Genomic DNA, 57671 nt, shown 5'->3' with positions numbered 1-57671 from the left:
GGAGCTGCGGTCCCTGCGCGCCGAGGTCAAGGGCCGTACGCGGGAGGCGGACGAGGCCGCCAAGAAGGCGCGGGAGGCCAAGGACGCCGCCGAGCACGCGGAACGGGTACGGCGCGGCCTCGCGTCGTTCGTGTCCGAGGGCGGGGCGCGGCTGCAACAGGCGCAGGAGGCGCAACGGCGCCTCGGCACGGAGCTGACCTGGCTGGCGACGGAACGAGAGACCGCGACCGCCGAACACCAGAAACAAGCCCGCCTAGCCTCAACAGCGGTGGAAAAGGCGACGCAGGAAGCGACCCAGGCACGCCTCGCGCAACAAACCGCCCAAGCCATCGAAGACCGGATGAACACGGCCCGGACGTCCCGCGAGGAGGCCCTGGCCACGGCACGGCAGGCCAGGTCGGACGCGGAGGCGGCCACGGCCCACGCGGCGGAGACCGCGGTGGCGCTGGAACGGCACGACGCCGCGGCGACGGAGGAACTGTCCGCCATGGAGGACGACCTGGAGACGGCCCGGCGGACGGAGGCCGGCTCGCGGGAGAACGTCCTGGAGATCTGCGGCACCGACCCCACCACCGCCCCGGAGGCCGTCGCCGACCACCAGCGCCGCGCGATGGCCCGCATCGAGGAGCTCACCGCCTACACCGCCGGTGAGCGCTCCGCCGGGGGCGACGTCCTGCTCCGCACCGCCGACCTGGTCGTCGGGACCCCGACCGGGGTGGGCCTCACCGGCCGCGACGAGGAGTTCGACACGTTGATCGTCGCGGACGCGTGCGCGGTCACGGACGCGGAGTTCCTCATCGGCGCCGTCCGCTCCCGCGCCTGGGTCCTGGTGAGCGCGCCGGGCGTCCGTCCGCCGGACTACCGCGAATACGCCGACGCGCCCACCGGCAGGCTGGAGGCGAGCCCGTTCGAACGCGCCGCCACGGCCGCCCCGAGCCTCGTGGACGTCCGCTGACGTCAGTCTTTGTCGTCCTTCTCAGGAACGACAAGGTGCAGCAGCCAGCCGACCACACCGACGACGATGGCGCCCCAGAACGCGGGCCAGAAGCCGGTGACGTGGAACGGCAGGTCGAGTTCCCCGGCGAGCTCGCTGGTGAGCCAGAGCAGCAGCGCGTTCACCACGAGCCCGATCAGACCGAGCGTCAGCACGTAGAACGCGCACCCGAGCGTTTTGATGAGCGGCTTGATGATGGCGTTGACGAGGCCGAAGATGGCGGCGACGGCGACCAACGTGAGAGCGCGACGGCCGGCCGTGTCGCCGTCCACCGAGATACCGTCGATCACCACGGTGGCCACCCAGAGGGCGACCGCGGTGATGCCCACCTTGAAAAGAATCCGCACACCACGATCATGCGCGGAACGGACGGGCGCCGTCATCCCTCCGCACGGCGATTACGGCGGACACCCCGTCATCATCAAGAACGAGCGAGCGACCCGCTCACTCCTTACGGTCGAAGAACGGGGAAGTGGCCGCCACCTGCGAACGCGGCCCCACCCGCGGGCCCTGGGCGGCGGCGGGCGCCCCACGCCGCGACTGCCGTCCCCGGCCGGACGAGCCGCCCCCCGACGCGTCGGCCTGGGCGGCGGCCTGGCGGACGCGGGCGAGTTCGCGTTGCAGGCGGCGCTTCTCCATCTCCAGGGTGGTCAGCGACTCCTCGTGCTCCTCGCGCAGGTCGCGCAGGTCCCGGCGGGTGCGCAGCAGGCGGACCGTGCCGATGACCGCGAGCGCCGTACCGGCGATGAAGACCACGGCCGTGACGGCCCCGGCGAGGAATACCTGCCATAGTTCGTCCACGCCTGGCACGGTCTGACCGAAGGCGACGAGGTTCGTGGATCCAGTGTTTCCGAGGATGACGCCCACCACGGCGGCGATCGCGGCCACCACCAACAGGGAACCGAGGAACACCATGGAAGATCTCCTCTGCGTTGAGCTCCGGAGAAGGCGGAGGACCTACACCATGCCAGACCGGACGCGATCAAGTCTTACTCGTCAGATAAATCCTCATTAGGTGCTACAAGTCGGCTATCAGGGCGTGCTATGCGCGCGGTTCCGTTTCGGTCGCACCGGGTAGTGATCGTGGCCAGGGTAGGACGCGCCGAAAAAGCTTCGCGGAGGAACCCATGCCCGTACAAGCGATCGTGTTCGACCTGGACGGCGTCCTCATCGATTCCGAGCCCGTATGGGAGGAGGTCCGTCGCGGCTACGTCGAAGACCATGACGGACGCTGGCTCCCCGACACACAGGAACGGCTCATGGGCATGAGCACCGAGGAATGGGCCGGATACATCGCCTCCGAACTCGTCGACGGCGTATCAGCCGAGGAGGTCGCCTACGAGGTGATCGACCGAATGTCCCAGCGGTACGAAGGATGGCCACCAGTACTACCGGGAGCAGAGTCGACCGTCCGCCGTCTGGCGGAGTACCGTCCGCTCGGGCTGTCGAGCTCGTCCCCGCGCGCCCTCATCGACCTGGTACTAGGCCAACTCCGCTTGGACGCACTGTTCCGCGCCACCGTGTCGACCGAAGAGGTGGACCGCGGCAAACCCGCCCCGGACGGATACCTGACCGTGGCCGCACGGCTGGAGGTGCCCGCCCCCGCCTGCGTCGCCATCGAGGACTCCAGCAACGGCCTCCGCGCGGCCCGCGCCGCCGGCATGCCGGTGATCGCCGTCCCCCGCCCCACGCACCCACCAACCCCCGACGCGCTGGCCCTCGCGGCCCACGTCGCCGACGACCTGGAGGAGATCACGCCCGAGCTGGTGGAGGTTATCCACAAGTGAGGATTCTGTGGGGCGGGCGTCGGCGGTGGCTCCTACTATGGGCCGGTGACTTCCCCTGAGACCCCGGAGACGCTCGACGTCCTGCGACGCGTGTTCGGCTACGACGCGTTCCGGGACGGCCAGCGGGAGATCATCGAGCACGTGTCGGCGGGCGGCGACGCGCTCGTCCTGATGCCGACCGGCGGCGGGAAGTCACTGTGCTACCAGATCCCGGCGCTCGTCCGTAAAGGCACCGGAATCGTCATCTCCCCGCTCATCGCCCTCATGCAAGACCAGGTGGACGCGCTGCGCACCCTCGGCGTCCAGGCGGGCTTCCTCAACTCCACCCAGGACCTCGACGAACGCCGCGTCGTCGAGGCGCAGTTCGTGGCGGGCGAACTCGACCTGCTCTACCTGGCCCCCGAACGCCTCCGCCTCCCCGCGACCGTCGACCTCCTCGACCGCGCGAACGTGTCCCTGTTCGCGATCGACGAGGCGCACTGCGTCTCCCAATGGGGCCACGACTTCCGCCCCGACTACCTGATGCTCTCCGGCCTCCACGAACGCTGGCCGGACGTCCCCCGCATCGCGCTGACCGCCACCGCCACCGAGGCCACCCGCCACGAAATAGCAACAAGGCTCAACCTCGACGCCACCGCCCCGAACACCCGCCATTTCGTCGCGAGCTTCGACCGCCCGAACATCCAGTACCGGATCGAACCGAAGACCGACGCCAAACGCCAACTCCTCCGCCTCCTCCAAACCGAACACAAGGACGACGCCGGAATCGTCTACTGCCTCTCCCGCAACTCCGTCGAGAAGCACGCCGCGTTCCTCACCGAGAACGGCATCGAGGCCCTCCCCTACCACGCCGGCCTGGACGCCCAGACACGCGCCGCCAACCAGGCTCGCTTCCTCCGCGAGGACGGCCTGGTCATCGTCGCGACCATCGCGTTCGGCATGGGCATCGACAAGCCGGACGTCCGCTTCGTAGCGCACCTCGACCTCCCCAAATCCGTCGAGGGCTACTACCAGGAGACCGGACGCGCCGGACGCGACGGCCTCCCCTCCACCGCCTGGCTCGCCTACGGCCTCCAGGACGTCGTCAACCTACGCAAAATGATCGACGGCGGCGAGGGCGACGCCGCGTTCCGCCGCCGCCAGACCCAGCACCTCGACGCGATGCTCGCCCTCTGCGAAACCGTCGAATGCCGCCGCGTCCACCTCCTGAACTACTTCGGCCAGCCCGGCGCCCCCTGCGGCAACTGCGACACCTGCCTGACCCCACCCGAATCCTGGGACGCGACCGTCGCCGCCCAGAAGGTCCTCTCCGTAATCGTGCGCCTGGACCGCGAGCGCCGCCAGAAGTTCGGTGCCGGGCACATCATCGACATCCTGCTCGGCAAGAAGAGCGCGAAGGTCATCCAGTTCGACCACGACTCCCTGAAACCCTTCGGCGTCGGCACCGAACTCCGCGAAGTCGAATGGCGCGCCGTCGTCCGCCAACTGCTCGCCCAAGGCCTGATCGCCGTCGAGAGCAACCACGGCACCCTCCTCCAAACCGAAGCGAGCGCCGACGTCCTCCGCGGCCAACGCAAGGTCATGATGCGCCGCGAACCAGACCGCCCCACCCCCAAGGCCGCAAAGGCCGCCAAGGACCGCAAGCCCCCCATCGACCTCGCCCCCGAAGCGGCCCCCCTCTTCGAACGCCTCCGCGCCTGGCGCGCCGCCACCGCAAAGGAACAGGGCGTCCCCGCCTACGTCATATTCCACGACGCCACCCTCCGCGAAATCGCGACCGCCCTCCCGTCCACCCTCACCGAACTCTCCCAAATCAACGGCGTAGGCGAAAACAAACTAGCCAAATACGGCGAAGACGTCCTAAAAACCCTAACCGAGTAACCCCGACGGTTTCGCATGCGACAAGCGAAACCCCGCAACGACCTGGACCGCCCAGCCCCCACGCACCACCCCTGGCTCCTCAGCCACCCACGGAACCAGTGCCCGGCCCGTCCCCGCCGACAACGAGACCCCGCAGCGTGCGCCGTCCGTCGTCAACCGGACCCACACCCCCCCGACCAATCACGCGAGCATGATCTCCTGCTAGATCCACCCCTCCACCAACCGCCCGGCGATCGCGCGCCTCCTCCTCGACCCCACTCGGCCTCCCCTGCCACCCGCGGAACCGGTGCCGGACCCGCCCCGCCGACAACGAGACCCCGCAGTGTCAGCCGGCAGTCGTCAACCGGACCCACAACCCCCCGGCCATGCAAGCGAGCATGATCTCCTGCTAGATCCGACCCTCCAACAAAGGCCAACCATCAGCTTCCATCACAGGCGTCCGACACATGCACACCCCTCAGAGACCTTGTATCCGAGCAGAGAAGACCCGAATGTCCTTGGTCGTCGCACACGGACTTCACCAACGACATGGCCTGCCATACGCCAGCACCAGCGATCGAAGCCCTCGACAGCACGACCTACGTCGGCGACCGCGAACCGAGATGGGCCCAGCGCTGCCAGCCCAACGCACGTCCCACTGCTCGGGACGGCCGGAGCATTCACGGAGCCGAGCCCTACGTAATACCTGCCACCGCGCCGGCCTAACCCCCGAAGACCCCTACCAACGCACACGACCCACAACTACGGAAGGGACGCCCGGAGCCGCCCAATGACCCGCAGGATCTCCCCGCGATGCTTGGCCGACTTCAACCACGCCGGCAACTTGGCCACCATGGTCATCCCGACATACTCCCCGCGTTCCCGCAGCCGAGCCCCGACATACCCCTCCAAGAGGTCCAGATGGCGCTCGTTGAACGCCCACAGAGTCCGCCCACCGCAGCAATCCGCCCGTAGCCACAACGGCTGCCCGAAATACGGATCGACCGCACCGCCCCAGCGCGACACCCCGCCGGGCCAGTCCCTCACGTGCCCACAGTCACGACACCCGAGACGCCGAGGCCCCCAGGCTGAGTAACGAACACGCAGGCCCGGCCACGGCACCACCTCAGCGCACTCCCGGCAGACCGGACAGACCACTTGGACGGGATCCTCCGCTAAGCCGTACAACGACACATCAGAATCGACAAACCGCTCCGGATTCACGCCTCCATCCTCCCCGCCACCCCCACCGCAACGCACCCACGTTTCCCGATCCGGCCGATCATGGCCTCTAGACTCCCGGGAACCCCTGGAGCAAAGGTCCCTATGGCACTCGCAAGAAAGAAATCACGCCGAATCACCGTGGGCGGCACCGAACTCCGCTGGAAGGTACGCAGCCGCCCCACCTACAGCCAGGCCATGGGCTGGTCCCCACTGTCCTTCACGGTCCAGCACGCCAGCGGGTCGGGCGCACGCCTGGTGGTGTCCCTGCCCTGCGCTCACCCCAGCAACGCACGGTGCATGCCCGCAGGCGTGGTCCTCCCTCGAACCGTGGCCGCCGCAATCACCAAGGCACTAGCCCTGGGATGGCACCCCACGCAACCCGGCCCCCAACTCAACCTGCAACTGGATCACACAACACCCGCGCCCCCAGCAGAGCGGGAGGGCGGCACTGCCGGCACAACGTCATGGCCGTACTCCGCTGAGGCACCTGAGGGAAGAGCCTCTGACATAGGCGCACCCGAAGAATCGAACCCCTAACCCAACTGATTCACAGCCTCCGAACCGTCTGCACCAATCCGTCCGCTGAACCTCCGCCTGCTGCCCCCTCATCATTCGCAAAGACCCGGGATCATAATCCGGATGGTTGCGACCGTGGCCCCGGGAGCCAGGACGGAAAGCCCTCGGAGGCCGCGCACCAGGTCTGCCGAGATCCGCCCACTCCCGCACGACCAAGTTGGACGAACAGGCTCCGGAGGGCGTACATCTGAATACCCTGAACGCCAGGCTGACCTGATCGCGAAGCCTTCAGCCCTCCCCGCCAACCTCCGCCGGTCCGCGGAAATCCCGGCTCATACTCAACGATCCGCACAGCCCCGCACCTGGAGAGCCGAAGCGATGTAGCTACTCGCCGAGTTCGCGCACGGGAAGATCTCTCCTCAACGGCTCGTCCGCTGTCCCGAGTTCTCGGCGGGCGGCCTCCAGGAACGCGAAACGCAGGTCACGCTTGGACGGTGTGCCCTCTCCCACGGCCTGGCCCCGGAGCAGCGCATGGAGCGCCGCGGTGTAGTCGTGGGCAGCCTGCGCGACGGGAGAGGAGCACACAAGCTCGGGAACCTTCTTGGCAAGCCAAAGCGCATGCAGGTGCTGCCACCTCTCGGAGTCGTCAAGCTGCTCTCCCATGGACAGCCGGTCCAAGCACAGCTCCACCTGCTGGGCGGCGGACAGGAACTCCAAGAGCGCCGCCTTACGCTCTGAGCGTTCCGCACTGGCCTGCTCGAACCTCGCGCGCCGTGCCTCCACACGTGTCGACAGGTACTGACCGATCAGGGTCCCGGCAGAACCAAGTACCACCCCCGCCAGCGGCAGAACCGTCGTTGACACGCTCATGCCGCTGAGACGATCGGTTCCGGCCGACGGTTCCGCAGCCCCGTGACCGCTGCCCTGCCGCACCGTCCAACCCCTGGCTCCGACAAGACCTGCACTCGGCGACGGGTTCTGTCCAATATGGCGACACCGAAAGGCGCCCCGCTCCACGACCGACGCCGCATCCACACTCCTACTGGCGGGCGGGTCTCGGGCACTGGCATCCGCACGAGTTGCGGCACTCGGGCGCGTCGCTGACGCTCGCACAAGGGACGCCGTTGCCGTCGTCTCCGAGATCCTCGGGCACGCGTCCATCACGGTCGCCAAGGACGTCTACGGGCATCTGCTCGTCGACGACAAGCGGGCCGCGGCTGAGGCCATGAGCGGCGCCCTCTTCGGGACCTGATCGAAGCCCGTGGCTCCCAACGTGGCTCCCATGGCCCACGCAGAGGGCCCCTTCCAAGATCGGAAGGGGCCCTCTGAGGTGGGCGCACCCGAAGGGATTCGAACCCCTAACCTTCTGATCCGTAGTCAGATGCTCTATCCGTTGAGCTACGGGTGCTTGCCGGGATCACTGTACCGGCTCCGCGGACCTCACCGCGAATCGATTGACCGATGCGCGACCCGCAAACTGTGAGCTGTGTCACGGAACCCTTTGTGGTCGAGGTACGCCAAAGGGGTGATTGCGACGGGAGTGACCACGGGGGTCCCTGTCGTTCAAGCCCCACCCCCCTGAAGGAGAGTCCACATGCGCATGTCCGCCACCAAGCTGATCGGTGCTCTCGCCGTCGGTGGCTTGTTGCTCGGTTCCACGGGCTGCGGGGCGGTCGACGCCCTTGCCGGAGGCAAGAAGTCGACGGCGTGCAAGAACATCGAGAGCGAGCTGCGGAGCTTCTCCACCAGCAGTATGTCGATGACGTCGTCCGGCGGCGCCTCGGCGACCGCCCAGAAGTTCTCCGACACGGCGGCCAAGGTCCGCTCGGAGGGCCAGAACGCCGGTGGCGACGTCGAGACCGCCGCGACCGCGTTCGCGGGCGACCTCGACAAGACGGCCGAGATGCTGCGGAACCTCAGCTCCGGCAACACCTCGTCCATGGGACAGCCCAACGTCGCCGACATCCAGCGGCACGGCAACGACCTTGCCGACGCCTGCGGCTTCAACGGCTTCCGCCTGGGCGGCTGACCATCGACGGTCCGCTCCCGCGGCCCCGGGAGCGGAACGCCGGCTCGTCGCCGTCGCCTAGTGGCGGGGTCTCCGACTATGCTTCTGGGACCCGCAGCTTGGACTTTGCCGGTTGGTACGCCGAACCGGTAGCCTGTCTAGGCCTGACGGCACTGGAGGATTCGCCTAGTCCGGTCTATGGCGCCGCACTGCTAATGCGGTTTGGGTTTACGCCCATCCGGGGTTCAAATCCCCGATCCTCCGCTCTCTGACCAGCGCGTTCGCGGAAGTCGATGACTTCGGCGAGCGCGCTGGACTCGTCTTGTGGGTCCATTGTGGGTCCGGTCCGGCGGGGAACGACCGTAGCCGTTGCTTCGGCCGCCGCTTTCGCCACTTGCGGGATGACCGACGTGTAGACGTCCGCGGTGAAGCTGGACCGCGAGTGGCCGAGCGTCTCACTGATGATCTTCATGTCGACACCGGCCGCGAGGCTCAGCGTCGCCGCGCCGTGCCTGAGATCGTGGAACCGGATCGGCGGTAGCGGGCCGCCGTCGAGCGCCACGCGCACCGCCTCGGCGGGGACGCGGTGACGCTTGGCGATCTCGGCAACCGTCCACCCGTCCGCGTACCGCTGGCGGATCGTGGCGTACCGCTCGATGATCGCTTCGAATCGTTGGGAGATCCATTCCGGCCGGAGCGCCGAACCGTCCTCGCGCGTAAACATCAGGCCGTTGTCCTCCCACAGGTCCCCGCCCGCGCGCCGCTCGGCGTCCTGCAGGTCTTCCCATTCGTCCAGGACCTCGGCCGTCCCCGCGTCGAGCGTGATGGCTCGCTCGCCGCTCTCCGACTTGGCGTCGTCAGGGTCCAGGTCGTCATCCGGGCGCGTCTCGCGGATCGTGATCGTGCCCGCGTCTCGGTCTCGCTCGGCGCGCGGTAGTCCGGCCACCTCGGCACGGCGCAGGCCTCGGAACGCCACCAGGTGGAACAGCGCGTAGAACCGTTCCTCGATCGCCGTGGCGAAGTCGAGGAACGCGCCGGTCTGGTCGGGTGTCCACACCATGACCGGACTCGGCGCCTTTCCGGTCTTCTCCCACCGGGCGACCCGTCCGGCCGTCCACACGAGCGGCTTAGGCCGCGGACCGCGCGGCAATTCGACGTTCTCCACGGGGTTGTAGTCGAGCAGCTTGGACTTCTTGACCGCGCTCCCCAGGGCCGAACTCAGCACGGCATGCACGCGCTTGATCCGCGCAGGAGACAGCGGCTTTGTCGACTTCTTCCCGCGCTTCTCCCCCTCGGCGAGTGTCTTCTTCACCGAATCGGCGCGCGCAGCCACCAGCCGCCGCATGAGCTCGCTCGGCTTCTCGCCGTCCGGCAACGGCCGGTTGATCACCGCCATTTCGGCGTAGAGCTCGCTGGCGTGGTAGTCGCGCAAGTCGACCAGGCGGAGGTGCCCAAGGCCCGGCTTCAGGTACAGGTTCACGGCCTCCACATAGCTTTCGCGCGTGGAGTCCTTCAGGTCCACCTTGCCCGCGAGCCACCGGTCAAGGTACGGGCCGACCTTCAGCGCGTGGTCCGCCGTGTGGCCACGCTTACCGACCTTCGCCAGCGCCTCGGCCAGCGCGTTCTCGGCCTCCTTCTTGGTCTTGAAAGGGCCGATCCGCGGCCGCCGGCGCCTACCGTCCGCGGTGGCTGGCGCGTCGTACCGCGCCCACCATGAGCCGTGGTTCTTCTTCTCGATGTCCGGGCACTTCGTGTCGTACGGCTTCCCCGTCTCGGGGTTGCGGCACCCGCATCGCTTGAACGCGAACCCCTTCACTGGGAATCACCCTTGAGCCACTCGGGGAGCTCGTAGCCGCGGCGGCCCGGCGGGCGGGCGTCGAGCTGGAAGCGCGTGAACTCCTCGCGCTCCTCACGCTCATCGAAGAACGTACGGTCACGGAGCGGCGCGCGTCCGTCCGCCCAGTCCCAGACTTCCTCACAACTGAACCGACCGGCGCCGGTTACGGACATCGCCGTGCTCGCGTCATCCTCCGGGACGAAGAGAAGCGCCGACGGGTTGACGCCGAGAACGGCAGCCAGCGCCACCAGGTCATCAACGTCAACCCGACGCGTCCCCGCCTCGATCTTCGTAATGCCGTTCGCGAGGATCGGCCTGCCCGCTGCACTCAGTCGCTCGGCAAGCTGAGCCGTGGAGAGGTTACGCAGAGTGCGGAACCGCCGGACGTTCTCGGCGACGTAGGCGCCCGTATCGCCGATGCCGTTCCGGTGTCGCTTCGAAGCATGGATTTCTTCCATATAAGAAGAGTAGCAGCCTTGATTGACACGGGGCGACACCTAACGGAATGATCTTAAACGGAAGAGATCAAGTCCACACAGGATGGACAGCATCCCTGTTAGGAAGAGCGCCGATGCCCACAAAGGCCCCCATGCCGATTCCCGATCCCCAGCTACAGCCCACACTCACGGTGCCGGACGCCGGGCGCATCATCGGTCTTTCGCGCGCCGCGGCCTACGACGCCGCACGCCGCGGCGATATCCCGACGATTCGAATCGGGCGCCGTATCGTCGTGCCGACCGCGCGCCTTCTGGCAATGCTCGGCCTGGAGAACGGGACGGCCTGACGTGCAGGGCCGCCGCTGGGACGTCGAACGCGCAGTCTTGGCCTCTGCTCTCCCTCCGCTGGCCCGTTACCTCGCGCTCGTGCTCCTGGTCCACGCGGACGCGCGGACATGTGAGACGGGGGAGTACTCCCCAAGCCTGAGCAAGCTCGCCGAACGTTCGGGTCTAAGTGAGGCGACCGTCAAGCGCCACCTGAGCACGCTGGAGGCAGCCGGTTGGGTCGTTCGCCACCGGCCCCCGATCGAGCTAGCCCGGTCCAAGCGAGCGCGCACGCGTTACGTGCTGCGGGATCCGACTGGGCTCACAGAGAGCCCAGTAGAGGGCTCACAGAGAGCCCAGAGAGGGCGCAGTGTGAGCCCTCAGAGGGCGCAGCGTGAGCCCGCGAGAGGGCTCACAGAGAGCCACAAGACAGATCCTGGTCAGAACTCATCTCAGACCACCACTCAGGTGATTGAGCGGATCATCGTCGTCCTCGGCGAGACCACGGGGCGGACGGTGACGCGCGAGCACGCGGCCGCCGTCGCCCGGCAGATCGGCCCCGGGACGTCGAACACGCTGGCCTACGTCGAGGCGTGCATACGCCGGAACCCGTCGCGGTTCCTGCCGACGCCGACGCCGCCGCGGTTCACAGCAGCGCACGGGTTCAACACCGACCAGGCGGCGCCCACGGCGGGCGCCGACCGCAGCGAAGGGAAGAGCACATGACCACCAGGAACACCGGCGCGGCCGCGGCCGCCACCGAGGGCCAGGACCAGGGCGGCGCGACCGCCGGGACGGCGCCGGCGGCGCCGAGCTCGGCGAGCGAGGGCCAGGGCGCGACCGGCGCGCCCGCGGCGCCCGGCTCGGCGCCGACCGGCGGCGCCGAGGGCACCGGCACGGGCACCGGCGGGGGTGCCGGTCGCGAGGGCGGCGCCGAGGCCGCAGAGGGTGGCGAGACGGGCGAGGGCGGCCGCGCGTCCCGGGAGGCCGCGCGGTACCGCACGCAGCTCCGCGAGACCGAGGCCGAACGCGACCAGCTCCGGGAGAGGGTCGCCACGATGCAGCGCGCCGAGGCCGAACGGATCGCCGTCACCCCCGGGCGGGCCCGGCTGAACGACGGCGCCGACCTGTGGGCGTTCGGCGTCGAGCTTGAGGAGTTGCTCGGCGATGACGGGCAGGTGGACCAGCGCAAGGTACAGAACGCGATCGGCGACCTGATCCGGCGTAAGCCGCACCTGGGCACGTTCATGTCCTTCGACCAGGGCACCCGTGGGACGCGTGGCGGGGCCGAACGGATGGGAGCGATCTTCGACCAGCGATGAAACGCGAGGTAGCCTGATCGTGGACGTGGGGAGCCGCGGGCCTGTGGCCCGCCCCCGCGGACCAGTCCGCCCCGTGGGCGAACGGCGCCCGGCCCGTGGCCGCGCCGCATCACCTGATGCCGCTTCCACGGGAGGACCCTGTGAGCTGGTTGACCACCAGCGGCACGGCGGGCGGGTCGTTCGCCCCGACCGAGGCCGCCGCCTACTTCTTCGATCGTCTCGCCTCCATGTCGGTGGGCCTGGATTCGGGTTTCCGGCGGATCTCGACCACGTCGGCCCGGCTGGCCGTGCCTCGCGTCCTGAGTGACGCGGTGGCGAACTGGACGGCCGAGGGCACCGAGATCACGCCCACCGACCCGAACGCCGATGTCGTGACCGCGGTCCCGCGCAAGCTGGCCGCGTTGACCTACGCCAGTAACGAACTGGTGGACGACTCCCAACCCGACGCCCAAGACGTCCTGGCGACCAACCTCGCGCGGGCGGTCGCGCTCAAGCTCGACTGGTCGTTCTTCGAGGGGTCGGGTACCGCGCCGGAGATCCGGGGCCTGAAGAATCAGTCCGGCATCCAGACGTTGAGCATGGGCGCCAACGGGGCCGCGCTGACCAACCTTGACCCGTTCGCCGATGCCCTGGGGATGCTCGCCGAGGAGGACGCCGAGGGCACCGCGATCGTGATGCACCCCCGGAACTGGCGGGCGCTGACCAAGATCAAGGAGACCAGCGGGTCAGCGAAACCCGTCCTGGTGGACGGCGCCGGGGCGCCGACCGAGGGGCCGCGCCGCTCGATCCAGGGCGTACCGGTGTGGCTGACCTCCCAGTTGTCCACGACCGAGACGCAGGGCAGCGCCACCACGGCCAACAGCATCTACGTCTACCAGGCCGATCAGGTGTGCGCCGTGATCCGCGCGGACGCCGACGTGAAGGTCGATAAGTCGGCCGCGTTCTCCTCCGACCGCACCGCCGTGCGCGTCACGCTGCGCGCTGATGAGGTGCTGCCCAACCCTGCCGCTGTCGTCCGTATCCTGGGGGTGCTGCCCGCATGACCGCCGAGCGTGTGAGCGTCCGTGTCCGCGACGGGCGCCAGATCGTCACCGACACCGGCCACCACTACGGCGGACAGGTCCTGACCGTCCCGGCCCGCCTCGCGCGGGAGTGGCAGCGCTACGGCTGGGCCGAACCCGTCGAGCCGACCGCGGCCGCCGAGGACGGCGACCAGGCGGCCGCGCCCGGGGCCGACGCCGAGCCGCCCGACACCGGACAGGCCGAGGGCGACCCGGGCGACCCGGGCGACCAGGAGGGCCCGTCCGCGCCGCAGGGACGCGCGAACGTCCGCGCCCGGATCGCCGAGGAGCTGGCCGCCGACCCGTCGCGGTCGGACCGCGTGATCGCCAAGACGGTGGGAGCCGACCACAAGACGGTGGGCAGCGTGCGCCGAGAGCGGCTCGACGCCGACCAGCCGACCGACCCGGGCGCCTAGCGCGGCCGCACCGGCACCGGCCGCCGCGCGGGTCTCCCGAGGTCCAGGACCCGGCGCGGCGCCGGTCCGCTGGCCGTCCGGTCTGGCCCGTCCTGGACGACCAGCGGCGGCCGCGCGAGGTTCTTCCTGGTCGGTGCCTCGCGCGGCCGCCACACCAGCGCACACGAGCGCCCAGACGGGCGCCAGGGGTGGGGAGAGACTCCCCACCGGTGGGGAGGAGCACCGGGAGAATGCTGGTGCTCGCTGTCTGTACGGGTCTGGAGATTCCGGGCCTGTGGGCCGCTAAACCGGCCTGACCAGGGCGAACACGCTGCGGGCAAGGGTGCGAGGACCCAGCGGGGCGTAGCGGGGATCTCAGCGCTTCCCCACCCTGGGGAATCGCTTCCCCGCAGGTCACAGGGCTAGAAACGTTACACGGGACGGACCGGTTCCCCGCCGAGGGTTGCGTACCGGTCCGTCCCGCGTTCTCGCCGAGAACGGCGCGTCAGCGGCCGCCGAACAGCCGCCGCGTCACCTCCTCGGGACCACCACGCGGCACCCACAGCCGCCGCCGCGTGCCGTTGGCGTAGTAGCCCGTCCACCAGTCGCCGTTCTCCTGGTGGAACGTCCCCACCGGCCGTTCCTCGCCGTCCCGCACGGCGTAGACGATGTAGATCTCATCGGGCGTCTTGGTCATGGTCAGCAGGTTCATGTGTCCCTCGTGGTCACCGGCCGCACCCAGGGCGGCCGCCTTTCCCCGCGCTCGTCCCCACATCCGTCCCCACATCCGTCCCCACGTCCGGACCACCACGGCGCGGCCGCCGCGAGGTAGGCCGCGCACAGCGCCGCCTGAAGGTCGTTCACCGTCGCCGTAAGCCGCTCGATCTGACGTTCCATGACCGCGAGCCGCTCGGCGTCACCGAGCCGCCCCGTCACCAGCCCTGCCCTGCGGCGACGCGCGCCACCAGCGCCCGCCACCAGCCGCCGCGGCGGCCGCCGCCCGCGTGGTGGGCAGGCGCGTGGTGGGCGGGCGCGGCGGCGTGGTGACCGTTCGGGGGATGAGGAACGGGCCGAGCCGCCGCGCCCGCGTCGGCACCGCGCCGCCCCGGCGCCGGGCCCGTCGACGCGGGACGGTGGCGGGCCGTCCGGCCAACGGGCACCGGCCGCCGAGACGGCGCGGTGGTCTTACGGACCCGGGAACTTAGCTGAGCGGGGGTCTTGCCCTCCAGCAGCAGGCACCGGCCGGACTGGTCGCGCACCAGCGCCCACAACGAACCGGTGAACTCCCCGAACCACACCAGGGCATCGGGGAACACCCGGGCGAACTCAGCGACCACAAGGTCAGGGTCGGTGTCTGGCCACCCCAGCGGCGGCACGTCGGATACCGTCATCTCGGATCGGACCTCCATCCGATCAAGGCCCCGGATCCCCTCCGTGTTGGCGCACGGAGCCGGGGCCGCCTCGACTTCACCAGCGACCCGCGGCCGCTGGTTGGAAGGGGAGGCCGCACACACGCCCCCCGGTGCGCGTACGGCCTCCCCACGGGCGGCCGCGCCATCCGGCATTGGCCGCCTGCTGTTGTCCGCACGGCCCGGGGCTGAATGGGGAAGGCCCCGGGCCGCGCGGCCCCCCTCTGGTGTGGACGCGCACCACGGCCCCGACCGGCCCGCGGCACGCGCCCACGTCTTCACACGCCCGGCGCGCTGCCGAGCAAGGGGCGACGGCCCGTGACTGGAGTACCGCCCCGTCCGTGCCGCCGCCCCGGTCAAGAGACCACCGCCACCCTGCGCAACTCGGCGCGCAACTCATCGGCGGTGTCTGCGTCCAGGTCGCTCACGGCCCCGCGCTTGACGAGTCGTCCGCGCTCGTCTCGCTCCAGGTCCTTCATGGCCCACCAGCGGCCCGCGCTGCTGAAGATGAAGGACCAGCCGGGGAACTCCTCCTGAAGGGCGCGCTTGCTCTCTTCAGCCTCATGACTGGTCGGTGTCTGTGGCATGCGACACACCATCGCCCGGACTGTTCCGAGCAATGCCCCATCTTGGGGCACGGGGCGGTTGCGGCCCGTGCCGCTGGCGGCTACGCGCTCATGCGTAGGTGAAGGCGCCGCAGCGATTCAGGCAGTGTCCGCCGAACGTCCACCAGATGAGCCACCACAGCGCGCGCCGTGGGGTGGAAGGTGACCATCTGCGGTGCGATGCGGTCGGCGCTCTCGATGCGGCTTTCCGCCTTGCCGTAGTCGCCCAGCTCGATCAGCACGCGCGCCATGTCGATCTCATGATGCGTCCGCCGCTCCGGAGGAAGCGCAGACAGCGTCCGGTCGCCGATGTCGCGGTCACGGCGCGCGGCTTCGTCGAGGTCGCCGAGTTCAGCGGCGACCGCGGCCCCGTGGACGGCGACATTGGCCGCGGTGAACTCCAGCCCGTGAACCGGCCTCCCGCGGCCCTGCTTGATCCGCTCGTCAGCCCGGCCGAAGTAGTCCCACGCTCGTCCGCTCTCGCTGTTGCTACCGCGAGACGAGCGCGCGGCGATGATGGCCGCGCGTAGATCGAGCGCGCCCGCAACCTCGTCCGCGTCGGGCCGGTCTGGGGCGATGTCGGCCCGAGCCTGGTCGAGCGAGGTAAGGGCAGGCTGGTACTGGTTCATGCCCATCGAGAGCAGAGCCCGCGCCAACGTCACCAGGTGGGGGAGGTTCGGGTCTCCGGATCGACGTGCGGCATCGGCGCCACGTTCGAGCAGCGCCAGGGCATCCCCGCTGTAGCCCAACCGCCGAGTGAGACTGACGCCGTGGCCGAATGCGCGACTCAGCAGCAACCACGCCCGGGGATCGTTCGTCTCATGCGCCCAGTAGGTGAGTTCCTCAAGAACTGCGGGCAAGCGTCGCGCAAGCTTGGTCAACTGGGCCTTGTGTATCAGCCGCCGCGCTGTCGCGACTTCGGCCGCCAACACGTCCAGAGACCGGGGCGGGCCCGCCAACTCAGGGCCGACGTCCACATACACGAGCACGCGCCGCAATTCGGGTAGCGCGGAATGCACCTGATCATCGTGGCCCCGGGCGCGGAACGGCTGCCCGTAGATCTCGGCGGGGTCCACGCCGAGCGCCGCAGCTACCGCCGCGACGAACGCGGGAGTGGCCACCTTGTGGCCGGCCTCCACCTGTGAGACGTGGGACCGCGAGTAGCTCGCGCGCTGCGCTAGACCGAGCTGGGTAAGGTCACGCTTCTTGCGCGCCCGCGCTACGCGCCTGCCGACCGTTTCGGCGGTATCGTCGGACATGAGGCCCCGCCCTTCCTGAAGCTTCGCAAACTCCAGGCTACGGCGCGGGGCCTCGATGCGTCAGAGCATACGACCACGTCCCAGCCCGGGCCCTGTCCTCGACGACGACGTGCCGCAGCGCCCCGCCCAGAGGAAGGGCGGGGCGCTGCTGTGTGGGTCCATCGTGGGTCCGAACGCGACACGATCAGAGCGGACCAGTCAGACAGGTTGGACGCGTGCCAGTGCGGTTACCTGCGAAGACTGGACGGAAGATCACGAGTCCGGACGCGCTTTCAGGCCACGTTTGGGACTGCTAATGCGGTTTGGGTTCACGCCCATCCGGGGTTCAAATCCCCGATCCTCCGCCTCTCTGACCAGGGACTTCGCCCGAGATCGAGATCTTGGACGAAGTCCCTGTCGCGTTCCGGGATGTCCGCTTTGTTGGCCCTGGATAGCACGTGGTGAGCACGAGATGTCGCGGTGGCGTCACCGAGCCCAGGTCAGAGCCCCGAAGTGGATCACCCGGGACGACTACCCTGCGTGTTCGGTTCGGCTCTTGCGCCGGTCCGCCAGCGAGACCACGTTGGGTGGGATGGAGGGCGTCGCCTGCTCGTCCGTCATGTCGTCGGCGGACATGCGTGGGACGACGGCTGCGACAGCCTCGGCAGTCGTCTCTCAACACCTCCGGCAGGACGGAGGTGTAGGTGTCGGCGGTGAACGAGTGGCGCGAGTGCCTCAGCGTCTCGCTGATCACCTTTATGTGGACCTTGCCGAGCAGCGCCAGCGTGGCCGCTCCATGCCGCAGGTCGTGGAAGCGGATCGGCGGCAGCGGGACGCCTTGGATCGCCCCTCGAACGGCCCTTTCGCTGACTCGGTGCTGCCGAGCGATTCGGTCTGGCGCCCAGCCCTCCTCGAAATGCCTCCGGCGGACGCGTCCATGCTTGTCGATGAGGTCGTCGAACCGTGTGGAGATCCACTGGGGACGGACGGGCTTGCCGTCCTCTCGGGTGACTACACGGCCCGAGTCGACCCAGATGTCGGCTCCGGCGGCGAGGCGCTCCTTTCGTTGCCTTTCGCGCCATGACCGCAGCACCGAGATGGTCGTCGCGTCCAGGGCGACGGTTCGTTCACCGGCCTCCGACTTGGTGTCGTCGTACTCGTCGGGGAGCGTTTCCCTGATGGTGATCGTCCCGGCCTCCGTCAGGTCGGTGTCCTGCCAGGACAGCCCCGCGACTTCGGCTCGTCGCAGACCGCGGAAGGCGACCAGGTGGAAGAGGGCGTACAGGCGCTCGTCGACGGCGAAGTCGAGGAAGGCGCCGGTCTGTGCGGGCGTCCAGACCATCACCGGGCCCGGCGCTTTGCCGGTCTCCTGCCAGCGCTGGACGCGCTCGGCGGTCCAGACGTACGGTTTGACCCGCCTACCCTTGATCCGGGGCAGTTCCAATACTGGCTCTGGCACACATTCCGTGATCGGTCTCAGTCGGCGAGCAGGATGCGCTTGCGGAGGAGATCTCGGTTGGCCCGGCCGTACATCTGACGTTCGATCATCTTGATCCGGTTCACGTGGCCTTCGACTGGGGCCGGAACTGTGGTGCATGGTCAGGCCTGCTCGTGCGGCGTCGAAGTCGCGGCGTAGACCGGTGACGAAGGAGTGGAGTTCGGGCAGGTCATCGGCTTGGACGGCGTTCATCCAGGACTCCAGCCGGTGGCCTTGGCGGTCGAGTATTATCACCGCGAACGCGGCGACGTGCCGCCGCAGCGCGGCCAACGGCGGGCTTGCCCGGGTCAGGGCGTCGAGCTGGTGGTGCTCGTCTGCGGTCAGACGTGCCGGGTTGCGTAGGAGCCAGCCGGTGGCTTTGCGAACCGTGGGCCGGGCGGGTCGGGTTGTGTGGCCGGGACTGTCGAGCGCCAGCCGCGCACGTAGTCACGGACCGCCCGGCTCTCGACCGGGTGCCCGCGTTCACGCAGTTCCCGGCTCAGCTGCGCGGCGTTGGTGCAGCCCTCGTTCCACCGCCGAAGCAGGTAAGAGGCGTGGTCATCAAGAAGTCTCGGGCGGTGGCCGGTCCCGGTGTTGACCAGAAATTCCTCGGATGAGGCGGCCCGGGCGAACTTGCGGACGGTGTTGCGCGCCACGCCGAGAGTCTTGCGATGCTGCGCAGGTCATGACCGCGCGAGGAGATCGTGAACGGCGGCGTGCCGCTGCCGGATCTGGTCGGCGAACGGTCCGGTGCGCAGAACGGGAAGCGGCGCGGGATCTGGCGGGGTGGGAGCTGGCATCGGCGCGGCCGCCAGGTCCCCGGGGCGGCGTTCAGCGGCAGGTTGCGCAGGTGATCGCGGTGCCTGGCAACGGTGCGTTCGACGGCATCGCCCAGGTTGCGCCACATGTGCCAGCGATCGGCGACCTGGATGGCGTCCGGGGCCCCGCGGGAGGCGCCGTCGGCATAACCGCCGGCACGGTCAGGCAGATGATCTCGACTCCCGGGTGGTTCTTCAGCCAGGCGGCGAGCGTGTCGGCCGCCCGGTCGGTCAGCACATCAATGGGACGGCCGGTCACCAGGTCGATGAGGACCGTGCCGTAGGTGTGCCCCCGCCCGCAACGCGAAGTCGTCCACCCCGAGCACTCGCGGACCGGCCTGGACAGCTGGTTCGGGGATCCGGCGGATCAGCCTGATCAGCGTCATCCGGCTCACTGCAGGTGTCAGGCGGTGCGCGAGGCGGGCACCGGCGCGGCCGCCCAGCGCCAGCGCGATCGCGTGCAACGCCTTGGATGCCCCCGCGCTCCGTCGGCCGTAGCGGATGGTCAGGCCCGGGACCTGCTCAGCGAACGTCTGCTTGGAGCAGGCGTCGTTGCGGCACAAGAACCTGGGAACCCGCAGGTGGATCAGCAGTTCCTGACCGCCGACGGCGGTATCGGACAGCCGCCGCTCATAGTGGCTGTGCCGTCGACGTGAGCGCGTTCCGCAGCCGGGACACTCCGCCTCGACGGTTTCGGTTCTGGCTCGGACACGCACCGTCGCACAAGAGCGAAACACCTGGTCAACACGCACACGGCCCAGATGAGGGAACAAGACCGCCAGCAACTCCTTGATCGACACCCCGCAGATGCTCGTGATCAAGAAGCCGGCTACCGGCCAGAACCCCCGAACCGTGACCTACCCGACCGCCCGCCTCACGGAATGTGTGCCAGAGCCTGAATTCGGCCGCCGTTGACAGAGCTCCCGGCGTCCCCTGGCATCATGTCACCTGAGGCGACGGGAGTCCGCAGCCCGTCCCCTCCGGGAGGGACGGTCCGAAGGCGATGGCGTCAGATGCGTGCTGCGATCGAGGACACGTCCCGCAGCACCCGATCGAGCAATTCCTCCAGCAGCCGATTCTCCTCAAGGGCCGCGCGGGCTCTGTCGTGAAGGGGTTCGACCACTTCCTGGAACCGCCCGCGAACCTCCGGGCCGGGCCATTGCAGCTCCAACCGCGAGAACGCGCGTCGGCTTATCTCCCTTGCCTGCCGACCTTGCGCGATCTTAGGAAGCTCCTCACTTCTGGAACGCAGCTCGTGCAGCAGCCACCAGCAGTCTGAGGGATCGGACGGGCGCACCGCGAGTACTCCCCGACCGGGGGTGGTCCGCGACCAGGTCAGTGCTGCGCGGGCCCCCTCAGGTCGTGAGGCGACCAGTACGGTTCCCGGATCGCAGACGTCCCCCGGCTCGGCACGCGTTTCCCGTCCTCCCTCGATGTAAGGCGGATCCGCACGCAGAACGTCGGCCGGCGCTATCCGGCAAGTCGCGACACCGCTCACGGCGGCCTGGGATGGGCCTGGCCGCCCGGTCATGATCGAAGTGATGGCACCGAATGTAGAAGGCGTCCATGATTGTCGCTGCCGTCGCGTCAGCATGGCGTGATGAGCATCGGCCAAGGCGACGGTGTCCGCGGCGATCCGCAGGTTCAGATCCCTCTTGTCCTGGATCAACTCGACAAGTCGGCTGAGGGTCGCGATTTGTCCGGGAGGAGGGACGACCACCTCCATCGCCCTCAGCCGGTCGAGGCTCAAGGTCGGCTCGACATGCGCCGACACATGCCGGTCGAACCACGCGCGGGCAACCGGCGTCTGGAACCAAATCTTCAGCCAGCGGGTGATGTGGTGGTCGCGTGCGCGGAGAATGCCGACCGAGCGCGTCGTCACACAGCCGGAATGGCGCCAGTCGATCAGCGCCGCGTCACCCACCCGGCGGACGAGTACCACGACCAGGTCGCCCTCGGCGAGGATGGCACGGCTGTCCCTGCCGTCCAGCGGTGTGGCAGGGTCCGGGGGGGACGCCCAGAGGCGGCCGTCGCGGACGTCACCGGCTCTGATCACCCCCCGGCCGCTGGGGAGCTCGTGTTCCGGAAGCCCGTAGGTGACCTTCCGGTCCGCTACCTCCTCCACCGTTTTGCGCTGCCAGCCCTCACCATCGAGTGCGCGCATCACAGTTCGTCCAAGACTTGAAGCAGGTCGGCCTCCAGGGCGCGCGACTCCTCGAACTTCTCCCGGAGTTCGGCAGCAAGCTCGTCGATCCGCCGCTGTTCCAGGGTCTCGTCGATGCCGGGCTCATCGGTGTACCTCGGCGGCTGCAGGTCGTATCGCTGATCGGCGATCTCCTCGGCGGTGACGGAACGGCACTGACCGGCCTCGTCACGGTATTGCCCATCCACCTCTCGCCACGCCCCGAGTGTCCGCACCACCTGCTCGACCCCTTCCGGGCTGAGGCGACGCTTGCGCCTCGGCGCCTGTTCGTACGCCTTCCGCGCGTTGATGAAAAGGACCTTGCCGCGACGGTCACTGCTGCCCCACTCATCACGGGGACCTTTGTCGGTGTTGAGAAGCCACAGACAGCAGGGGGCACGGCTGTGGGCGAAGAGGCCCGGTGGCAGTGCAACCACACTCTCGACGACATCCTCCTGGACGAGCCGTCCGCGCACTCGCTGCTCCACCTGTCGTGCCCCCGTCGCGGCCCCCTCCGCCATCAGGATCGCCGCTCTACCTCGAGGAGCGAGCGCGTGGACGATGTGGAGGACCCACGCCAGGTTCGCATTGTCTTGAGGGGGCGCCGCCTCGTCGGACCACCTCGGATCGTCCGTGCGCGGGTCGGCACGCCACGGGCCGTTGAACGGCGGATTGGCTAGGACGATGTCATATGAGGACTCGGCAGGCCGCGCGAGACTGTCCACCGGCTCGGAAAGCCGCGCGTGGATGCCGCGGACGGTTAGGTTCATCCGCGCCACATGGAGCGCGGAGGGGTGGACGTCCTGACCGATCAGCTTGAGATTCGATGGCCGGCCCGTGCGCTCGGACACGTGGCGATCGGCGCCGATGAGCAATCCGGCTGAACCGCACACCGGATCAAGCACTCGCTGGCCTTCCTGAGGATCCGCCGCTGCCACCATCAACCGCACGACGTCGTTGCGGGTGAAGTAATCTCCGCTTTTCGCGTTCGCTTCGGACAGGTCCTGAAAGCACTGGTCAAGGCACTCAATGAGATGGTCGGCTCGGTGGATCGCCTTGACCAGGCGACGTAGCGTGTCGTCGGCCGTTGGAGGAAGACGCGACACGAATCCGCGCCCCTCCTCGTCTTGGTACCGGAGCAAGCATTCTCGTACTGAAAGCCCCATCTGCCGCTGGGGCTTATCCGTTTTATCCAGGAGCCAGTTCCACAAGGAATACTGGTCACCGTGCGGATTGTTTCGCGCCTGAGCCCTCAGACTTATGAGTCCGGCCACGACGTGACAGGCTTCATGGAAGCCCAGAACCCCACCCAGGTCACGCACGGGCATTCGGATTTCAGACGGCATTTCCACTCCTGGCGACCGGGCCAGCCGTTCCCGCGTCCTTGCTCACGCGATCCCGCCCGTTTTCATGAGCAGGACGACCACCGGGACTGCGGCGGCGAAAGCAGCGGCCCCGGCCGCGATGGACCCGATGACCCGACCACCGTCCAGCCACTTCAGGAATGCGGCCAGCAGCGCCGCGATCAGCGCCACGAGGATCACCACGACCACGATGAGTACTCGCTCCATCTGCGGCTCCATCTCTCCTTGGGGCGCGAAGCCGGAGGACGGTCGCGCGGGTTCCGGTGAGGCGGGCGGTCAGCCCCGCCCGATGCGAGAACAGTAGGAGGCTACGGCCGCAACGCACATGAAGCACGCTGTTTGGGTTTTCTCATAGCGATAAATCTATGCCCACCTGTAGGCATATGTCGGTTTCGGTGAAACGGCGATGCCTCCCACCACCGTCCTCACGGCCTCCACCAACCGCACCGGCCACTTCGGCTCGCCCACCTGACCAGCCGGCGCCTTCGCGACGACGATCTCCTGCTCAGCGCCCGACCCGATCGGCGCATCGCGCTCGCGTAGACCCGTAGAGCCCCACGACACTCATCCATGCGATCGCCACTCGCGCCTCCCGCTCCGGCCACCTGCACCCTGGCGCCCTTCCCTACGCGAAGGCGCGTTTGTCGATCTCGTCGGCCCTGCTGCCTTGCGCGGTTTCGGGGCAGGTCCTCGTTTCAAAACCGGGACTGGTGCAGCGGCCCCAGCGAGGATTCCGATAGGACGCGCCGCGAGAATTCCTAGCCCGGGATTGTCGACAACCAGGCCACGGTCTTCGCTTACGATCGGTCACTCATTGACACCAGAAGGGCGTTGAACGCCTCGATAACGACATTTGTTGTGTTGGGCGCAGCCAGCGCAGCGGACTCGATCGAGACACGTGCGCCGTAGTCAGCTCTCTTCAATTGCTGAGGAATGTCTGTCCAACCAGGAAGTTGCGACAGGTTACCTGCGAGGTGATGGAGTGTTTGGGAAGAGACGCCATGGTCCCGCAGTTCGGCAAAGTTGATCGATAGTATGGATTTCGTGACGCCGATGTAGATGCTCCAGGTCGCCGCCTCGTCAGTGCCGACGCTGAATCGGGCCGTGACGGATGGATACTCACCTTCGCCGTAATGGTAACCACGGAACGCTGCATGCCGTTCAGCGTGCCTGTACACCGCTAGTAGCGTATGCGCGACCTTGCCGGGGCAGTATCGGTTGATGGCTTGGAGGAGGCTTTCCTCGTCCCACCCGGGCTTCGCATGCGGTGTGTCATCCCGGCGTTCGCCGGGGGCGGTCGGCGCAGGCCCCAAAGTGCCTGCTTCCACCGGTGCGGAGTTGTAATCGATCGTCGGCGGTGCGGGGTCACCGAGAGCCTGCTGGATGGCGAGCGCGATCGACTCGAGCCAGGCGATCGTCTCTTCCGCCTCATCGGCGGTGATCGGCAGTTTCTGGTCGGGTTGATCGGGGTTGTGATCAGCGGTGTGGGCGATGTTGTTCCTGCGTCTTGCGATCTCTCGCATCCTTGCCCGGACCTCATCGGAGGTCACCGGAGATCTTGGATCCTGATCCGTAAGGATCTCCGCCACCTTCACCCAGAGCTTGACTTCGCTGACGTGCGCGAACCCCTCTTGTATCTTCTCAGGGCTCTGGAACGTCTTGTACTCGAACTCCCGCTCCAGGTGGGCCCGGAACACCTCGGCCAGGGGCTCGGAGTGGTGGTGGATCTTCTCGAAGAGCGCCACGGGCATGGTCAGCTTGTCGAACTTGGCAGGCCGTGGTGCGCCGGGACGCATCGCGAGAACGACGCCTCGATCGACGATCTCCCGGGTGACCCAGTGATCGATCGCGGCGACGGCCTGGCTCCAGGCCGCTCGGTAAAGGTCGGTGACATCGAAGGCGCCAACCTTTAGATGTTCCAGATTCTGCCCTCCCTGGATAAGTTGGCGTGCATAGCTGATGTTCTGCTGGAACTGGTCGAACGGGGCCGAAGCTTCGGATTCCTCTTCGATATCAGGGAGAGGTGCGGGCACCTTCGCGGCCGGGAACATCTTTCGGAAGTCGTCAGCGGTGATCCGCTTTGTGCGATCCGCGCGGCCGGCGTCGTCGAACTTGAGTCCCTCTTGCTGCAGGACGTCCCGGGGGTCGTCGGTCCGCTCCGGATCCGGCCAGCGGAATCCTGGCGAGATCTTGCCGCTAGCCTGTAGAACCCGGTGGGCACCCTGCGCCCCCGACTCGGCCATAAAACCACCCACCGACTGGGCTGCCATGCCCACCAGATCGGCGAGGTCTCCGTAGGTCGTCCAAGATCCGGGCGTCACCTGGGCCAGCGCCTCACGCACACGCTTCCAGCGAGGATCGACATAGGTCCTGGTCTCGTTAGCTTGGCGCCGGGCCCGGTATTGGCGCCCCAACTCTCGATAGAGTTCGTCCCCCGGAAAGTCCTTGAGGGCCTGGATCCCGGATTCAGTGATCGCCCAACCGTTTCTCTTGGTCATCCAACCGATTGACGCCGCCTCCCCGGTACGGAAGCCCAGCTGTGCATGCCAGCGAATCTGCCCGTGCGCGTTGGGTTCCTCATGTTCTGGATCGATGGTGACCCGCGCTGCGACCGCTTCTCGCACCTCGGCGGGCTTCAGCGGGCGCCCCTCGTCCCGCAGGAGCTCCATGGCCGCGCGGAAGATCGGCGCGATGTGCTCAGCGAAGGACATCGGGGACTCCTTGACGTCGGGGGGCGCTCTTCAGCGCATTGACATGAAAGAACACTGGTCCCGCCCTCGCGGGTTCGGAGGGGACGTGACCACGGACTGCTCGGCATCTATATTCGTACGTTTTCAGATCGCGCGTGGCAAGGCCGCAGAAAAGGCCAACGGCGATGAGTGAGTCCTGTGACGGGGACACCCGCGCCAGCACCTGAAGCTGACGATCTGAAAACTGCGCATGGGTGGTGGCCGAACCGGTCTGGTCGCCCCTCCTCTGCATCGTTCAGCTCTGGGGATTGCGTACGAGGCAGCGCTCGCAAGTCTGCGCGGATGACTCCGGACATCCCCCGCAGTGGCGGCATATGTAGCTTCGTGCGTTGTGCCAGCACGGTACGGCGAGCAGGTCTTGGGAGAACCTGTCGTCCAGCAGGTCGCCGTGGCCGCCGGGACGGTTGGCCGACGATGGCACGATTAGCACCGGGTAGCGCGCTTGGCACGATAGGCACCGCCGCAACTCCCACACGGTGCTGCAACTGGAGTTCGAGCAGCGGCAACGATAGGTGTCGTCGTCCCGTACCGTGAACTCGGCGGCAGGGTTCTCGGAACGGTGCGAGCAGATCGGGCAGTGGGTCAGCTTGGTGACCTGGTCCACGGCGGCGAGCAGCCCAGCACGAAGCCTGTTGATCTCTTCTTGGTTGTCCCCCTGCCTGCGTGCCGCATCGGCGCGAGTGCGTAGCCCCGTCAGTACCGCGTCCAGGGGCTCGACCTCGCTGGTGAGAGGTGGCCTAGTCACGAATAGTTGCCCATCACGATGATCAAGCCACCCAAAACGCCGCGTCAGGGACTCATCCCCGGTGACCCCGCGAGGTACCCGTGCCGGATACTCCAACATGATCCGTTCGTCGAGCACTCCCCGTAGTGTCCGGGCAAGCCGGCCCATGCTGCCAAGGTCGGCAGGGCTGACCGGCACCATCATGGGCAGTGCGGCAGTCCCGGCTGCATCGTGTACAGCAATGCGCTGGTCCGGCGGCATTCGCTCCCGCTCGACCAGCTCACCGGGGTACAGCACTGCGACCTCGGCGCCGCCGCTTCGCCGGAGAGCCTTGAGATGCTGGTCAAGGTGCTCTGGTTGCCTAGTGAGCGCATGGGGGACGGGGACCACCCGCAGGACCGGATCGTCGTCGAGCAGCAGGGTGAAGGTGTCATCGCGGTCCCAGTCGAGCCGGACGTCATGCTTCCTGTAGGTGTAGCGAGGCCCTGGTTCGCCGATCCCCGGGCCCTCCGTGGTGGTCGGAACTACACCGAATTGCTCCAACGAGCGCAGCATGAGGATCAGGGTGTAGTACGCGAAGTCGCGACACCATGTGGTCAGAGCCTCGGCGAGGTCGTCGCGGTCATCCGAGCTCTGACGCGACGCGACCTCCACATCCCAGAGCCTGCGGCAATGCCGGTAGTTGACGTCGTTGTCGAAAAGGTTGGTTGGACGCAACCGCGGTGGCCCGGTGTACGGGCTGCGAATCCCGGCACGCAGTTCGGAGTTGCGGAGCGGGGCCAGGGCTCCTCGCAGTGCCAGCAGTTCCGCTCGCCGCTGCTCGATGCGGTCGGATAGGTCGTCGTGCTGGAGCAGTTCGGCGATGAACGTATACAGGCGCCGCTTTTGCCGCCAGTCCGGACGCGCCTCGGCCTGCTCCAGCAAGCCCTGCCCTTGTCGGATCATGGAATCGATCGCGTCGATCTCGGCGATCCTCGCCAGGACGTGTCGCCAGAGGCGGTCGAGAAGGGTGCCCACTACCCGGTTTTCGTAGAGATCGTGGTCGGCAACCTGTACAGGTGTCAGCAGTTGGGCGGGTTCCACGCCGTGGAGCCTGCGCGCCTCCCACGTCTCGCTGTGCGCCGCCAGATGCACCACGGTGCGCCAGGTCATCCGTCGGGCCTGGCTCACCGGCACCAGGACATGCTCGGTGCGCAGCCGTGCGTGTGGGGCGCGGCATACGGCCCGCAGGTAACCGAGTTCCGCACGGAGATGATCTTCCAAGCGATGCGGGTGCAGGCGTTGTGACACCCCGTTCACCATGGGGGCGACCTCGCTCCACTCGTTCAGTGGCGCCTTCCTGTCGCGTAGGTCGGCCACTTTGGCGGCGATGACTGCGATGCTTTCCATGGCGAGCGGCGTCGGGGTCGGGCTGGCCCCGAAGTCGCCCTGCCATCGTTCAGCGCCATGCCGTAGCTCCCACCCCCTGGCTCCGGCCGCAAGGTACGAACCTGGTGCGATGGCCGTCCTGTTAACGGCGTAGCCGCGCCCACCTTGCGGAATCTGGTACCGGCCGAGCAGGACGGTGCCTTGCGGGACGGTGCACGGGGTACCGGTGACCCGGTCCCAGAGCGTTGGCCGCCCGCTCATCCGAGACCCAGCGACCTGATCTCGCGCTCGAGCACCTGCAGGGACTTGCGAGGGACGGTCCCGGGGAAGGCAGAGGACCACAACACCGTGATCTCCTCGTGCAGTTCCCGCAGGTCGCCGGGCGCGATTTCGACGCGACCCATCAGTTTGCGCAGCACCTTGGTGGCCAGTAGATGGTCGGCGGCCTCCCCGGGACGCCCCCCGGCGGCGACCGCTACTGGGACGAATCGCCTGGCCTGCCGCTCCAATCGGCTCCCCCAAGACACCCCGAAGTCGCCGCGCAGTCGCTCTCCAAGCCCGTCGTCAAGGAAGGCCAGCACCTTCTCGGCCTCACCGCCGTCGGTCGCCTCGGCCGCGTCGAAGGTGTTCATGAGCGTCCGGTACGAGATGGGGGCGAGAGGGCGGACCTCGCCCGGCTCGAAACGTGGAGGTTTGGGCGGCAGTTCCAGCACGTGTGAGCGGTCATAGGTCTTGTCCGCGAACCTGACCGTGGTCTCGTCATTGTTGGCGGTTCCGATGAACCAGACGTTCTCGGGCAGTTCCAAGGCGCGGCCGTTGTGCAGTAGGCGCGGCGCCAGCGAGACCGGGGCGGTCATGAGGGGTAGGAACTGACGCTCGCCCGGACTGCTCTCCTTGCGTTCCATTGCCGAGAGCAGATCGCTGAAGTACTGCTCCGGGTGTGACAGGTTCATTTCGTCGAGCACCACGATGAACGGCTTATCCCGATACAGAGGCAGCCGCGCCTTGTACAGGCTCTGGGTGAACTCTGATTCGTAGAACTTGCGCTCGAAGGCGTTGTAGTAGCCCAGCAGGTCCTGCGGGCTGCGCCATTCGGCGGCGACCGCGACGGTCTCCCGTCCGGCCCCGATGATCTGGGCGAACGCCTCGGGCAGGCGGGTCTTGCCGATTCCGCTGATGCCCTGCAGCAGGTGCAGGCGGCTGGCGGCCATACCGGCGACGAAGCAACGCAGGTCGGCCTCGGAGTAGTACAGCCCAAGGTCGATGGCCATCCGGCCACGAATCCGGGTAATGAGATCACGCAACCGGATCGGCGCACCGTCCAGGACGGGAGCGATCTGGCAGGTCTCGTCATCGTCCATGGCCGAGCAAGCCGGGAAGGGTGAGCTGTCCTTGAGCACTTCCTGCATCTGCTTGAGCCGCGCCGACTGCTGGTCGATCTCGTTGGTCAGCACCTCGTTCTGCCGCTGCAGCGCCTGGTTGATCATGCGCGCGTTCTCCCGCTCGGTGGCGGAGATCATCGTCGCGGTGGTGTGCCGGCGCAGTTCGGCGTTCTGCCGGAGGAGCTCGTCGCGCTCGATCAACAGATCGTGCTGGCGGGCTTCCAGCTCGGCGACCCGCTCCCGGTCCTGGAGGGGGTTGGCGGCCAGCAACGTTCGCAGTTTGCGGTTGTCCTCTTGGAGCTGCTGCAATTTCGCGGCTGCCTCCAACAATCCCATTCCGTTCAGTTCCGCCTCGGCCGCCTCGTACCGGGCCAGCTCGTCGGCCCGCTGCTGGGCGAGGGTTCGCATGGCCTCCAGCTGTTGCCGGTGACCCGCGGTGTCCTGGCGGGCCAGCTCCAGTTCGGTCTGCAGTCCGGCGATCCGCTCCCGGATCCGGTCGTCGACCTCCTGGTCGAGATGTTCCTCACGGGCGGTCAGCCGGCGCTCCAGACGTTTCTGCTCCAGTTCCCCGCGGTGGAGTGCGGCCTCGCGTTCGTCCAATTCGGTGCGGGAAGTCAGTAGTTCCCGCTCGCGCTGCGAGTACCGGTCCGCGTGTTCTTTCTCCAGCTCGCGCTGTCTCTGCTCGAAATCGGCCCGGCGTTCGTCCAGCTCCTGCTGGAGCAGGTCGAGCTGTGTCCGCCGGTATCCGGCGAAGTCTCGCCTGGCCTCCTGTTGCAGGTCTGCCAGTCGCTCCCGCTCTTCGGCCAGCCGCCTCTCGTCGGCGTCCAGTGACTGCTCGCGGCGCCGTAGGTCTTGTTCCTTTCGCTGGTGCTCGGACTGTTTCTCGGCGAGCTCGGCGTCATCGTTGTCCAGCTTGGCCTGCTTCTTGTCCAGTGCGGCCTGCCGCGTATCCGCCCGCTTCCGGACGGTCTCGACCTGCGCGATGGCGCGCCGCAGCCGGTCCACGGTCACCGGTCCCGTCACATCCTCTTCCTTGACCGGTTCCGCGGCCGTCTCCCCATCCGGCCCCGTTCCCGTCTCCGGGGCGGACTCGGCCGCCTCGAGTCGTTCAGCCTGCCTGACCAGCTCGGTCTCACTCGTTGCCGTCCTGGTCTGCTTGCCGGAGCCCGCGCCCCCGCGTGGAGTGCCACCTGTCCTCTTGTTCCTTTTGGCCATGAAGGTCGCTATGTCCTTTCCGGGGGTGGTGGGGGCATGGAGACGAGGACTCGGGCGGCGTCCAGGGCCAGCAGCCGACACCATTCGACGTCGTCCTCGACGGTGGCGTCCCGGGTGTTGTGCGAGCCCCGGTTGCGCAGCCTGCCGAGTTCGTCGAGCTCGATCAGCAGGCCGGGGCGGGTACCGGCCAATGCGCGCAGCGGGTGGTCCCGGCGATGCGGGCTGTTCGGATCGGCAGCCGCGATCAGCGCGTAGGGAAGGAGGTCCCGGACGAACCCCTTGTCCAAGTTGATCACCGCGCGGATGTCGCGGGTCTGGCGGTAGGCGGCCGGATAGCCGAGGATCGCCGTCCGGGAGAGGGTCATGGCACCGAGGTAGCCGCCGCGATGCGGTTCGTCCAGGCCGAGCGTCTTCGCGGCGCGCTTGAGCGCCGCCTTCACCGTTTCCCAGGCCGACGTCTGGTTGCCGGCGTCCCAGCTTGGCCGTTCCGGTGGCGGATACTCGGCCACCAGCCGCCGCAGCAGGTGCTCGTAGAGGCGAAAGGCCTCGCGGGCGACCGTTTCGACCCCTGACTCGCCACCCCGTGCCGCCGCCTCTTCCAGCCCGAGAAGCAGCTTGAGCGTCCCCGGGCGCCGCCGCAGCTCGTTTCCGAGCCGCTGCACCAGCCGTGTCTCGGCGGCTCGGCCGACCGCCTCACGTACCGTCCGGTAGTCCTCGGTGATGCGGGCGAAGGAGCGGTCGGTCGCCTGTGCCACGGCATCCGCCAGTCCTGGGTCTTCGCGGTTCCAGTCGGCCAGCAGCCGCCGCAGCATCGGGTTCGGGTCCAACCCGAATGGATCCCGGACCTGTGGTCCGTCACCCGGCTCGCTCCCGTTCTCCAGCCATAACAGCAGGTACTCGGCCGCAGGACGGCCGGTGTCGAGCACCCGGCGCACCTCGACGCCGTGTGGCAGCACCAGCTCGGTGGACACGGCCTGAAGATCCTTTTCGACGGCGGACGCGCTGGGCGTGCGGCCGTCACGCAGGTCGGTGAATTGTTCCGCCTTACGGGCGAGCTCCGCCTTGCGCTGCGCGCCGACGGCGTTGATGATCTCCTGGGCGGAGGGCGGGCGCGGCAAAGCCAGGTCCGTCCCGTCTCCGACGATCCGCGCCGCTATCGGACGGGGCGCGCCCGCGCTGTCGAGCCTCAGCCGGGCCTGACCGTCCCCAACGCCGCTGACCCGCTGGAACACCAGGTCCCTGGCGGCTCTCGGCCACAGCCGGCCGGTCAGCGGGTCCTGCAGGACGTGTGTGACGACATACTCCGGCTCCTCGCCGACCCGGCCGGTGACCAGCGCCTCCACCCCTCGGTCCGTCGGTGCCCCGACCTGGTCCACCCGGCCGTCGGCGCGTAGCTGCCGCAGCACGTGCTCGCACAGCTCCGTGCTCTGATGGATCTTCGCCGCGATGTCCTCGGGCTGCCGCACCCCGGCCCGGCACAGCGCCAGGACGACCTTCTCGACGATGTTGAGATGGCGGACTCGCAGCACAGGCGCGGTGACCCGGTACACCAGCACCGGCCAGCACAGGAACACCAGTTCACCGGAGTCGGGCGGGCGGTGGAACTGCAGGACGCCGCGTCTGATCTCAAACAGGTGCCGCCCGCTCACCGGCCGGCCTCCCCGGTACCGCGGTGAGAGCGCGCCGGTCCCCGGACGGGACGTCGAGGCCTCGCGGGTGGCGGATCGAGCAGCATCCCGGCCGTGGACGGTGGCGCACACAGGCGGTAGAACCTCGTCAGCGGCTCTACCGTGGGAGGCGCCGACCGCGAGGTGAACATGGCGTCGTCGCCGACTACCACGAGGAGCCGTTTCTGGCGGCTCATCGCCACGCACAACCGGTTCGACAGCATGAGGTGCCCGTAGGCGCGCCGGGCCCAGCGCTCGTAATCGGCGTGTTCCGGGTGCGCCGGTCCCGCCGCAGCGGGATCGAGGCGTGGCGGTGAGCTGCACCGGACGACGGACAGCAGCGCCACGTCGAACTGTTTGCCCTGGAACGCGTCGACGCTCCCGACCTGCAGCCTGTCGCGTTCGACGCCGTCGGCGTCCCAGCGCAGTTCCTCCACGGGCCGGTAGCCCGAGCTGACGCGTTCGGCCAGCCCTTCCTTGACCAGCTCCTCCCAGATCAACCGGACCTGCGCGCTGTAGAAGCTGATCACACCGAACGTCAGTTCGGGCCGGTCGACGACATGGCGGCTCAGCTCCCGGGCGATGGCCTGTGCCTCCGCCGTTCGCGATTTGCTCTGCCCGCCGTGCTCGCTCCCGGCGGCGCGCGGCACCCGCAGCCACGCCGCGGGCCGGCCCTGGTAGCCCTCCAGCTCGTGGGCGAACTCGGTATCGGGCCGCGCCGACACCAGGTCGCCTCCGTAGAAGGCGTCCGCGACGAAGGTGCCGAGCACCTGATGCATCCGGTACTGCTTCCGCAGCCGTACCGCCCTGCGCCTGCCCGGCGTGGCGTCGCCCCTATGCAACAGGGTGAACATGCGCCCGAACAGGCTTTCTCGCAGCATGGCAAGCTGGTCGCCCGCGTCGGACCGGAGCTCTTGCTCCACATCCGGTTCCAGCATGTGCGGAAGCTGGTTCTGGTCTCCCACAAGAACCACCCTTCGGGCGGCCAGCGTGAGGGGGATCAGCAAGTCCAACGGGTTGGCCCGAGCAGCTTCGTCGACGATGACCGTGTCGAAGAGCCTCTCGCCGTCCTTGGCCTCCTGAACGGCCCGTGAGTCCGCTTGCTGGCACGTCGCGGCCAGCGACGTGGTGTACAGGCGAAGGGTGGCGAGCACGGCCTCCGGGTCGCCTTCGAGTTCCTCCAGATACTCCGCCAGCGCGGTGTGCGCCCCCTCGGAGGTCTCCCTGCGCCGCGTGTCCAGTTCGTCGACGATCTCGTTCAGCAGGTCGGCCACGTCCTCGCGGGTCGCCGGCCGGAACAGCCGGTCCGCCCGGTCGGTGAGCCGGTCCAGCAGCGCGTCGCGCACCTGCGCCAGCTCGACCAGAAAGGGCGGCGGCTCGTCGCGGTCCCAGTCGGCGGCGCGTTCGAGTAGTTCCCTGTGCTCCTCGTCGGCGACGGGCATCCGGTTCAGGTGCTCCAGGGCGGAGGCCGCCATCATCGGACCGTCGTCCCCGAAGGACGCCGGTGCGCAGCGGATGCCGCGCACAGCGCGCAGCGCGCTGTCCCGCTGCGGGTCCGCCTGCAACCCGGCGACCCGCGTCGCGGTACGTAACCCGGTCGTGATCCGCTCCAGCCGACCGAGCAGCAGGTCGGGCACCAGCCCCGCCACCCGCTCGGCGATCCCGTCGAGTCGCTCCACCAGTTCCTCGGCGGGCCAGGGTGCCAGGCAGTACTCGGCGGTCTGCCGTGCCACCTCGCGCATCGCCAGGGTGCGGCGGCCGTCCGGGGTACCGCTCATCTCCTCCCGCAGGGCGCGCACGGTCGCCAGGCGCCAGGTCTCGATGTGCGCCATGGAGCCCCGGTTCTGCGAATCGATCTTTACCGAGGGCAGGTCCCACACCCGGGAGCGATCGACCAGGTTGTCCACGGCGGCGTGCTGGTAGCTGGTGAGCAGCATGCTTCGGCTGACCACGGCGTGCCCGCGTCCCACCTCGGCGAGCCGCACCTGCAAGGCGGCGATGAGCTGGGTCTTGCCGGTTCCGGGAGGCCCCTGGATCACAGCGATGTCAGGGGTGTTGAGCGCGGCGTCCAGTGCCAGCCGCTGCTCGGCGTTCGGGCCGTCGTCACCGAAGCACGCCACCGCGGCGGGCGAGAGTGCCGACACGGCCGGCTCCTCCTTGCCTCGCTCGGGAACCCCTTGGAGGAGCGGCAACAACTGCGGCAGGGGGATGTGTCCCCGCAGAAGACGCCGTAGTGCCCGCTGGCGGCGTTCGAGCCGCCGGCGGTCGCCCCGCACGGCGGCGTGCAGGAATCCCTGCGGCGGCGGCTTGGCGGGCCCCTCGTCGTCGCCGCGGCGGATCATCCGCATATTCACGACCCGGTTCTCGACGTTGACGTGAGCGACCTCGCCGACCTCGTTCCCCCTCGCCAGGTCCAGTTCCAGCAGCCCGGCCGTCTGGCCGGCCGTGGCCGCCCCGCCGAGGACGTCGGGGAGTTGCACGGTGCACTCCAGCTCCGCCGCGTTGCCGCTGTCGAGATCCTCCCGCAACCGCGTCAGCAGCCCGTCCCGGCCGGGGACGATCTCGAAGCGGACGACGTCCTCGCTGTCATCGATGTAGGACCACCGTGCGTACTCCACGAAGCCCAGGTCGCGCATCCGGCGCAGCGCGTACCGGTTCTCCATCTCGTGGTAACGGCGCCAGACGCCCATGAACGTCTGCTCGCCCTCCCCGCTGCCGAGCCGCGTCAGTTCTTCGCGCATCCGGCGCTTGAGCCCGGCCTTGACCGTCGCGTCGAAGATTTCGACGCGGGCATGGATCAACACGACCCGTTCGTGGTCGCGGGCCGACCGGCTCTCGCGGTGGACCTGCCGTAGCCGCCATTCCCCGTCCTTTCGGCGAAGCGTGGCGGCGACGCCGCCACCGACGAGCCGGCACGTCGCCGGCGCGGCCATCTCCTGCCCAGGCGACACAAGCGCGACCAGCCGGCGTGACGGTAGGCCGCCGTGGCCCTGACCGCCGGGCAATGTCTGTGGGCCCGGTCGCCCGGGAGCATCGCGGAACAGGAACTGCCGTTCCAGCCAGCCGAGTTCCTGGTGTCTCCCGCGGACCTGCTCGGAACCAGCGATGCTCCGTGCGGAGCGCAACGCCGCCTCGTCCGCGCCGACCCTGAGTTCACCCCAGTCGAAGCGGCCGGCCAGTTCGTAGATCCGCAGGCGCAGCCAGTCGCGGCCTTGGTCGTCCCGGTCGATATCGTCGACGAAGGCGATGATGTCGCCGTTCTCGGTCACGGCGGTGCGGAGCGTCTCGTCGTCGTGCTCGGCGCGCCCCTGCGGCGCGTGGGTGCGAGTGCTGCCGTCCGGCGTGACGCAGGTGGCCATCAAAGCGGGCCCGAGTCGTTCGAGAAGGACTTCCTGTCCGCTCAGGCCGGCTGTGCGCATACCTTGGGGCACGTCCACCCATGCGAAGGTGGCGGTGCCAGGTAGTGCGTCTACCAGGAGGGTTCTCGCTGTCTGGGCGTTGCCCGCCATCACGCCCCCTGCCGTGGAAGACGGATCCGGATAAAGCGATGGATCTCGTTCTTGCGGCCGAAATGGATCGTCCAGCGCCCGGCCTCGGTCAGGTCAAGCGGCCAGATCTCTCCCACGACCAACTGCGCACTGCGCCGCGCCGATCGGTTGGCCACATAGACCTCATGCCGTCCCACCCGCCGGACCATGAGTTGTCGTCTGCCGTCCCAGGCCAGCTCCACCAGCGGCTCGCCGGGATCGACCGGGACCTCTGACGGCCCCCGGTCGAGGCGCAGCAGCCCGGTCCGTGCCGCTACCACCTGGGGTTGATGGGCGGCGAGGATCAGTGACCGGAGCCGGTCCGTCTCGGCCTCACCCGCCGTCCCCGGCACCGCTCCGGCGGGCACCAGGCCATGAACGTCGCAGAGCACCACCGGCGGGCGCGCTGATCCCCGGCACCAGGGACACCGGGAGAGCGCAGTGTGGTACGTGCCGCCGCATGCGGGGCAGGCGAGCATCAAGAGCGCGGCCTGGTCGAGTTTGTCGTGCCATTCCCGCAGGGAAGGCCGTCGCTCGGGATGCCGTAACCCTTCTTCGAAGGTCAGCGAGAACAACCGCCGTAGCCCTTTGGTGAGCACCATGTCCCGCTTGAGTCCATGGGAGCTCTTGTTGCGGTGGTCGGTCGGATGGTCGATCCACGGCCACTCACCTCGGAACGCGGACGCCTCAAGCTCGATCCTCTGGTCGACCGCGTCGCCGCGGAAGGGATGCACCAACGCCAAAGTTTCAAACGCCAGGACGGCGAATGCGAACGCGTCGGTGAGAGTGTCCTGACCAGAAGTCCCTGTGATGAGTTCGGGTGCGGCATAGCCCGGAGTGACGTGAGCCGCCTTGACCGGCTGTGCGTGCACCGACACGTTGTCGGGGTCGATGAGGTACACCTGGTCGTGCTCGCTGCGCACCGACACCAGGATGTTGCCAGGGGAAACGTCACCATAGGAGAGTCCCCGCGAATGCAGCCGGTCGAGCGCCTCGGCTCCCAGGGCGAGCAACCTTAGCCGGCGGCGTAGTCCGCCGGTGTTTTGGAACCACTCGTCCACCAGTTCCTGAGGAGGGACGGTGGCCAACGAACCGATGGCGGTCATGCCCGCCAACAACTCCATGGTGTAGCCGACCTCGTCACCGACCAGCAATGACAAGGGCCGCGCGATCGGAATACCGGCCAGGTCGAAGCGCCGTACGGCCGCCAGCCTTTCCCGCAGGTCCCCGGCACCGATCTGGGATTCCGGCTTGAGAAGCTTTACGGCAGCTCGCTCGCCGGTCAGCGACCAGACGGTTCCCTGCCCACCCCCGCCGATCTCAGCGTGCAGCTGCAGGGTCTCCCCTCGGTCGTCGTGGACCATGTCGCCCGGGCGGTAGATCCGGCGCCTGTTCCGCCGGCTGGACGCAGGTGCGGTCATGTCATCGTTTCCATCGGCTGGAGGGCACCCTCCGTTGACGTGCTGGCAGGGTCAGTCGCTCAGATCTGCCAGCTCGCCGGGGTCGAACACGGAGGCGTCATCGGGGCGGGCGCTGTTGACCCGGATGCTCATGCTCTGGGTGAGGTACTTGAATATCTCTGGAATCCGGTCGGCCTCCTCGGCCCGAACCACCGGGTAAAGCGGATCGCCCACGAACGACTCCAGCACCCGATAGGCGGCCGAGCCGGTTTCGGGACCGATCGCCACCGCCAGCCGAAGCGACCTGGCACCGCGCTCGGAACTCAGGAGGCGGTCCAGTTGCGGCCGCCACTCCGACGTCGGCCTGCCGTCTGAGATCAGTACCAGCGTGACGTCGTACGCGCGCGCCGGAATCATCTCCTCGTCGTCGAGGACCTGCCGGGCCGTCTCGAAGGCGTCGCCCATCGGCGTACCGTCCGGGCCGCCAACGGCCTCCATGTCCGCCCACGTCGCCGAGGAGGCGGGCGCTGGACGCTGATGCAGTGCCACGCCCCGGCCACCGAAGGTGATCACGCCAATGTTGATCTCTCCCCGGGGGGAACGCTCCCGGGCCAGCGCTCGGACCATGCTCGCGATCGCCAGGTTGAGCGACTGGATCTTCCCGTGCTCGGTCATACTTCCGCTCACGTCAGCCAGCACGAGCACCGGTAACGGGCGGGGGCGCTGGACAGAGGCGAACGGTGTCTCACCCTGCTCAGGTGTCATCGATCTCGTATCCTCCTGCATTCCACGGGCGCGGAACATTGCAGGATTTCTCCCGTGAACCACCAAGTCAAGACATCGAATCACGTTACTCGGTGGTACATCCTGGTTCCATACGATTACTGGAAGCCTCGTCGACCGCCACCACAGCTATCCGGTCAGGTGCGTGGGTCGGGACGTTCTGGGACGTGTGTTAGCTCGTTGAGGCGGTGGGTCAGGTAGCGGCGGTCGGGGGTGGTGCGGGCGAGGGTCAGGGCCTCGCGGTAGGCGGTGGCTGCGGCTTTGTGGTGGCCTAGGCGGCGGAGGAGGTCGGCGCGGGTGGCGGGGAGGAGGTGGTAGTCGGGGAGGTCGGCTTCCAGGTTTTGCAGTAGGGCCAGGCCTGCTTCTGGGCCGTTCGCCATGGCGACGGCGACGGCTCGGTTCAGGTGGACGATCGGGCTCGGGGTCAGGTCGGCCAGTCGGTCGTAGAGGGCGGCTATCTGTGGCCAGTCGGTATCCGCGGGCGTGCGGGCGGTGGCGTGGCACGCCGCGATCGCGGCCTGGATTTGGTAGGGGCCGGGTGTGCCTTGGTTCAGGGCGTTGTTCAGGTGTGCGATGCCCTCGGTGATCGAGGTGTGGTCCCAGCGGGTGCGGTCTTGGTCTTCTAGGGGGATGAGTTCGCCTGCGGGGTTCTGGCGGGTGGTGCGGCGGGAGTGTTGGAGCAGGAGGAGGGCGAGGAGGCCGGTGATCTCCGGGTCGTCCGGCATCAGGCCGTGCAGGACGCGGGTCAGCCGGATCGCCTCCGCGCACAGGTCCACGCGCAGAGGGTCGGGGCCCTCCGTCGCCGCGTAGCCCTCGTTGAACAGCAGGTAGACGACGCCGAGGACGGACGCCGTCCGCTGCGGCAGCAGGTGCGCGGGCGGTATCCGGTACGGGATGCCCGCGTCCCGGATCTTGCGTTTGGCGCGGACCAGCCGCTGCGCCATCGCCGGTTCGGCGACGAGGAACGCGCGGGCGATCTCGGCGGTGGTCAGGCCGAGGAGCGTCCGGAGGGTGAGCGCCACCCGGGCCTCGATCGGCAGTGCCGGATGGCAGCAGGTGAAGATGAGTCGGAGGCGGTCGTCGGTGATTCCGCTCGGGTCGGGCGGGTCCTGCGGGCCGTTCATCGTGTCCCATTCCCTGAGCTTTGCGTGCTCTGTGCGGCCGCGCCTGATCCGGTTGAGGGCGTGGTTGCGCGCCGCGGTCGTCAGCCAGGCGCCCGGTCGGTCTGGGACGCCGTCGTTCGGCCACCGTTCGAGGGCACGGGTGAACGCCTCCTGGGTGCATTCCTCGGCGAGGTCCCAGTCGCCGGTCATGCGGATGAGGGTCGCGACGACCCGTCCCCACTCGTTGTGGAAGGCCGCCGCGACCGCCGCTTCGGCGGGGTCCGTCACTCCTCCCAGAGCGGCCGGACCTCGATGGATCCTCGTTGGGCGGTGGGGTGCTTGGACGCAATTTCCAGTGCCTCTTCCAGGTCAGCGCACTCGATGAGGTCGAAGCCGAGTATCTGTTCCTTGGTCTCGGTGAAGGGGCCGTCCGACATGAGTGTTTCCCCGTCCCGCACGCGGATGGTCGTGGCGGTGTCGGTGGGACGGAGCCTGGAGCCCAGCTTGCGCACGCTGCGTGCGTCCATCTTTTCGACCCAGTCGATGGTGTCTTCCTCAAGCACGGCCAGTTCGTCTGCGGTGAGCTCCGCGTTCTCGTCGCCGCAGATCAGCATCATGTACTTCATGTTCGCTCCTTCTCCAATGTGGTGACTTCCGTTGGCTCGGAAACTCGTCGCCGGCGCGGTGTCGCGAGGAGTAGACCGGCGATGACCGCGCCTGCGAGGGCGATTCCGGCGGCGGTGTCGAAGGCCGTGCGGAAACCGTCGACCGTGCCCGTGCGGGATCCGACGGTGGACGCGACGGCCACGCCGAGCGCGCCGCCGAGCTGGAACGCCGCGGTGTTCAACCCGGACGCGAGCCCCGAATCCCGGTCGGTCGCCGCGGACAGCGCCGCGACCGTTGCCGCCACCGCGCACGTTCCCAGGCCTGTTCCGAACAGGAACAGGCCTGGGAGGAGGCCGGTGAGATACGTGCTGTTCTCGGTGATCTGGCCCAGGGCGACGCAACCGGCGGCCATGAAGACCAGGCCCGTTGTCGCCACCGGTCGCACGTCCACGCGTCCGATCGCCGACTGCGCCGCATACGAACCCACCACCGCCATCACGGGAAGGACGGCGGTGGCGAGCCCGAACTCCAGCGGCGAGTAGTCGAGGACGCCCTGCGCGTACTGCGACACGGTGAACGACGTCCCGAACGCGGCGACCGCGGTCACCAGCATCGCGAGGTTCCCGCCGTTCAACCGCCGCGACCGGAAGATCCGCAGCGGGACGAGCGGTGCCGCCGACCGCGTCTCGATCCACACGAACAGGGCACCCGCCGCCACGGCGATGAGCAGCGCGGCGATCGTGGAGGGTCCCGTCCAACCGGTCTCCGGCACCCGGACGATCCCGTACACCGCCGCGGACACCGCCAGCGTGACGGTCAGCGCCCCCAACGGGTCGTACGCCCGCGCCGTTCCCTTACTCTCGCTCAGCAGTGCGGGCCCGAGCGCGAGCAGCACCGCCGCGACCGGCACGTTGAGGAAGAACACCCATGGCCAGCCGAGTGTGTCGGTCAGGGTTCCGCCGACGAGCAGTGCCGCTGTGGCACCAAAACCGCCGACGCTCGACCAGATCGCCAGTGCCTTGTTGCGTGCCGGTCCCTCCTCGAACGTCGCGGTGACCAGGGAGAGTGCGCTCGGTGCCATCAGGGCGGCCGAGATTCCCTGGACGACGCGTGCGGCGATGAGCGCGCCGCCCGTCCAGGCGAGCCCGCAGAGGAGGGACGCCACGAGGAACAAGGCCGTTCCGGTGAGGAACGTTCGGCGCCTGCCCAACAGGTCGGCGGCCCGTCCGCCGAGCAGCATGAGGCCGCCGAAGCCGAGCAGGTAGGCGCTCAGCACCCACTGTGCCCCGCCGCCCGAGAACCCCAGATCGTGGTCGATCGACGGCAGCGCGAGCAGCACGATCTGGGCGTCGAGGATCACCATGAAGTTCGCCGTGCAGAGCAGTGCCAGTGCGGCCCACCTGCGCGGATCGATGCCGTCCTCGGCCATGGCGCCTCCTTACGGGATCACTGTCTCCTCACCTCGACAATCGGGACGGCTCGAAATCGACACCGGACAAGAAGAAACTTCGATGAATCAACGTACGGTTGCGGTGCACCGATGATCTTGGGGCCGGTCGACCGTCCATGCGGGTCGTCGACCGGGGAGCGGGCTTGGACGCCAGTGCGTGCACGTCCCCGCGTCTCGTCGTGGGGAGTGGGCGGTGGAGCGACCGACCGATTCCGGGGCGGGCCGCGCGTCGAGGTGGTCATCGAGCTGGGCGCGGAGGGCGAGCCGGAGCAGCGGTGGGGACGGCTGATCCAGCTGTGCCAGGAATCCGCGGAGCGGCAGCCGGCGAGACGTCGCCGCGGACGTCGTGCGGGGCCTGACCATGCACCCGGGCGGTGTCCGCGGCAACCGCGTCTCGCTCAACTGGTCGGCCCTTCCAGATGCGACGGTCAACCGTGGACGGGGCTGATCTAGCAGTCCAACAGCGCCGCGCAGGGTGCTCCACACCACCCCGCCAGCCGCGTTCCGGCACTGGTGGACGCGATCTCCGACGCGGCGCTGGGCACGGCTTTGGCCTGGGCGAGTACCGCCGACGTCGTCGAGCGGACGGTCGCGCTCTCGCACTAGTTCCGCCGCCTGCGCATCCGCTGGGAGATCCGCGACGGCGTCCACGAGGCGTTCGCGATCCTCGGGGCAGCCGTCAACCTCTCCGCCGACTCGTCCGCTGATCCTTTTTGTGTGGACCTATAAACGCTGAAGAGTTCGGTTCGGGCGGCGTGTCACATCGCGAGGCCTAGATGGTCACAAGAAGACGATCAAAGGAAACCTCGTACCCAGCTTATCGATCGGAGCGGGCGGGGATCCGGCGGATCGGAATCATCAATGTTGGCGGCGTTGACGCACATCGCCGCCATCAACCACAGTATCTTCGCCGCCGTTGCCCGAATTGCTGAATCACACTGCGGTGTGTCGAGCAACCCAGGCAATTCAGCCTGCTTCGCAAGCAGGACCGCGGGGACCGTGCCCCAGCAGCCATTAGGTTTTTTCGCCGAAATATAAATGACCGCTGCAACGGGTATGACGAAACCGTGCTCACGGGATGCCTCGTCGATACCGCGTGATGAAGCCTTTGACAGCCCACCAGCGCCGACCACGAGGCATCCCGCTTTCGGTGTCGCCACCTGAACGATCATTTAGTCGATGGAACGACTTTTAGAACTCCGCCCAAAGGGCCCAGGATCCGGTGCCTGGTACGCAGTCGTAGGCGCTGGCCTGACCACCGCTCACCAGGGCGGCGCCAGCCGCCGTGCAATCCGCGAGCTGAGGATAGTTGTAGATCCAGACTTTGCTGTCCGCAGAAGCGAATGACGCGCTCGCTCCGATGATACTGATAGCCGTCAGAAGCGTGAACATGACGCGGCGCATGTGAATTCCTTTTCGTTGATTAACAATCGTGAACACCGACGTACGCTTGCCTGATCGTCAGGCTGGTTTCGCGGAAGACCCACCCGCAGGAAGGGGGCCATTATCTCTGACGTCCATGCGGGTGGCGTCTGAGACCATATTGGATCTCCTTTGGTCGCGTCATTCATGCCTTTCTCATTCGAGGATGCATGATGTGGCTCGGTCTGTCGTTGCGCGAGAACGCACACTCATTTACTGTGCGCGCACAGTCGTGCTCTGCCGGCGGGAAAGGCGTTAGGTGTTGTGGAAGGCCTGCCTGAAATGCGCGGAGCTGGTGAACCTCATCGAACCGCCATCGTCCTGATAGGGCAGGCGGCCAGGTGGGGGTCAGCCGGATCGCTCCGGCGCCGCTTCGGGCGGAGGTCGCGGACCAGGCCCGCGGCTTACTGGCGGAAATGCGGGGAGCATCCTGAGGGTGAGGAGGCCGGTGACCTCCGGGTCGTCCAGCACCACGTCCCTTGCGTTTCGGTGGCAGGTGGACCCGGCGCTGGCCGCCGGGTAGTTCAGAGGAAGTTGACCCACCCTGAAAGCTGCCTACTTTTGCGGCGACCTCCTCGGTCGAGCCGTCGTCGTCCGCCTCTTTCGCGAGTTTCGCCAGCCGGGCAGGTCCGCTCAGGGCGTAGCGCCCATGCGTGGGTGCTACGCCACTCCGCCCGGGGCGGAGTCGGTGCTCGTCGGAAGTGTTCCGTGGACGATCGCGCCGTCGGCGATGACTGTGCGGACGTGTAGGTCGTTCGTGAGGACGACAAGGTCGGCGTCCTTGCCGGGTTCGAGGCTTCCGGTTCGGTCTCCCAGCCCGAGCATCCGCGCCGGTGTGGTGGCGGTGGCGGTCGCGGCCTGGGTGATGGGGATTCCGACGCAGCGGACGGCGTGGCGGAGCGCGCGGTCCATGGTGAGGGTGCTGCCCGCGTTGGTGACCCCGTCGAGCAGGGTGACCTTGCCGTCGCGAGCGAGGACGGGCAACGGTCCCAGGTTGAACTGTCCGTCCTTCACTCCGGCCGCCGGAGTGGCATCGGTGACCAGCGCGATGCGTTCGGCCCCTGCCGCCGCGAACGCGAGACGTGTGGTCGCGCTGTGCAAGTGGACGCCGTCGTTGATGAGTTCGCACGTGACGTTGTCGTGCGTGAGCGCGGCACCGGCCGGACCCGGTTCTCGATGGTGGAACGGTCGCATCGCGTTGAACAGGTGGGTGGCCATGCTGGCGCCCGCCTCGAACGCCCGGTGTGCTTCGTCGTAGCTGGCGTCGGTGTGCCCCATCGCCACTACCGCGCCGGAGGCGACGACTTCGCGGACGAGGTCCATCCCGCCGTCCAGTTCGGGGGCGAGGGTCACGGTCCGGACGGTGCCGTCACCAGCGGCGAGCAGGTGCCGCAGCGCGTTGACGTCCGGCGGGAGGACGTAGTCGTTGTGGTGGGCGCCTCGGTGGTTCGGGTTGAGGAACGGTCCTTCGAGGTGGATTCCGGCGATCGACCGGTGCAGCGGGTCGGGTGAGCGCATGATCGAGGCCACCGTGCGGGCCGCGGCCGCCATCTCCTCGACCGGTGAGGTGACGAGGCTGGCCAGTGTCCGTGTGGTGCCGTGACGCCGGTGGAACGCGATCGCCCGGAGGATCTCCTGCGGATCCTCCGTGGTCACCTGCGCTCCGTCGCCGCCGTGCATGTGCAGGTCCACGAACCCGGGCAGCACATAGTGCGATTCGAGATCGTGGACGTCTTTGTCGGTGGACCGGGGTGGTTCTCCGGCTCCCACGGCCGAGATCCGGTGACCGTCCAGCGCGACCCAGCCGGGGTCCAGCACGCGGTCGGGTGTCACTATGCGGGCGTTGGCGAGAATCATGATGGGGCTCCCTCAGCAGACGGTCGACCCAGATTATCTTCTGGAAGAGAAAAAAATCTAGATGTGGAGACGATGACCCTTGGTGGCGATCCATGCGCCGGACACCGGCGACGGCCCCGCGGCCGGACGCGTCCTGACGCTGCTTCATCGGCGCGGCCCGCTGACCCGCGCCGCGGTCACGGCCGAACTCGGTCTGGCCGCGAGCGCGGTGGGCACCGCCTTGAACGAACTGACGGCGTTGGGGCTGGTCCGCATCGGCGAACCGCTACGTGCCTCCGGTGCCCCGACCGGACGCGGCAGGCCGTCCCCCGTCGTCGAGGTGAGTCCCGAGGGGCCCGTGGCCGTCGCCGTCCAGTTGAGCGCGGACCGTGTGACGGTCGGCCTCGTCGGTCTCGATCGCAAGCTCAGCCACATCGGCCAACCGATCCCGGACATCTCTGACACAGACCCCGCCACCCTCATACCGGCACTGGCGGACGCGATCTCCGACGCCGCGCGCCAGACCGATCGCCGATGCGCCGGGGTCTGCATCGCGATGCCCGGATTCATCAGGGAACCCGACGGCTTCGTCCGGTCCACCTTGCATCTGGGCTGGAACGACGTACCACTCGCACAGCAACTGCGCGGCATGTCGTCGATCGGCGCCCCCGTCGCGGTGGGGCGGGCCGCCACGCTGGCCGTGTTGGCCGAGTTCCGTTACGGGGCCGGACGCGGCGCCGCGAGCATGCTGGCGCTGAACTGCAACCGCGTCGGCGTCGGCGGCGGGTTCATCGACACGGGCGTACCGTTCACCGGCGGCGGCCACGCCTTGGAGGCGGGCCACATCATCGTCGAGCCCGGGGGACTGCCATGCCCGTGCGGTGCCCGCGGCTGCCTGGAAATGTACGCCGACGCGCGGGCACTGCTCCGTGCCGCCGGTCGCCGCGACCATGACGACACCGTCGCCGAAATCTTCGACGACGCCGCCGCCGGTAACCCCGCCGCGCGGCAGGCCGTCCGCCTAACCGCCGCCCATCTCGTGACGGGACTGACGAGCCTCGTCAACACGCTCGCCCCGGAGCGCGTCGTGCTCATGGGCTTCCTCGCCGACTTGTATCGAGCCGACCAGGACTTCGTGCGCAATGGGTTGATGACGTCCTCTTTCGTCGCTCGCACCAGTCGAATAGAGATAGTCACAGGCGACCTTCCCCATGCCACTCTCATAGGCGCGGCCGAAAGGGCCTTCGCCCCCCTGCTAAGGCAACCGCGGGTCTTGGCCACCGGTACGGTCGCGTGACGACCGACCGCTCCGGCGAAGCCGAGGATCCGTGGCAGCGGCGATGGACGTGGGACCAGCGGTTTCCCCCGCGTTGGGTACTCGTCGGATACACCGGCACACCGCAGTTTCCCGGCGAGGATGCCTTGGCATTGTGCGCCGACATAGACGGGTTGTTCGTCGACTTACCGCCCCGGCACCGGGAACGTTTCACCCTTCTGGGCTGCGAGCCGGACGGCACCCTCGCCTCGGCGCTCAATGACATGGCCCCTGCGACCGCGCGTCCCGGACGAGTGCCGCTGGGCGACCTCTGGTTGTCCGCGAAACCCGACGACCCTGCGGCACGGCGCGGCTGGATCGGTGAGCAGTTGCTCGATTTAGTCGTCCTGGACCACCGGCCGTCGCAGGCCTCCCCGGCACTCTTCGACATCGACCTGGAGGGCTTGGGCGATGTGTACGACCGTACCGACGGAGTCGACCGTCCCGGTGGCATCACCGGGTTCGTTCTCAGCGATCCGAACGACGCGCCGCTCGGTGTTTGCGCCGACCTCACCGGCGTTTTCCGTGAGCCCACCGAGCCCCCGATACCGCACGTCACCCTTGTCGGCTGCCGACCCGAGCCGCCGCTGCTGACCGCGATCGCCGCGGCACACCAGACGACGAAGGCCGGTCTGCGCCGCCGCCGAGTGTCCGCGGAGGTGGGAGCGGTCGCCGCTGACGGCTCGGCGGTCCCTCTGGTCGACGGCATCGTGTCCGGCACGCTCTTGTCGAGCGTCCCGTCCCGGCTCGACACCGGCCTCATCGACGTCACCATCGCCATTGACGCGCGTGAACCGCGTCCAGCCGGAACACGCGGCATTCTGGATGTGTGGTTTACCGGTCGGCCCACCGAACGCAACTTGTGGGCGCACTATGACCGGACGCTGCGGGACGTATGGGCGGGCGTGGCACTGGGCCATCACCGCCGCGAAGCCCCCGACCGGCAACCAGGAACCGTCTTTCACCTCGATGGCCGGTTCGTCACCGACATCGAGGGTTTCTACTGCGCCATCGGAGAGGCGATCAACGGCCCGGGCGGCTACTTCGGTCGGAGTCTCGGCGCCCTCGACGACTGCCTGAGCGGAAAGTGGGGCGCGGAAACGCCCTTCCGCCTGGTCTGGCACAACTCGCCGGTGGCCCGCCACCACCTCGTCACAGGTCAAGACCACTTCCGACACGGACCATCGACCACCCTCGACACGCTCTTGGAGCTGCTCACCGCACACCATGTCGACGTCGAACTGCGCTGACCGCTGCTCCGGCGGGCCGTTCTGTGAGGCGTGGGGGTGGGGTGGTTCAGGGGCGGCGGCGGGTGCGGTGGATGATGCCGCTGGCGAAGAGGTCGTCGAGCCAGGCCATTTCTTCTCGAGCCGTGTTGATGCGGCCCACGATGATGCGGGTGACCGGTGGTCGGGTGACGCGCCAGACGTCGCGGTCGATGCGGGCGATGTCCCAGCTTGGGAAGCGCATTCGCAACGCTTCGAGTTGCCAGCGCTCCCAGACTTTTGTGAGCACGTTCACGTACGTGGTCCTTTCGGTCACCGGCCCGTGGAGTCCGGGGCGGTGTTCGCAGGCGGTGCCGGGAGTGAGGTCGCGCGGGCGGGCAGTTAGGGGGAATCTCGGCCGCGCGACCTCCTTCCCCAGTGGCGTCCGTTCCGTCTGGGGGGAAGCGGAATGGGACGCCGGGTCCTTGGCAGGGGTGGGAGGACGGGTGGGAAGGTGCGGAGAGGCGGCCCCCTCCGACCGCCCCTCCGCTGGTCTTCAAGGCGTGTCGATGACGGCGAAAACGATTTTGCCGGTGTTGTCGGCCAGGGGGCGGACGCCCCAGCAGCGGCAGTACTGGTCGACGATGAGCAGGCCCCGGCCCGCTTCGCTGATCGGGTCTGTCTCCGGCATGTGGGGGAGGTCGGGGGTGGTGTCTTGGACTTCCATCCAGAGGGCGCCGTCGTCGGTGCGGCCCAGTCGCAGGGTTATGTCGTCGTCCAGCCTGGAGGTGTGCTGGAGCGCGTTGGTGACCAGTTCGCTGGCCACCAGGCACGGGACGAAGTCGTCCATGCCCCACTGGCCGGTGACCAGCCGCACGAACCTCCGCACCTCCCCGACCACCCTGAGGTCCTGCTTCACCACCATCGCGTTCTCCGCCGCCGCCTGAACCATGATTTCTCCTCACTCTGTGTGGCGAACACCACACTTTTAGCAAGGTTCCGCTGTACGCTGGTGTTACCAAGATTGCTTGGTGACGACTGGCGACAGGCGTGCCTTCTTGGTGAGGTACCAAGAAAAGGAGACTTCGCGATCATGCCTCCACGACGTCAACGCCCCAAGGAATCCCCCGCCTTGATCGCCTTCGGTGGACAAATGCGCCGGATGCGCGAGGCGAAGGGCATCACTCAGCAGTCCATTGCCGACCACACGAACATCAGCAAGGCGCAGGTGAGCAGGATCGAAAACGGCACCAGGCGGGCTTCGCGCTCATTCGTGGAACAGGTCGACCGCATCCTCAACGCTGACGGAGCCTTGATCAAGCTCTGGGAAGACCTGAACAGGAACGGTCACCCGGTCCCGATCTGGTTCGACTGGCCCAAGATCGAAGGGGACGCGGCGATGCTCGTCTCATGGGAGCCGACGTTGATCGCAGGTCTCGTTCAGACTCCGGCCTACGCATCCGCCCTCTTGCACGGCAACGACGAGGCTGTGGCAGCGCGGCTCGCTCGCCAAGAGATCCTCACGAGAGGCGAGGGACGCACCCCACCTGAGCTGGTGCTGCTGATCGACGAGCAGGCGCTTCGCCGACCGGTTGGCACGACCGAGACGATGAGGGAGCAACTCCAACACCTGCTGGACTTAAGTATGTTGCCCAACGTCATGGTTCAAGTAGTGTTGGAAAGCGGCGAGCACGACGGCAACATGGGCGCGTTCACCATCGCCACGATGGATGATCGAAGTGAGGTCGCATATATCGAGACAGCAATTCACGCCATCACGACTGATGACCCAACGGACCTGTCCGTGTTGGCGCGTACGCTCAACGCCCTTCGTTCACGGACACTCACTGAAGAGATGTCGCGCGAGCTGATCAGAAAGGTGGTCCAAGAAAGATGGACCTGAGGAATGCCAAGTGGCGCAAGAGCAGTTACACCGGTTCCAACGGCGGGAACTGCGTGGAGTTGGCGGACGTAGCCGGGGTGGTGGCGGTGCGAGACAGCAAAGACCCGGACGGTCCCGTCCTCCTGCTGACCCGCGCGGCCCTGCGCACCGCCGTCCAGTCCGCCGCCGACGTGCACTGACCGTCCAGCACCAACCACCGAGTAGCGGCGAGTCGTCCCATCCCCCCGGGACCCGGACGACCCGCCGCACCTCACCCCCCACCCGGTCAAGGACCCACGCCGGTCCACCTACCCCAAAGGTGACCTCCGACGAGCGAACGCGCCCACTGACAAGCACGACCACACGCCCGACACTGACTCCATGCCCCTGGAAAACCTCAACTGGCGCAAGAGCAGCTACACGACGTCCAACGGCGGGAATTGCGTGGAACTGGCGGGCATCCCTCGCACTCACTGGCGCAAGAGCGCTCACAGCGGTCCCAACGGCGGCGAATGCGTCGAGTTGGCGAGCGTTCGCGACACGCATTGGCGCAAGGCTCACCGCAGTGGCGAGAACGGCGGGAACTGCGTGGAGTTGGCGGACGTGGCCGGGGTAGTGGCGGTGCGGGACAGCAAGGACCCGGACGGTCCCGTCCTCCTGCTGACCCGCGCGGCTCTGCGCACGGCCGTCCAGTTCGCCACCGACACGCTCTGACCGTCCAGCCCCACCGTCCGGCGCCCATCCAGCCGATCAGCGGCGAGGCGTCCCGTCGCCCGGAGCATGGACGACCCACCGCACTCCGGCCTCCCACCGCGCGGGGATGCGCTCGTCACATGCTCGGACGTATCCCTGGCCGGACGAACGCGCCAGATGGCACGGCTCGGCCCGCCGGGAGAGGTTGAGTCGCTAGCGTGTGGAGTAAGGCGTACCGCCGCTGACACCACGAGGAGACTTGCTCATGACGGCGATGCCAGAAGAGCCGTCGCCCGTTCATGACAACCTGCGCGAGGCGTTCGCTGCGCTTGATGTGAGGCCGGGCTTCCGTGCCGAGTTGGTAGATGGAGAGATCATCGTGTCACCGCCCCCCGACGGGCAGCACGAGACCATCGTCGTGGCCGTCGATGACCGAGTAAGGGATGCTCACGGCCCCGACGGGGGCTCGCGATTGGATGCTGGACATCACCGACTGGCCCGGCACGATCGACTCCTACGTCGACGTGCTCGTCTGGCTTGTCGGCAAGATGCTCGCCGACCCCAAGCATTTCTATCGCAGCTACACGACCCACGAACTGGACCGCGTCATGACCGCACGTCCTCCGGCCGAGCTGGCCGTGCGAGCCCGCGAAATGAATCTGTACCGCCGCTATTTCGACCTGGTGGCAGCGGGCCGCAAAACCATAGAGGTCCGCGTGCAGTATCCGAACCTACGGAAACTGAAGGTGGGTGACCATATTCGATTCATATGCGGTCGAGATGATGTTCTGACTCGGGTCAGGAGGGTCGCTCGTTATCGGTCATTAGAAGAGATGTTTGATGCAGAAGGGCCGTCCAGAGTCAATCCTGACAGCCCACGCGACCAGCAACTCGCCAATATCCGGCGCATCTATGGGCCCGAGAAGGAAGCCCTCGGCGTGCTGGCCATCGAAATCTCGCTCGTCAGTCCCGCGGACCCCTCATCCGCTAAGAGTTGCCATAGCTGACGTGGTCGACGCGAGTTGCTGCGGCGCCTGCGGTGGTGGTCACCACGCCGGGGCTCACCGAAGCCCTGCTCTCGGCCTCGACTGCGGCACACTAACGAGAGGCGCTCGGCGCCTTCCAACGTCCAGCCATCCCGCCTGCGCCTCTCCAGAATGTTCGCCATGTTCTTCGAGCCTGACGATCCCGGCGTCCGTGAACGAATGTGCGCCGCCTTCACCGACGCGGCGGTTCGGCTCGGATGCGCGTCCACCCACGGTGCGCCTAGAGCCTGGGGGCATAGCGGAAGGACCATCGGCGGTCCCGTCACAACGTCCAGCGGATACGCCTGGCTCCGTGTGCTTGAGGCACCGGTCGATAAGGCGGGCGGAAAGTTGTGGACGGGTACTCAGGTCGCCGCGACCGCCTTGCCGAGTGAAGTGCCGCGCCCTCGGCTGCTGGACACGGCCGACTGGACTAAGAAGGGATACGCGTACCGAGCAGAGCTCAGTACCTATGTAACGGCGTCTGTCTGCTCCTCGACTCCGGGGCTCACCGCGCACATCGCTCTGCCTGATGCGTGGTGGTCACGATTGCGATGGGCCACGGACACGGTCGCGGCCACACCGATTCCGGACGACCGTCCGCGCGTCATCAGCCAGGACTACGTACACCGCACCATTCCCCGCTACCTCGGCGACACGGGTATCGACACCACTGTCGACCACTGGACTCTCGCCCACGGTGACCTGCACTGGGCCAATCTCACCGGCCCGGAACTGGCCATCATCGACTGGGAAGGCATCGGCCCCGCACCCCGCGGCTTCGACGCCGCTCATCTCCACGCCTACACGCTCGGCGTCCCCGAGGTTGCAGCCCGGGTCCGGGACGTCTTCGCCGATGTCCTGGAAACGCGCGAGGGGCGGCTCGCCGAACTCACGGTCGCGGCCATCCTCCTCCAGGCCGCCGACCGCGACCCCGTCCACGCCGCTCTGGCCCCCCTACGTCCGAAGCCATGCCCGGAGCCTGCTGGGCCCTCTCTGAATCAAGCTTGACGACTAACGAACTGGACGGTGTCCCGACCGCCCGCCCACCGGCTGAGCGCCTACATGCAGCACACAAGATCGACGTAAAAGCTCCCCCTTCGACCCCGCCGCCGCACGACGGTTGGCGGACATCACCCAGACCGTGCTCTCCAGCATCGGCCAACCGGCCTGGAAGGCCGTACGCCAGAGGCAGCCACGGGATCGACGAGAACGGCCGTGATGCACTCGGTAGTGTGGGCAGGCGCTAGGGCGATGGGCATCAATGAGGCCGGACCATCACATGACCGAGGCCAAATGCGATCTTGCTGGTGTACAGCACCGTGGAAGTTCTCCACTGATTCCATCTTGGACACACTGTCGCTTCCGCCTCTTAAGTGCCAATATAACCAATATTGGGCTCGATGTCCGAATCAACAAAAGTGCTCCAAACCGCCCCTGTCTCGGTACAGATGCCCAGGTCAGGGAGAGTGCTCCCCGCGCACGCGGGGATGGTCCCCTTCGGCCACCAGCGCGGCCCGTTCGGCGTCGAGTGCTCCCCGCGCACGCGGGGATGGTCCCAGCCGCATCACGAGACCGCACGGCGAACGAGAGTGCTCCCCGCGCACGCGGGGATGGTCCCCGCAAAGCGATCCTCAACCGGGTTCACCCACCGTGCTCCCCGCGCACGCGGGGATGGTCCAGGAATTTCTGACGGAGCGGTGGGACTACGGAGCCGGCGTGCTCCCCGCGCACGCGGGGATGGTCCTGGTTCCCAGTCGAGGCTCCCATGTGGATCTGTGCTGCTCCCCGCGCATGCGGGGTTGGATCGATGCTCTGACGTACTTGCAAGGCGTGGTGGGTGGCGGCGGTTGCGGTTGGGTGGTGTCGTTTGCATCAGGATCGATTTGCTGACGCGCTGCACACTCGTCCGCGCGGTGGGGGAGCGAAGGCGGTTTGAGTGCTTATGGAAGGTTTGGTGCCTGTGGCTGGTAGTCGCTGGGGTTGCCACATGGCCGCGTCGAGTCCACCGCCTCACCACGGCATGGTCAGGCCGCCCGCTGCCTCGCATTCGTCGGGAGGCAATGACCCTGTTCCGTGCGGAGGGCACGAGAGGGCCGCTTGGGGGGACTCATTGCCATGTTCTTCGATCTCGGTACGCGGAGAGTGACCGTCGGGGCCAGGATGGTGTGCATGAAGAAAAGGCACCGCCGCACGCTGCTCGTCTTCTCCTGCACTTCGCTCGTCCTGTTTCCTTGCGCGTCCGTGGCTGCCGAAGTTCGTGAGACGGCCGAGGCGACCGAGGGGGCCGTTTCCGAGGAGGTGCGGTTGCCTGCTCCGGCCGGGGCGTTTCGCGTTGGGACGACTGCGTTTCACCTGACGGACAGGGGGCGGCGCGACCCGTGGACGGGGAGCCGTGCCCGGGAGTTGATGGTCAGTGTCTGGTATCCGGCCAGGAAGGGTGGGCCGTTCGCGCCGCACATGACGGCGAAGGCCGCGGCGCACTTCGGGTCCGCTACGGGGGCGGGTACGGTCAACCTCAACATGCCGCCTGGGAAGGCCGACTGGGCGGGGACGCGGACGAACGCGGTCACCGGAGCGCCCGTTGACCGGCGGGCCGGGCGGCTGCCGGTTGTGCTGTACTCCGCCGGGCTCGGAGATCCTCGGACGTTCGGCACCACGCTCGTTGAGGACCTCGCGAGCCGCGGGTACGCGGTGGTGACCGTCGATCACACCTACGAGGCGTCCGAGGTGGAGTTCCCGGGCGGGCGACTGGAGACGAGTCGGCTGCTGGAGGGTGAGCCGCCGTCCGATCCCGTCGAGATCACGGCGCTGTTGAAGAAGTCGATGGCGACGCGCGTCGCGGACGTTCGGTTCGTCCTGGACCGGCTGCCCGGTTTGGCCAAGGGACGGTTCGCGCTCGACCTGGGACGGGTCGGAATGGCGGGGCACTCAGCCGGTGGGTTCACGGCCGCGCAGGCGATGCACGACGACCGCCGGATCCGGGCCGGGGTGAACATGGACGGTCAGATGGACTTCCCGGACGGGCTGAGCAGCGTCGCGCGGGACGGCCTGGACCGGCCGCTGCTGCTCCTCGGCTCCGAGGAGTCCGGCGACTACCGGAAGCGTCCCTCGTGGGCGGCGTTCTGGAAGAACTCGCGCGGCTGGAGGTTCAACGGGACGTTGCGCGGCTCGCGGCACGCCTCGTACACCGACGCGCAGTCGCTCCTGCACTGGTTCGCGCGGCAGGGCGTCGTCCCGGCAGGCGGGCTCGCCAAGGCCGTCGGGACGATCGACCCAGAGCGGTCCGTGGCTGTGCAGCGCGCCTATGTGGTCTCGTTCTTCGACCGGTGGCTCCGCGGACGCGACGACCATCTCCTCGACGGCCCCTCCGCCCGATTCCCGGAGATGGAGACGGCGGGTCCGGTGGTCGGGTGACGTGTCGTCCGCAGTGCCGCGTCATGCGGACCGCTCGCGTCTGAAATTTCGGTGGACGTCATGTTGTGCCGTTAAGCGATCTGTGGGACGGGATTATGGGGTCCAGCCGTGGGTGGTGAAAGGGATCCCGCCCAGGTAGGCGCGGATTCCGGCGGCGGGGTAGGGGATGGTGTTCGAGGGCAGGAGTTGGGGGTCGCACCATTGGAATTTGCGGCATTTGTGGGGTTCGGTGTTGTGGGGGTCTCCGGACCAGTGGGTGGTGGCGAAGAACAGGCCGAGGCGGGCTCGGGCGGGGAGTTGGCGGTGGTGGACGACGGTGGTCAGGACGAGGTCGGCAGGGTCGATGACGACGCCGGTATCCTCGTGGGCTTCGCGGGCCGCGCCGTGGGCGGCGGGTTCGCCTTCCTCCAGGTGGCCGGAGGGGAGGTGGAGCATGCCGTCGCCGTACCCGGTGCCCTGACGTTCAAGTAGGAGGATGTCGTCGCCGCGTTCGAGGATGACGTGAACGTCCACGATGGGTCTGTAGCGGTCGGTCATGCTGCCCCTCCGGCGCGCTGGTCGCTGCGGTTCAGGATGGGGCAGAGGTTAGTGGTATCGCGGTGGTGGCCACGCGGAGAGCCGATGAATTGGGGTCAAAGGAGTCCGCTTTTTGGGTGTGAGCGATGATTGTTGTGGTTGGTGGTATTGGTTGCGGTTTGGTGCTAGGCGGAGATGCCGGCGTGTTCGGGTTTTGTTTCGGGTGTGGGGGTGGGGTGGCGGGGGAGGAAGAGGGTGATTAGTAGGCCTATGGCCATTCCGGCTGCTGTTAGTAGGACTACGATGAATTCGCCGTCCGCGGTTGCGGTGCGTAGTTCCTGGCCGGTGGCGCCGTCGATGCCGATGTCGGCTATGACGGTGAAGACCGCCAGGCCGATGGCGTTGCCGATGTTGAGCGCGGTGGCGGCGATGCCGTTGGCGACGCCTTGTTCGTGGGCGGGGGTGCCGGTCGCGGCGGCTATCCACATGGCCGTCCAGACGATGCCCTGGCCGACACCCGAGATCACCAGTCCTGGGATCAGTTGGGCGTAGCTCGCGTCGGCTTCGAAACCGTAGGCCAGGGCCGCTGTTCCGACGACGCCGATCGCGAAGCCGATCAGGAGCGTTGTTCGGGTGCCGATTCGGGTCGTCAGGCGTTCGCCGAGCTGGGTGCCGGTCGCGATGGCCAGGGACGGGACGAGGAAGGCCAGGCCGGTTTGCAACGCGCTGAAGCCGTGCACGCTTTGCATCAGCACGGTGAGGAAGTACGGCAGGACGCCGAAGGTCGCCATGTAGATGAACGTGACGCTTAGTGCCACGGTCAGGCTGCGGTTGCCGAACAGGCGGAACGGCATCAGCGGGTCGGGGCTGCGTGCTTCGATCGCGGCGAAGGCCGCCAGGAGGGTCGCGGCCAGGAGGAATGCGCCTGTTACCAGTGGGCTCGTCCAGCCCAGTTCGGGTCCTTCGACCAGGGCGAACACCAGCAGTGTGGCGCCTCCGGTGACCGTCAGGGATCCGGGGAGGTCGAAGCGGCGGCGCTGCGCGCGTGGGGTGTCGCGGGGGATCACTGCTAGTGCGGCCAGTGCTACGAGTCCGGCGAGCGGGACGTTGACGTAGAAGACCGCGGGCCAGCCGAAGTTCTCCGTGAGGACGCCGCCGAGCAGCGCGCCGAGCGTCAGCCCGGACGCGCCCGCACCGCCCCACACGGCCAGTGCCCGGTTGCGCTGCGGTCCTTCCGCGAACAGCGTGTTGATCAGCGACAGGGTGGACGGGAGTAGGAGCGCGCCGCCGATTCCCTGTACCGCCCGCGCGATGACGATCACTTCGGGGCTTGTCGCCAGACCGCCTGCCAGGGACGACACGGCGTAGATCGCTAGTGCGAGGACGAAGACGCGGCGGCGTCCCAGCAGGTCGGCCGCCCGGCCGCCGAACAGGAGAAAGCCCCCGGCGAAGACGACGTAGGCGCTGACGACCAGCTGTTGCGTCTGCCCGGGGAAGCCGAGTTCGGCCCCGATCTCGGGCAACGCGACGAACACGATGTTCAGGTCGAGCGAGTAGATGAGCTGCGCCAATGCCAGGAGGACCAGCGTCCGGCCGAGTGGACGTCCGGCCGCCGGGCTTCGTGCTTCGGACATGCGTGCGCCCCTTCATGGGTTCCCGGAGTACGACTGTACGTATAATGACGTACTTTCGTACCGTGAGGCAAGGGACTGTTCGACGATCGCGGTACAGTGGGACCATGAGGTACCGGCACCCCGAGCCCGAACAGATCCGTGTTGACGGGGTGCTGTCGGCGCTGGGTCATCCGGTGCGGCTCGCCGCCGTCCGTGTGCTGGACGAGGGCGGCGTGCACAACTGCGGAAGCGTCCTGAACGTGCTGGGGATCACGGCGAAGTCGACCATGACGCACCACTGGCGGGTGCTGCGTGAGGGCGGCGTCATCTTCCAGGAACCGTCAGGCCGTGAGAACCTGCTTCGTCTGCGCCGGTCAGACTTGGACGCCCGTTATCCCGGGCTTCTGGACGCCATCCTCTCCGGTGCTGCCACCGACGACGCCACTGGGTGACCTCGATTTCCCCAGTATGGCAAAGCGTACTTGAGTGACTACTTACTGTCAGTAGACTGGGTGGTGCTTGCAGGACCTTCGGGTCCCGGACGGGTCGTGACCGCTGACGTCTCCCCAGCGGCCACGGCCCGTTCGTTGTGGCGGCCGTCCATGCGCCCGCCTCAGTAGCGACCGCGCCGCGAGACCGGCGGGTAGCCATGTGCAACGTGCCCGATCGGACGGCCGGTACCGCCGGAACCGCCACCGGACCTGCCACTGCTTCCGGCGCCCGATCCGGTGCCGCGACCACGGCCGCGCCGCCGAGCCCGGCGGACGACCGCCGCGGAACCAGTCGCCACCACCGCGGACGTTCAGAGTCGCGCGGACGGCAGACAGCCGCGCTGGAGAGCGTTGTCCTCATACTTTCTAGCTGGACGGCTCCGCCACGTCCGCGGAATTCGGGTTGGGGACGAGGGTGTGAGTTCGTTCCGGCCGCGTGGTCGGTGTTCCGAGCACGCAGCCGGGAGCGAACCAACCCGATATCGGTCAGGTCCGGCGGGACGTCTGGCGGTACTGGGCGGCGGTGAGACCGACCTGCCAGGCGGCTGCCCTTACCGGGTCCCGGATCCAGCCAGGGACCAGTTCACCGAACTCTCGGCGGGTGCCGTCCCGCTCCACTGTCCCGTTGGTCATCAGCAGTAGGTGCAGATGGTCGTCGTACAGCGACTCCACACACCACAGGCTGAGCACCTGCCCGGGATTGCCGGGGTCCGGTGTTTCCTGACCGACCCTCGGCCATCCCGCCTCGCTGACCACCTGGTGCCAACCGGCGCGTCCGACCAGCATCTCCACGGCGCAACGCCGCTGCTCGGTGTTGCGCAGCGACACCGCGCGGGCGATCGGGACCTCGTCTTCGATGATTTCGCGGGGCATGGTGACGCCGTGCCAGGCCCACAGGCACCAGCCGTCCGGGTACCGCACCGCCGGGCCGTGCTCGTTGTGGAGTCGGCCCTCGGCGTCGTGGTGCAGTTCGATGGGGCGCTCGGTGAGGATCACGCTGTTCCTCATCGGCCACCACGCACCGGCCGACCGTTCCACCTGGAGCAGGCCGCGGCTGTGAAGGTCCGGGTCGCGGATGCCGCACCGATCGAGGAACGAGAGCTGAGCGAGTTGCCGCAGCATCCGCGGAGGGTAGGCGCCCAGCCGGGGCAGCGCCCCCACTTCGGGACGCTGCTCCGCGTCCTGCCAGGTCGCCGCCACCTGGTCGATCGCGGTGCCGACGGACTTGTCGAGGCCCTTTTCGACGGCGGTGGCCACCTCGCGTCCGAGCCGGTGCAGCAGGCCGCCCCAGCGCGGGTCGTCGAGGTCGGACGGCAGCGGATCCAGCATGATCAGATCGGTTTCCGGAGGGTCCTCCGGGACCGTTTCGGCGATGGCCTCGCCGGTCGCTTCCGGCAGCGTCCGCCAGGCCCGCCTGGTGATG

General features: G+C 68.0%; 53 protein-coding genes, 2 tRNA genes, 3 pseudogenes and 1 CRISPR repeat array (2 of these 59 running past the window's edge). Of the genes and pseudogenes, 22 read left to right on the top strand and 36 right to left on the bottom strand.

Going from position 1 to position 57671, the window contains the following annotated elements; all coding sequences use genetic code 11:
• Positions 1-955 carry the 3' end of a coiled-coil domain-containing protein gene (locus tag D0T12_RS00535; protein ID WP_117397259.1) on the top strand. The gene continues 1436 nt to the left of window position 1, outside the view, so only the last 955 of its 2391 coding nucleotides appear in the window; the start codon falls outside the window, past its left edge; its stop codon occupies positions 953-955.
• 2 nt (positions 956-957) lie between these two features.
• On the opposite strand, the gene D0T12_RS00530 is transcribed toward D0T12_RS00535, so the two are convergent.
• Positions 958-1341 carry a phage holin family protein gene (locus D0T12_RS00530; protein WP_117397258.1) on the bottom strand — a complete coding sequence of 128 codons (384 nt, stop codon included), beginning with the start codon at positions 1339-1341 and terminating at the stop codon, positions 958-960.
• Between the two features lie 97 nt (positions 1342-1438).
• A complete protein-coding gene (locus D0T12_RS00525) occupies positions 1439-1909 on the bottom strand; it encodes a hypothetical protein (RefSeq protein ID WP_199487214.1) in 471 nt (156 codons plus the stop codon).
• Positions 1910-2121: 212 nt separating this feature from the next.
• On the opposite strand from D0T12_RS00525, the gene D0T12_RS00520 reads away from it, so the two are divergent.
• Positions 2122-2781 carry an HAD family hydrolase gene (locus D0T12_RS00520; RefSeq protein ID WP_117397257.1) on the top strand — a complete coding sequence of 220 codons (660 nt, stop codon included), beginning with the start codon at positions 2122-2124 and terminating at the stop codon, positions 2779-2781.
• Positions 2782-2826: 45 nt separating this feature from the next.
• Positions 2827-4662, top strand: coding sequence for a DNA helicase RecQ (gene recQ / locus D0T12_RS00515; RefSeq protein ID WP_117397256.1), 1836 nt, complete (start codon positions 2827-2829; stop codon positions 4660-4662).
• A gap of 741 nt (positions 4663-5403) precedes the next feature.
• Here the strand turns inward: recQ and D0T12_RS00510 are convergent.
• The 3 genes from D0T12_RS00510 to D0T12_RS00495 all read right to left on the bottom strand — a co-directional run bounded on the left by D0T12_RS00510 (position 5404) and on the right by D0T12_RS00495 (position 7789).
• Positions 5404-5688: a hypothetical protein gene (locus D0T12_RS00510; RefSeq protein ID WP_117397255.1), complete on the bottom strand. Its 285-nt coding sequence runs from the start codon at positions 5686-5688 to the stop codon at positions 5404-5406.
• A 1077-nt stretch (positions 5689-6765) separates the two neighbouring features.
• Positions 6766-7251, bottom strand: coding sequence for a hypothetical protein (locus tag D0T12_RS00500; RefSeq protein ID WP_117397254.1), 486 nt, complete (start codon positions 7249-7251; stop codon positions 6766-6768).
• 465 nt (positions 7252-7716) lie between these two features.
• Positions 7717-7789 (bottom strand) — tRNA-Arg (locus tag D0T12_RS00495).
• Between the two features lie 186 nt (positions 7790-7975).
• Between D0T12_RS00495 and D0T12_RS00490 the strand changes: the two genes are divergently transcribed.
• Together D0T12_RS00490 and D0T12_RS00485 are read left to right on the top strand one after the other, a co-directional pair.
• Complete coding sequence (locus tag D0T12_RS00490) at positions 7976-8410, top strand: hypothetical protein (protein ID WP_117397253.1); 435 nt, start codon at positions 7976-7978, stop codon at positions 8408-8410.
• Between the two features lie 154 nt (positions 8411-8564).
• A tRNA-Ser gene (locus D0T12_RS00485) sits at positions 8565-8653 on the top strand.
• A gap of 199 nt (positions 8654-8852) precedes the next feature.
• On the opposite strand, the pseudogene D0T12_RS37245 reads toward D0T12_RS00485, so the two are convergent.
• Positions 8853-9449 (bottom strand): annotated as a pseudogene (locus D0T12_RS37245) (site-specific integrase); the annotation flags it as partial.
• A gap of 124 nt (positions 9450-9573) precedes the next feature.
• Between D0T12_RS37245 and D0T12_RS36265 the strand changes: the two are divergent.
• Positions 9574-9795: a hypothetical protein gene (locus D0T12_RS36265; RefSeq protein WP_233525767.1), complete on the top strand. Its 222-nt coding sequence runs from the start codon at positions 9574-9576 to the stop codon at positions 9793-9795.
• A gap of 197 nt (positions 9796-9992) precedes the next feature.
• Here the strand turns inward: D0T12_RS36265 and D0T12_RS37240 are convergent.
• A pseudogene (locus D0T12_RS37240) lies at positions 9993-10205 on the bottom strand (Arm DNA-binding domain-containing protein); the annotation flags it as partial.
• The gene (locus D0T12_RS00470) at positions 10202-10684 is read right to left on the bottom strand and encodes a helix-turn-helix domain-containing protein (protein ID WP_117397252.1); all 483 of its coding nucleotides are present in this window, start codon (positions 10682-10684) and stop codon (positions 10202-10204) included. The pseudogene D0T12_RS37240 and the gene D0T12_RS00470, both read right to left, overlap by 4 nt.
• A gap of 131 nt (positions 10685-10815) precedes the next feature.
• Between D0T12_RS00470 and D0T12_RS00465 the strand changes: the two genes are divergently transcribed.
• From D0T12_RS00465 to D0T12_RS00445, 6 genes and pseudogenes are all read left to right on the top strand, one after another.
• Entirely contained in the window at positions 10816-11010 is a 195-nt protein-coding gene (locus tag D0T12_RS00465) for a helix-turn-helix domain-containing protein (protein ID WP_117397971.1), read from the top strand.
• A 1-nt stretch (position 11011) separates the two neighbouring features.
• A pseudogene (locus tag D0T12_RS37235) lies at positions 11012-11224 on the top strand (helix-turn-helix domain-containing protein); the annotation flags it as partial.
• A gap of 231 nt (positions 11225-11455) precedes the next feature.
• Positions 11456-11713: a hypothetical protein gene (locus tag D0T12_RS36260; protein ID WP_233525766.1), complete on the top strand. Its 258-nt coding sequence runs from the start codon at positions 11456-11458 to the stop codon at positions 11711-11713.
• Positions 11710-12309, top strand: a complete 600-nt coding sequence (locus D0T12_RS00455; RefSeq protein ID WP_117397250.1) for a hypothetical protein — start codon at positions 11710-11712, stop codon at positions 12307-12309. The genes D0T12_RS36260 and D0T12_RS00455 overlap by 4 nt, the downstream gene beginning before the upstream one ends.
• Positions 12310-12449: 140 nt before the next feature.
• Positions 12450-13352, top strand: coding sequence for a phage major capsid protein (locus D0T12_RS00450; RefSeq protein ID WP_158581356.1), 903 nt, complete (start codon positions 12450-12452; stop codon positions 13350-13352).
• On the top strand, positions 13349-13786 hold the full coding sequence (locus tag D0T12_RS00445) for a hypothetical protein (protein WP_117397248.1): 438 nt from the start codon (positions 13349-13351) through the stop codon (positions 13784-13786). The genes D0T12_RS00450 and D0T12_RS00445 overlap by 4 nt, the downstream gene beginning before the upstream one ends.
• Positions 13787-14270: 484 nt before the next feature.
• On the opposite strand, the gene D0T12_RS35175 is transcribed toward D0T12_RS00445, so the two are convergent.
• From D0T12_RS35175 to D0T12_RS36255, 6 genes are all read right to left on the bottom strand, one after another.
• Positions 14271-14477: a hypothetical protein gene (locus D0T12_RS35175; protein ID WP_117397247.1), complete on the bottom strand. Its 207-nt coding sequence runs from the start codon at positions 14475-14477 to the stop codon at positions 14271-14273.
• A gap of 220 nt (positions 14478-14697) precedes the next feature.
• Positions 14698-15156, bottom strand: a complete 459-nt coding sequence (locus D0T12_RS00435) for a hypothetical protein (RefSeq protein WP_147339322.1) — start codon at positions 15154-15156, stop codon at positions 14698-14700.
• Positions 15157-15530: 374 nt separating this feature from the next.
• On the bottom strand, positions 15531-15761 hold the full coding sequence (locus tag D0T12_RS00430) for a hypothetical protein (RefSeq protein WP_147339321.1): 231 nt from the start codon (positions 15759-15761) through the stop codon (positions 15531-15533).
• Positions 15762-15841: 80 nt separating this feature from the next.
• The gene (locus tag D0T12_RS00425) at positions 15842-17038 is read right to left on the bottom strand and encodes a helix-turn-helix domain-containing protein (RefSeq protein ID WP_117397244.1); all 1197 of its coding nucleotides are present in this window, start codon (positions 17036-17038) and stop codon (positions 15842-15844) included.
• 325 nt (positions 17039-17363) lie between these two features.
• Entirely contained in the window at positions 17364-18476 is a 1113-nt protein-coding gene (locus D0T12_RS00420; RefSeq protein ID WP_147339320.1) for a site-specific integrase, read from the bottom strand.
• Between the two features lie 359 nt (positions 18477-18835).
• Entirely contained in the window at positions 18836-19150 is a 315-nt protein-coding gene (locus D0T12_RS36255; protein WP_233525765.1) for a hypothetical protein, read from the bottom strand.
• Positions 19151-19198: 48 nt separating this feature from the next.
• Between D0T12_RS36255 and D0T12_RS36250 the strand changes: the two genes are divergently transcribed.
• Positions 19199-19348, top strand: coding sequence for a hypothetical protein (locus D0T12_RS36250; protein ID WP_233525764.1), 150 nt, complete (start codon positions 19199-19201; stop codon positions 19346-19348).
• 203 nt (positions 19349-19551) lie between these two features.
• Here the strand turns inward: D0T12_RS36250 and D0T12_RS36245 are convergent, their stop codons facing one another.
• From D0T12_RS36245 to nagA, 17 genes are all read right to left on the bottom strand, one after another.
• On the bottom strand, positions 19552-20112 hold the full coding sequence (locus D0T12_RS36245) for a transposase family protein (RefSeq protein ID WP_233525763.1): 561 nt from the start codon (positions 20110-20112) through the stop codon (positions 19552-19554).
• 209 nt (positions 20113-20321) lie between these two features.
• Positions 20322-21476, bottom strand: coding sequence for a restriction endonuclease subunit S domain-containing protein (locus D0T12_RS00410; RefSeq protein ID WP_117397242.1), 1155 nt, complete (start codon positions 21474-21476; stop codon positions 20322-20324).
• A complete protein-coding gene (locus D0T12_RS00405) occupies positions 21476-22840 on the bottom strand; it encodes an N-6 DNA methylase (RefSeq protein ID WP_117397241.1) in 1365 nt (454 codons plus the stop codon). The genes D0T12_RS00410 and D0T12_RS00405 overlap by 1 nt, the downstream gene beginning before the upstream one ends.
• Positions 22841-22882: 42 nt before the next feature.
• On the bottom strand, positions 22883-23065 hold the full coding sequence (locus tag D0T12_RS00400) for a hypothetical protein (RefSeq protein WP_147339319.1): 183 nt from the start codon (positions 23063-23065) through the stop codon (positions 22883-22885).
• Between the two features lie 590 nt (positions 23066-23655).
• Positions 23656-25569, bottom strand: coding sequence for an MGMT family protein (locus D0T12_RS00395; RefSeq protein ID WP_117397239.1), 1914 nt, complete (start codon positions 25567-25569; stop codon positions 23656-23658).
• 274 nt (positions 25570-25843) lie between these two features.
• A complete protein-coding gene (locus D0T12_RS00390) occupies positions 25844-27721 on the bottom strand; it encodes a hypothetical protein (protein ID WP_147339318.1) in 1878 nt (625 codons plus the stop codon).
• A 236-nt stretch (positions 27722-27957) separates the two neighbouring features.
• Positions 27958-30105 carry an AAA family ATPase gene (locus tag D0T12_RS00385; protein WP_158581355.1) on the bottom strand — a complete coding sequence of 716 codons (2148 nt, stop codon included), beginning with the start codon at positions 30103-30105 and terminating at the stop codon, positions 27958-27960.
• A 200-nt stretch (positions 30106-30305) separates the two neighbouring features.
• The gene (locus D0T12_RS00380; RefSeq protein WP_147339317.1) at positions 30306-31946 is read right to left on the bottom strand and encodes a hypothetical protein; all 1641 of its coding nucleotides are present in this window, start codon (positions 31944-31946) and stop codon (positions 30306-30308) included.
• Positions 31943-35383, bottom strand: a complete 3441-nt coding sequence (locus D0T12_RS00375; protein ID WP_158581354.1) for a DEAD/DEAH box helicase — start codon at positions 35381-35383, stop codon at positions 31943-31945. The genes D0T12_RS00380 and D0T12_RS00375 overlap by 4 nt, the downstream gene beginning before the upstream one ends.
• Positions 35384-35472: 89 nt before the next feature.
• Positions 35473-36912, bottom strand: coding sequence for a protein kinase domain-containing protein (locus D0T12_RS00370; protein WP_117397234.1), 1440 nt, complete (start codon positions 36910-36912; stop codon positions 35473-35475).
• A gap of 51 nt (positions 36913-36963) precedes the next feature.
• Positions 36964-37656, bottom strand: coding sequence for a vWA domain-containing protein (locus tag D0T12_RS00365; protein ID WP_158581353.1), 693 nt, complete (start codon positions 37654-37656; stop codon positions 36964-36966).
• 155 nt (positions 37657-37811) lie between these two features.
• On the bottom strand, positions 37812-39065 hold the full coding sequence (locus tag D0T12_RS00360) for an RNA polymerase sigma factor (protein WP_117397232.1): 1254 nt from the start codon (positions 39063-39065) through the stop codon (positions 37812-37814).
• On the bottom strand, positions 39062-39403 hold the full coding sequence (locus tag D0T12_RS00355; RefSeq protein WP_117397231.1) for a YciI family protein: 342 nt from the start codon (positions 39401-39403) through the stop codon (positions 39062-39064). The genes D0T12_RS00360 and D0T12_RS00355 overlap by 4 nt, the downstream gene beginning before the upstream one ends.
• Positions 39400-40812 (bottom strand): MFS transporter, encoded by a 1413-nt coding sequence (locus D0T12_RS00350; protein WP_117397230.1) that lies wholly within the window; start codon positions 40810-40812, stop codon positions 39400-39402. Before D0T12_RS00350 ends, D0T12_RS00355 begins: the two co-directional genes overlap by 4 nt.
• Before the next feature lie 815 nt (positions 40813-41627).
• Positions 41628-42005, bottom strand: coding sequence for a hypothetical protein (locus tag D0T12_RS34685; RefSeq protein ID WP_147339316.1), 378 nt, complete (start codon positions 42003-42005; stop codon positions 41628-41630).
• Positions 42006-42024: 19 nt separating this feature from the next.
• A complete protein-coding gene (locus tag D0T12_RS00345; RefSeq protein ID WP_158581352.1) occupies positions 42025-42273 on the bottom strand; it encodes a hypothetical protein in 249 nt (82 codons plus the stop codon).
• A gap of 642 nt (positions 42274-42915) precedes the next feature.
• Positions 42916-44112 (bottom strand): N-acetylglucosamine-6-phosphate deacetylase, encoded by a 1197-nt coding sequence (gene nagA, locus D0T12_RS00340; protein ID WP_199487213.1) that lies wholly within the window; start codon positions 44110-44112, stop codon positions 42916-42918.
• 82 nt (positions 44113-44194) lie between these two features.
• Here nagA and D0T12_RS00335 point away from each other — a divergent pair, with 82 nt between their 5' ends.
• Both D0T12_RS00335 and D0T12_RS00330 read left to right on the top strand, forming a co-directional pair.
• A complete protein-coding gene (locus D0T12_RS00335) occupies positions 44195-45388 on the top strand; it encodes an ROK family transcriptional regulator (protein ID WP_158581351.1) in 1194 nt (397 codons plus the stop codon).
• Complete coding sequence (locus D0T12_RS00330) at positions 45385-46656, top strand: barstar family protein (RefSeq protein WP_233525762.1); 1272 nt, start codon at positions 45385-45387, stop codon at positions 46654-46656. Before D0T12_RS00335 ends, D0T12_RS00330 begins: the two co-directional genes overlap by 4 nt.
• Before the next feature lie 46 nt (positions 46657-46702).
• On the opposite strand, the gene D0T12_RS34680 is transcribed toward D0T12_RS00330, so the two are convergent.
• Positions 46703-46927 carry a hypothetical protein gene (locus D0T12_RS34680; RefSeq protein ID WP_147339315.1) on the bottom strand — a complete coding sequence of 75 codons (225 nt, stop codon included), beginning with the start codon at positions 46925-46927 and terminating at the stop codon, positions 46703-46705.
• A 240-nt stretch (positions 46928-47167) separates the two neighbouring features.
• Positions 47168-47563, bottom strand: a complete 396-nt coding sequence (locus D0T12_RS35170) for an ATP-binding protein (protein WP_158581350.1) — start codon at positions 47561-47563, stop codon at positions 47168-47170.
• A 180-nt stretch (positions 47564-47743) separates the two neighbouring features.
• On the opposite strand from D0T12_RS35170, the gene D0T12_RS35165 reads away from it, so the two are divergent.
• From D0T12_RS35165 to D0T12_RS00295, 6 genes are all read left to right on the top strand, one after another.
• Positions 47744-48514 (top strand): helix-turn-helix domain-containing protein, encoded by a 771-nt coding sequence (locus tag D0T12_RS35165; protein ID WP_158581349.1) that lies wholly within the window; start codon positions 47744-47746, stop codon positions 48512-48514.
• Entirely contained in the window at positions 48505-48693 is a 189-nt protein-coding gene (locus D0T12_RS00320; RefSeq protein ID WP_117397225.1) for a DUF397 domain-containing protein, read from the top strand. The genes D0T12_RS35165 and D0T12_RS00320 overlap by 10 nt, the downstream gene beginning before the upstream one ends.
• A gap of 181 nt (positions 48694-48874) precedes the next feature.
• The gene (locus D0T12_RS00315; RefSeq protein WP_117397224.1) at positions 48875-49207 is read left to right on the top strand and encodes a DUF397 domain-containing protein; all 333 of its coding nucleotides are present in this window, start codon (positions 48875-48877) and stop codon (positions 49205-49207) included.
• A gap of 455 nt (positions 49208-49662) precedes the next feature.
• Positions 49663-50193, top strand: a complete 531-nt coding sequence (locus D0T12_RS00305; RefSeq protein ID WP_233525761.1) for an ASCH domain-containing protein — start codon at positions 49663-49665, stop codon at positions 50191-50193.
• A 567-nt stretch (positions 50194-50760) separates the two neighbouring features.
• Positions 50761-51222, top strand: a complete 462-nt coding sequence (locus tag D0T12_RS00300; RefSeq protein WP_117397223.1) for a hypothetical protein — start codon at positions 50761-50763, stop codon at positions 51220-51222.
• Positions 51223-51678: 456 nt separating this feature from the next.
• Positions 51679-51959: direct repeats of the CRISPR family, unit length 31 nt; unit sequence GAGTGCTCCCCGCGCACGCGGGGATGGTCCC.
• 448 nt (positions 51960-52407) lie between these two features.
• The gene (locus D0T12_RS00295; RefSeq protein WP_407642034.1) at positions 52408-53628 is read left to right on the top strand and encodes an alpha/beta hydrolase family protein; all 1221 of its coding nucleotides are present in this window, start codon (positions 52408-52410) and stop codon (positions 53626-53628) included.
• Between the two features lie 93 nt (positions 53629-53721).
• On the opposite strand, the gene D0T12_RS00290 is transcribed toward D0T12_RS00295, so the two are convergent.
• Complete coding sequence (locus D0T12_RS00290; protein ID WP_117397222.1) at positions 53722-54165, bottom strand: NUDIX hydrolase; 444 nt, start codon at positions 54163-54165, stop codon at positions 53722-53724.
• Between the two features lie 164 nt (positions 54166-54329).
• Positions 54330-55778 (bottom strand): MFS transporter, encoded by a 1449-nt coding sequence (locus D0T12_RS00285; RefSeq protein WP_199487211.1) that lies wholly within the window; start codon positions 55776-55778, stop codon positions 54330-54332.
• A gap of 104 nt (positions 55779-55882) precedes the next feature.
• On the opposite strand from D0T12_RS00285, the gene D0T12_RS00280 reads away from it, so the two are divergent.
• Positions 55883-56209 (top strand): ArsR/SmtB family transcription factor, encoded by a 327-nt coding sequence (locus D0T12_RS00280; protein WP_117397221.1) that lies wholly within the window; start codon positions 55883-55885, stop codon positions 56207-56209.
• A gap of 525 nt (positions 56210-56734) precedes the next feature.
• Here D0T12_RS00280 and D0T12_RS00275 read toward each other — a convergent pair.
• On the bottom strand, positions 56735-57671 hold the 3' portion of the coding sequence (locus tag D0T12_RS00275; protein ID WP_117397220.1) for a DUF6745 domain-containing protein. 248 nt of this gene lie beyond the right edge of the window; the window shows 937 of its 1185 coding nt (coding positions 249-1185); its start codon lies beyond the right edge, outside the window; the stop codon is at positions 56735-56737.

The sequence above is a fragment of the Actinomadura spongiicola genome, assembly GCF_003432485.1.
Taxonomy (GTDB): domain Bacteria; phylum Actinomycetota; class Actinomycetes; order Streptosporangiales; family Streptosporangiaceae; genus Spirillospora; species Spirillospora spongiicola.
Note: the sequence above shows the minus strand (reverse complement) of the source record. Positions and strands in the feature narration are given on the sequence as shown.

Coding starts and splice junctions, on each gene's coding strand:
- D0T12_RS00435 (WP_147339322.1), bottom strand. CDS start 15,156: ATGACGGTATCCGACGTGCCGCCGCTGGGGTGGCCAGACACCGACCCT.
- D0T12_RS00280 (WP_117397221.1), top strand. CDS start 55,883: ATGAGGTACCGGCACCCCGAGCCCGAACAGATCCGTGTTGACGGGGTG.
- D0T12_RS00285 (WP_199487211.1), bottom strand. CDS start 55,778: ATGTCCGAAGCACGAAGCCCGGCGGCCGGACGTCCACTCGGCCGGACG.
- D0T12_RS00430 (WP_147339321.1), bottom strand. CDS start 15,761: ATGCCACAGACACCGACCAGTCATGAGGCTGAAGAGAGCAAGCGCGCC.
- D0T12_RS00320 (WP_117397225.1), top strand. CDS start 48,505: ATGGACCTGAGGAATGCCAAGTGGCGCAAGAGCAGTTACACCGGTTCC.
- D0T12_RS00455 (WP_117397250.1), top strand. CDS start 11,710: ATGACCACCAGGAACACCGGCGCGGCCGCGGCCGCCACCGAGGGCCAG.
- D0T12_RS00410 (WP_117397242.1), bottom strand. CDS start 21,476: ATGCGCGCACTCGATGGTGAGGGCTGGCAGCGCAAAACGGTGGAGGAG.
- D0T12_RS00355 (WP_117397231.1), bottom strand. CDS start 39,403: ATGAAGTACATGATGCTGATCTGCGGCGACGAGAACGCGGAGCTCACC.
- D0T12_RS00375 (WP_158581354.1), bottom strand. CDS start 35,383: ATGCGCACAGCCGGCCTGAGCGGACAGGAAGTCCTTCTCGAACGACTC.
- D0T12_RS00315 (WP_117397224.1), top strand. CDS start 48,875: ATGCCCCTGGAAAACCTCAACTGGCGCAAGAGCAGCTACACGACGTCC.
- D0T12_RS34685 (WP_147339316.1), bottom strand. CDS start 42,005: ATGATCGTTCAGGTGGCGACACCGAAAGCGGGATGCCTCGTGGTCGGC.
- D0T12_RS00290 (WP_117397222.1), bottom strand. CDS start 54,165: ATGACCGACCGCTACAGACCCATCGTGGACGTTCACGTCATCCTCGAA.
- D0T12_RS00390 (WP_147339318.1), bottom strand. CDS start 27,721: ATGGAAAGCATCGCAGTCATCGCCGCCAAAGTGGCCGACCTACGCGAC.
- D0T12_RS00490 (WP_117397253.1), top strand. CDS start 7,976: ATGCGCATGTCCGCCACCAAGCTGATCGGTGCTCTCGCCGTCGGTGGC.
- D0T12_RS00365 (WP_158581353.1), bottom strand. CDS start 37,656: ATGACACCTGAGCAGGGTGAGACACCGTTCGCCTCTGTCCAGCGCCCC.
- D0T12_RS00305 (WP_233525761.1), top strand. CDS start 49,663: ATGCTGGACATCACCGACTGGCCCGGCACGATCGACTCCTACGTCGAC.
- D0T12_RS00405 (WP_117397241.1), bottom strand. CDS start 22,840: ATGCCGTCTGAAATCCGAATGCCCGTGCGTGACCTGGGTGGGGTTCTG.
- D0T12_RS00425 (WP_117397244.1), bottom strand. CDS start 17,038: ATGTCCGACGATACCGCCGAAACGGTCGGCAGGCGCGTAGCGCGGGCG.
- D0T12_RS35170 (WP_158581350.1), bottom strand. CDS start 47,563: ATGGTTCAGGCGGCGGCGGAGAACGCGATGGTGGTGAAGCAGGACCTC.
- D0T12_RS00395 (WP_117397239.1), bottom strand. CDS start 25,569: ATGTCCTTCGCTGAGCACATCGCGCCGATCTTCCGCGCGGCCATGGAG.
- D0T12_RS00350 (WP_117397230.1), bottom strand. CDS start 40,812: ATGGCCGAGGACGGCATCGATCCGCGCAGGTGGGCCGCACTGGCACTG.
- D0T12_RS00525 (WP_199487214.1), bottom strand. CDS start 1,909: ATGGTGTTCCTCGGTTCCCTGTTGGTGGTGGCCGCGATCGCCGCCGTG.
- D0T12_RS00500 (WP_117397254.1), bottom strand. CDS start 7,251: ATGAGCGTGTCAACGACGGTTCTGCCGCTGGCGGGGGTGGTACTTGGT.
- D0T12_RS00520 (WP_117397257.1), top strand. CDS start 2,122: ATGCCCGTACAAGCGATCGTGTTCGACCTGGACGGCGTCCTCATCGAT.
- D0T12_RS00400 (WP_147339319.1), bottom strand. CDS start 23,065: ATGGAGCGAGTACTCATCGTGGTCGTGGTGATCCTCGTGGCGCTGATC.
- D0T12_RS00465 (WP_117397971.1), top strand. CDS start 10,816: ATGCCGATTCCCGATCCCCAGCTACAGCCCACACTCACGGTGCCGGAC.
- nagA (WP_199487213.1), bottom strand. CDS start 44,112: ATGATTCTCGCCAACGCCCGCATAGTGACACCCGACCGCGTGCTGGAC.
- D0T12_RS00470 (WP_117397252.1), bottom strand. CDS start 10,684: ATGGAAGAAATCCATGCTTCGAAGCGACACCGGAACGGCATCGGCGAT.
- D0T12_RS35175 (WP_117397247.1), bottom strand. CDS start 14,477: ATGAACCTGCTGACCATGACCAAGACGCCCGATGAGATCTACATCGTC.
- D0T12_RS00445 (WP_117397248.1), top strand. CDS start 13,349: ATGACCGCCGAGCGTGTGAGCGTCCGTGTCCGCGACGGGCGCCAGATC.
- D0T12_RS00370 (WP_117397234.1), bottom strand. CDS start 36,912: ATGACCGCACCTGCGTCCAGCCGGCGGAACAGGCGCCGGATCTACCGC.